At 75.6% G+C, this 56547-nt stretch carries 49 protein-coding genes, 2 pseudogenes and 1 riboswitch (1 of these 52 only partly in view); of the genes and pseudogenes, 23 read left to right on the top strand and 28 right to left on the bottom strand.

Going from position 1 to position 56547, the window contains the following annotated elements:
• Window positions 1–1157, bottom strand: partial view of a SpoIIE family protein phosphatase gene (locus tag K7787_RS20480; RefSeq protein WP_223002473.1) — the 5' portion only. 1000 nt of this gene lie to the left of the window's left edge; 1157 of the gene's 2157 nt are visible here — the first part of the coding sequence; its start codon is at window positions 1155–1157; its stop codon lies off the left edge, out of view.
• Window positions 1158–1562: 405 nt separating this feature from the next.
• Between K7787_RS20480 and K7787_RS20475 the strand changes: the two genes are divergently transcribed.
• The gene (locus K7787_RS20475; protein WP_019983507.1) at window positions 1563–2123 is read left to right on the top strand and encodes a LuxR C-terminal-related transcriptional regulator; all 561 of its coding nucleotides are present in this window, start codon (window positions 1563–1565) and stop codon (window positions 2121–2123) included.
• Here K7787_RS20475 and K7787_RS20470 read toward each other — a convergent pair.
• The 4 genes and pseudogenes from K7787_RS20470 to lanKC all read right to left on the bottom strand — a co-directional run bounded on the left by K7787_RS20470 (window position 2092) and on the right by lanKC (window position 9319).
• Window positions 2092–3987 (bottom strand): ATP-binding cassette domain-containing protein, encoded by a 1896-nt coding sequence (locus K7787_RS20470; RefSeq protein WP_223002472.1) that lies wholly within the window; start codon window positions 3985–3987, stop codon window positions 2092–2094. The two genes, K7787_RS20475 and K7787_RS20470, sit on opposite strands and share 32 nt — an antisense overlap.
• 383 nt (window positions 3988–4370) lie before the next feature.
• Window positions 4371–6107: pseudogene (locus K7787_RS20465) on the bottom strand (ABC transporter transmembrane domain-containing protein); the annotation flags it as partial.
• A gap of 244 nt (window positions 6108–6351) precedes the next feature.
• Window positions 6352–6468, bottom strand: a complete 117-nt coding sequence (locus K7787_RS20460; RefSeq protein WP_019983510.1) for a SapB/AmfS family lanthipeptide — start codon at window positions 6466–6468, stop codon at window positions 6352–6354.
• Window positions 6469–6523: 55 nt separating this feature from the next.
• Window positions 6524–9319 (bottom strand): class III lanthionine synthetase LanKC, encoded by a 2796-nt coding sequence (gene lanKC, locus K7787_RS20455; RefSeq protein WP_223002470.1) that lies wholly within the window; start codon window positions 9317–9319, stop codon window positions 6524–6526.
• A 235-nt stretch (window positions 9320–9554) separates the two neighbouring features.
• Between lanKC and K7787_RS20450 the strand changes: the two genes are divergently transcribed.
• The 3 genes from K7787_RS20450 to K7787_RS20440 all read left to right on the top strand — a co-directional run bounded on the left by K7787_RS20450 (window position 9555) and on the right by K7787_RS20440 (window position 12842).
• Complete coding sequence (locus K7787_RS20450) at window positions 9555–12011, top strand: SpoIIE family protein phosphatase (protein WP_223002469.1); 2457 nt, start codon at window positions 9555–9557, stop codon at window positions 12009–12011.
• A 126-nt stretch (window positions 12012–12137) separates the two neighbouring features.
• The gene (locus tag K7787_RS20445) at window positions 12138–12410 is read left to right on the top strand and encodes a hypothetical protein (protein ID WP_019983513.1); all 273 of its coding nucleotides are present in this window, start codon (window positions 12138–12140) and stop codon (window positions 12408–12410) included.
• Window positions 12411–12470: 60 nt separating this feature from the next.
• Window positions 12471–12842 (top strand): DUF6479 family protein, encoded by a 372-nt coding sequence (locus K7787_RS20440; protein WP_019983514.1) that lies wholly within the window; start codon window positions 12471–12473, stop codon window positions 12840–12842.
• Window positions 12843–13214: 372 nt separating this feature from the next.
• On the opposite strand, the gene K7787_RS20435 is transcribed toward K7787_RS20440, so the two are convergent.
• Both K7787_RS20435 and K7787_RS20430 read right to left on the bottom strand, forming a co-directional pair.
• Window positions 13215–13802 carry a hydrolase gene (locus tag K7787_RS20435; RefSeq protein WP_223002468.1) on the bottom strand — a complete coding sequence of 196 codons (588 nt, stop codon included), beginning with the start codon at window positions 13800–13802 and terminating at the stop codon, window positions 13215–13217.
• 90 nt (window positions 13803–13892) lie between these two features.
• Window positions 13893–14351 carry a MarR family winged helix-turn-helix transcriptional regulator gene (locus K7787_RS20430; RefSeq protein ID WP_019983517.1) on the bottom strand — a complete coding sequence of 153 codons (459 nt, stop codon included), beginning with the start codon at window positions 14349–14351 and terminating at the stop codon, window positions 13893–13895.
• Window positions 14352–14505: 154 nt separating this feature from the next.
• Between K7787_RS20430 and K7787_RS20425 the strand changes: the two genes are divergently transcribed.
• The gene (locus K7787_RS20425) at window positions 14506–15015 is read left to right on the top strand and encodes a metallophosphoesterase family protein (RefSeq protein WP_019983518.1); all 510 of its coding nucleotides are present in this window, start codon (window positions 14506–14508) and stop codon (window positions 15013–15015) included.
• A 353-nt stretch (window positions 15016–15368) separates the two neighbouring features.
• Here K7787_RS20425 and K7787_RS20420 read toward each other — a convergent pair whose 3' ends face one another.
• The 7 genes and pseudogenes from K7787_RS20420 to K7787_RS20390 form a co-directional block, all read right to left on the bottom strand.
• Entirely contained in the window at window positions 15369–16136 is a 768-nt protein-coding gene (locus tag K7787_RS20420; RefSeq protein ID WP_223002467.1) for an SRPBCC family protein, read from the bottom strand.
• A 118-nt stretch (window positions 16137–16254) separates the two neighbouring features.
• On the bottom strand, window positions 16255–17361 hold the full coding sequence (locus tag K7787_RS20415) for an XdhC family protein (protein ID WP_223002466.1): 1107 nt from the start codon (window positions 17359–17361) through the stop codon (window positions 16255–16257).
• Window positions 17362–17902: 541 nt separating this feature from the next.
• A pseudogene (locus tag K7787_RS20410) lies at window positions 17903–19051 on the bottom strand (vWA domain-containing protein); the annotation flags it as partial.
• Window positions 19052–19056: 5 nt separating this feature from the next.
• Complete coding sequence (locus tag K7787_RS20405; RefSeq protein ID WP_223002485.1) at window positions 19057–19941, bottom strand: AAA family ATPase; 885 nt, start codon at window positions 19939–19941, stop codon at window positions 19057–19059.
• 6 nt (window positions 19942–19947) lie between these two features.
• On the bottom strand, window positions 19948–20802 hold the full coding sequence (locus K7787_RS20400) for an FAD binding domain-containing protein (RefSeq protein WP_223002465.1): 855 nt from the start codon (window positions 20800–20802) through the stop codon (window positions 19948–19950).
• Window positions 20799–23210 carry a xanthine dehydrogenase family protein molybdopterin-binding subunit gene (locus K7787_RS20395; protein WP_223002464.1) on the bottom strand — a complete coding sequence of 804 codons (2412 nt, stop codon included), beginning with the start codon at window positions 23208–23210 and terminating at the stop codon, window positions 20799–20801. Before K7787_RS20395 ends, K7787_RS20400 begins: the two co-directional genes overlap by 4 nt.
• Window positions 23207–23752 carry a (2Fe-2S)-binding protein gene (locus K7787_RS20390; protein ID WP_223002463.1) on the bottom strand — a complete coding sequence of 182 codons (546 nt, stop codon included), beginning with the start codon at window positions 23750–23752 and terminating at the stop codon, window positions 23207–23209. The genes K7787_RS20395 and K7787_RS20390 overlap by 4 nt, the downstream gene beginning before the upstream one ends.
• Window positions 23753–24119: 367 nt before the next feature.
• Here K7787_RS20390 and K7787_RS20385 point away from each other — a divergent pair, with 367 nt between their 5' ends.
• Window positions 24120–25634 (top strand): sodium:solute symporter family protein, encoded by a 1515-nt coding sequence (locus K7787_RS20385; protein WP_223002462.1) that lies wholly within the window; start codon window positions 24120–24122, stop codon window positions 25632–25634.
• A 114-nt stretch (window positions 25635–25748) separates the two neighbouring features.
• Window positions 25749–27116 carry an SGNH/GDSL hydrolase family protein gene (locus K7787_RS20380; RefSeq protein ID WP_247721111.1) on the top strand — a complete coding sequence of 456 codons (1368 nt, stop codon included), beginning with the start codon at window positions 25749–25751 and terminating at the stop codon, window positions 27114–27116.
• A 214-nt stretch (window positions 27117–27330) separates the two neighbouring features.
• On the opposite strand, the gene K7787_RS20375 is transcribed toward K7787_RS20380, so the two are convergent.
• Window positions 27331–28566 (bottom strand): glycosyltransferase, encoded by a 1236-nt coding sequence (locus K7787_RS20375; RefSeq protein ID WP_223002483.1) that lies wholly within the window; start codon window positions 28564–28566, stop codon window positions 27331–27333.
• A 248-nt stretch (window positions 28567–28814) separates the two neighbouring features.
• On the opposite strand from K7787_RS20375, the gene K7787_RS20370 reads away from it, so the two are divergent.
• Window positions 28815–28958, top strand: coding sequence for a hypothetical protein (locus tag K7787_RS20370; RefSeq protein WP_223002461.1), 144 nt, complete (start codon window positions 28815–28817; stop codon window positions 28956–28958).
• On the opposite strand, the gene K7787_RS20365 is transcribed toward K7787_RS20370, so the two are convergent.
• The 3 genes from K7787_RS20365 to K7787_RS20355 form a co-directional block, all read right to left on the bottom strand.
• Window positions 28959–29807 carry a bifunctional 5,10-methylenetetrahydrofolate dehydrogenase/5,10-methenyltetrahydrofolate cyclohydrolase gene (locus K7787_RS20365; RefSeq protein WP_223002460.1) on the bottom strand — a complete coding sequence of 283 codons (849 nt, stop codon included), beginning with the start codon at window positions 29805–29807 and terminating at the stop codon, window positions 28959–28961.
• A 20-nt stretch (window positions 29808–29827) separates the two neighbouring features.
• Window positions 29828–29912, bottom strand: a riboswitch (ZMP/ZTP riboswitch).
• Window positions 29913–30042: 130 nt separating this feature from the next.
• Window positions 30043–30282: a hypothetical protein gene (locus K7787_RS20360; protein WP_223002459.1), complete on the bottom strand. Its 240-nt coding sequence runs from the start codon at window positions 30280–30282 to the stop codon at window positions 30043–30045.
• Window positions 30270–30626, bottom strand: a complete 357-nt coding sequence (locus K7787_RS20355; RefSeq protein ID WP_164394469.1) for a nuclear transport factor 2 family protein — start codon at window positions 30624–30626, stop codon at window positions 30270–30272. Before K7787_RS20355 ends, K7787_RS20360 begins: the two co-directional genes overlap by 13 nt.
• Before the next feature lie 228 nt (window positions 30627–30854).
• On the opposite strand from K7787_RS20355, the gene K7787_RS20350 reads away from it, so the two are divergent.
• Both K7787_RS20350 and K7787_RS20345 read left to right on the top strand, forming a co-directional pair.
• Window positions 30855–31940: an S-(hydroxymethyl)mycothiol dehydrogenase gene (locus tag K7787_RS20350; protein WP_164394471.1), complete on the top strand. Its 1086-nt coding sequence runs from the start codon at window positions 30855–30857 to the stop codon at window positions 31938–31940.
• The gene (locus K7787_RS20345; protein WP_169438896.1) at window positions 31940–32569 is read left to right on the top strand and encodes an MBL fold metallo-hydrolase; all 630 of its coding nucleotides are present in this window, start codon (window positions 31940–31942) and stop codon (window positions 32567–32569) included. Before K7787_RS20350 ends, K7787_RS20345 begins: the two co-directional genes overlap by 1 nt.
• Window positions 32570–32875: 306 nt before the next feature.
• Here K7787_RS20345 and K7787_RS20340 read toward each other — a convergent pair whose 3' ends face one another.
• Window positions 32876–33424: a hypothetical protein gene (locus K7787_RS20340; RefSeq protein WP_223002458.1), complete on the bottom strand. Its 549-nt coding sequence runs from the start codon at window positions 33422–33424 to the stop codon at window positions 32876–32878.
• Between the two features lie 306 nt (window positions 33425–33730).
• Here K7787_RS20340 and K7787_RS20335 point away from each other — a divergent pair, with 306 nt between their 5' ends.
• Together K7787_RS20335 and K7787_RS20330 are read left to right on the top strand one after the other, a co-directional pair.
• Entirely contained in the window at window positions 33731–34426 is a 696-nt protein-coding gene (locus K7787_RS20335) for a L,D-transpeptidase family protein (protein ID WP_223002457.1), read from the top strand.
• A 141-nt stretch (window positions 34427–34567) separates the two neighbouring features.
• Complete coding sequence (locus K7787_RS20330) at window positions 34568–34753, top strand: hypothetical protein (protein WP_019983535.1); 186 nt, start codon at window positions 34568–34570, stop codon at window positions 34751–34753.
• A 187-nt stretch (window positions 34754–34940) separates the two neighbouring features.
• On the opposite strand, the gene K7787_RS20325 is transcribed toward K7787_RS20330, so the two are convergent.
• Window positions 34941–36350 (bottom strand): S1 family peptidase, encoded by a 1410-nt coding sequence (locus tag K7787_RS20325; RefSeq protein ID WP_223002456.1) that lies wholly within the window; start codon window positions 36348–36350, stop codon window positions 34941–34943.
• Window positions 36351–36513: 163 nt separating this feature from the next.
• Between K7787_RS20325 and K7787_RS20320 the strand changes: the two genes are divergently transcribed.
• The 3 genes from K7787_RS20320 to K7787_RS20310 all read left to right on the top strand — a co-directional run bounded on the left by K7787_RS20320 (window position 36514) and on the right by K7787_RS20310 (window position 39532).
• Entirely contained in the window at window positions 36514–37692 is a 1179-nt protein-coding gene (locus K7787_RS20320; protein WP_223002455.1) for a MalY/PatB family protein, read from the top strand.
• Window positions 37689–38078 carry a PPOX class F420-dependent oxidoreductase gene (locus tag K7787_RS20315; protein WP_164387756.1) on the top strand — a complete coding sequence of 130 codons (390 nt, stop codon included), beginning with the start codon at window positions 37689–37691 and terminating at the stop codon, window positions 38076–38078. The genes K7787_RS20320 and K7787_RS20315 overlap by 4 nt, the downstream gene beginning before the upstream one ends.
• Before the next feature lie 191 nt (window positions 38079–38269).
• Window positions 38270–39532 carry a glycosyltransferase 87 family protein gene (locus K7787_RS20310; protein WP_223002454.1) on the top strand — a complete coding sequence of 421 codons (1263 nt, stop codon included), beginning with the start codon at window positions 38270–38272 and terminating at the stop codon, window positions 39530–39532.
• Between the two features lie 60 nt (window positions 39533–39592).
• On the opposite strand, the gene K7787_RS20305 is transcribed toward K7787_RS20310, so the two are convergent.
• On the bottom strand, window positions 39593–40006 hold the full coding sequence (locus K7787_RS20305; protein ID WP_164387758.1) for a Zn-ribbon domain-containing OB-fold protein: 414 nt from the start codon (window positions 40004–40006) through the stop codon (window positions 39593–39595).
• 237 nt (window positions 40007–40243) lie between these two features.
• Between K7787_RS20305 and K7787_RS20300 the strand changes: the two genes are divergently transcribed.
• A complete protein-coding gene (locus K7787_RS20300) occupies window positions 40244–41077 on the top strand; it encodes an ATP-grasp domain-containing protein (protein ID WP_223002453.1) in 834 nt (277 codons plus the stop codon).
• A gap of 129 nt (window positions 41078–41206) precedes the next feature.
• The gene (locus K7787_RS20295; RefSeq protein WP_223002452.1) at window positions 41207–41698 is read left to right on the top strand and encodes a flavin reductase family protein; all 492 of its coding nucleotides are present in this window, start codon (window positions 41207–41209) and stop codon (window positions 41696–41698) included.
• A 124-nt stretch (window positions 41699–41822) separates the two neighbouring features.
• Here the strand turns inward: K7787_RS20295 and K7787_RS20290 are convergent, their stop codons facing one another.
• The 3 genes from K7787_RS20290 to K7787_RS20280 form a co-directional block, all read right to left on the bottom strand.
• Window positions 41823–43889 carry a SpoIIE family protein phosphatase gene (locus K7787_RS20290; RefSeq protein WP_223002451.1) on the bottom strand — a complete coding sequence of 689 codons (2067 nt, stop codon included), beginning with the start codon at window positions 43887–43889 and terminating at the stop codon, window positions 41823–41825.
• Window positions 43890–43988: 99 nt separating this feature from the next.
• Window positions 43989–44360 (bottom strand): hypothetical protein, encoded by a 372-nt coding sequence (locus K7787_RS20285; protein ID WP_027758345.1) that lies wholly within the window; start codon window positions 44358–44360, stop codon window positions 43989–43991.
• Between the two features lie 390 nt (window positions 44361–44750).
• Window positions 44751–45698: a MurR/RpiR family transcriptional regulator gene (locus K7787_RS20280; protein WP_019983545.1), complete on the bottom strand. Its 948-nt coding sequence runs from the start codon at window positions 45696–45698 to the stop codon at window positions 44751–44753.
• A 308-nt stretch (window positions 45699–46006) separates the two neighbouring features.
• Between K7787_RS20280 and K7787_RS20275 the strand changes: the two genes are divergently transcribed.
• Together K7787_RS20275 and K7787_RS20270 are read left to right on the top strand one after the other, a co-directional pair.
• Entirely contained in the window at window positions 46007–46168 is a 162-nt protein-coding gene (locus tag K7787_RS20275; protein ID WP_019983546.1) for a hypothetical protein, read from the top strand.
• A gap of 3 nt (window positions 46169–46171) precedes the next feature.
• The gene (locus tag K7787_RS20270; RefSeq protein WP_019983547.1) at window positions 46172–46570 is read left to right on the top strand and encodes a DUF3662 domain-containing protein; all 399 of its coding nucleotides are present in this window, start codon (window positions 46172–46174) and stop codon (window positions 46568–46570) included.
• Between the two features lie 99 nt (window positions 46571–46669).
• Here the strand turns inward: K7787_RS20270 and K7787_RS20265 are convergent, their stop codons facing one another.
• Complete coding sequence (locus tag K7787_RS20265; RefSeq protein ID WP_223002482.1) at window positions 46670–48238, bottom strand: phospholipid carrier-dependent glycosyltransferase; 1569 nt, start codon at window positions 48236–48238, stop codon at window positions 46670–46672.
• 391 nt (window positions 48239–48629) lie between these two features.
• A complete protein-coding gene (locus K7787_RS20260) occupies window positions 48630–49286 on the bottom strand; it encodes a nucleoside/nucleotide kinase family protein (RefSeq protein WP_223002450.1) in 657 nt (218 codons plus the stop codon).
• A gap of 135 nt (window positions 49287–49421) precedes the next feature.
• Here K7787_RS20260 and K7787_RS20255 point away from each other — a divergent pair, with 135 nt between their 5' ends.
• Both K7787_RS20255 and K7787_RS20250 read left to right on the top strand, forming a co-directional pair.
• Window positions 49422–50177, top strand: a complete 756-nt coding sequence (locus tag K7787_RS20255) for a beta-phosphoglucomutase family hydrolase (protein WP_019983551.1) — start codon at window positions 49422–49424, stop codon at window positions 50175–50177.
• Window positions 50174–52519, top strand: a complete 2346-nt coding sequence (locus K7787_RS20250; protein ID WP_223002449.1) for a glycoside hydrolase family 65 protein — start codon at window positions 50174–50176, stop codon at window positions 52517–52519. The genes K7787_RS20255 and K7787_RS20250 overlap by 4 nt, the downstream gene beginning before the upstream one ends.
• 93 nt (window positions 52520–52612) lie before the next feature.
• On the opposite strand, the gene K7787_RS20245 is transcribed toward K7787_RS20250, so the two are convergent.
• Window positions 52613–52996, bottom strand: a complete 384-nt coding sequence (locus K7787_RS20245; RefSeq protein ID WP_009193411.1) for a BlaI/MecI/CopY family transcriptional regulator — start codon at window positions 52994–52996, stop codon at window positions 52613–52615.
• Between the two features lie 255 nt (window positions 52997–53251).
• Between K7787_RS20245 and K7787_RS20240 the strand changes: the two genes are divergently transcribed.
• The gene (locus K7787_RS20240) at window positions 53252–54820 is read left to right on the top strand and encodes a hypothetical protein (RefSeq protein WP_223002448.1); all 1569 of its coding nucleotides are present in this window, start codon (window positions 53252–53254) and stop codon (window positions 54818–54820) included.
• Window positions 54817–55767 carry a lysylphosphatidylglycerol synthase domain-containing protein gene (locus K7787_RS20235; protein WP_169438909.1) on the top strand — a complete coding sequence of 317 codons (951 nt, stop codon included), beginning with the start codon at window positions 54817–54819 and terminating at the stop codon, window positions 55765–55767. Before K7787_RS20240 ends, K7787_RS20235 begins: the two co-directional genes overlap by 4 nt.
• 76 nt (window positions 55768–55843) lie before the next feature.
• Here the strand turns inward: K7787_RS20235 and K7787_RS20230 are convergent.
• Window positions 55844–56547: phosphatase PAP2 family protein (locus K7787_RS20230; RefSeq protein WP_223002447.1), on the bottom strand; the 704-nt coding region annotated here is incomplete at its 5' end.

Below are 56547 nucleotides of genomic sequence, written 5' to 3'. Positions count from 1 at the left end.
GTACCGTGGAACTGCTCGACGGCCCGGCGGTCCCGGTAGCCGCGCTGCCCCAGCACCTGCAGCCGCCCCGACTGCGAGCCGAGGATCATCAGGGCCTGGCTGCCGACCGCGGGCACGATCTCGTCCGCGACCAACTGCACCACGTCCCGTACCCCCACCGCCTCGGTCAGCGCCCCGGCCAGGCCCAGCACCCGGGAGATGGTCACCAGGCTGGACGGTGAGGTGCCGTCGCCGGGCCCGGGCGTGCCGCGGCCGAGTTCCGCCACCGCCCGGGCCCGGCTGATCCGCACGCTCAGCCCGGTCGTGCTCGGGTACAGCCGGAACGACAGCCAGTCGCTCGGCGGCCGCAGCGCCACGAACGAGGTGACGTGCTGGCTCAGCAGCGCGCCCCGGTAGCGGTCCTCGTACATCGGGTCGCTCAGCCACGGCACCGACGTCCACAGCCGGGTGCCGAGCAGCTCGGCGACGGGCAGGCCCAGCAGGTCGGCCGCCGCGGTGTTGGCGAAGGAGACCCGGCCGTGCAGATCCAGCGCGGCCAGCCCGTACGGCAGCCGCGACACCATCCGGGCCGCCTCCACCGCGCCGAGCGAGCCGGCCGTGCCGCCGGACGGCCCGGTGCCCAGCAGATCCGGCTCCGCGAGCACCGGCCGGCGCTCGGCCGCGGCCCGCTCCAGCCGCAGCGCCAGCCGGTCGCAGGCGGCGCTCAGATGGTCGCGCTCCCAGTCGGACAGCACCGGCGGATGCGCGGCGGGCCAGGTCACGAACACCGCGCCGTACGCGGCGTCCCGGGTGGCCAGGGGCAGCGCGGCCAGGGCGAAGGGGTAGGGCAGGACGACGGCGATCCGCGGATAGCGGCGCACCATCTCCTCCTCGCCGCTCACCCAGATCAGCCGCCGCTCGCGCAGCGCCTGCGCCACCGGGATGGGGGCGCTCAGCCCGACCCGCTCCCAGGGCGCGGCGAAATCGCGCGGCATGCCCGCCATCACCGCCATCTCCAGCACCGGCTGGTCGGGGGCGAGCAGGTAGACCGCGCCCGAGTGGGCGTGGACCTCGTCCAGCATGGCGGCCAGGGCGAGGGACAGCAGCGGCCGGCCGGCCGCACCCCGGGCGGCCGGCGGCGGCTGTCCCGGACCGCGCCCGTCGGACACGCCGACCACCTCCTCGTACCCGTCCGGCCGCGTGACGGGCCCCAGGGATCAAGGTTCCCCCTTCCCGGCCCGGCGCGCACGGCGAGCGGTGCGTACGGCGCGTGGCGCGCACGCCGGGGCGGCCGGCCGCCGGAAGCCGTACGCGTCGTAGGACAGGGTGAGGACGCGCCGCCGCGCCATACCCACTCGGCCACGGTCCATGCCCCCACGGCCGGAGCGCACGCGGGCGGACAAGCGCCACGAGTGCGCCCCCGCGCACCCCGATGGCTGGATCTCCGCGCACGGTGGGGGCCCGCGCCCCCAAGAATTGGGCACGCGCTGACCATCCACGGAAAACCGGTGCAAGGCGAGCTGAAGGGGGCGGCAGTGATCCGGGTACTTCTGGTGAACGACGCATGTCTGGTGCGGTCTGTCATGGCGGAGTGGCTTCGCCGGGAGCCCGACCTGAAGGTGTACGACACACCGTGGCGCAGCGCGGCGGCACGGGCACGCGCCGTCCGGCCCGACGTCTGCGCCGCCGACCTCGACCACGCCGACGCGCACGGGCTGCCGCCGCTGGGCGACCTGTGCCCGCGCGGGACGGTCGCCGGCCCGCCGCGCCTGCTGGTCCTGACCGGCGCGGACCGCCCCGGGCTGTTACGGCGGGCCATCGAGGCGGGGGCGCTCGGCTACGTCGACAAGAAGGGTTCGCCGGACCGGCTGGTGCACGGCATACGCCGGGTCGCCGCGGGGGAACGTTTCGTCGACGACTCGCTGGGCTTCGGCTTCGTCAAGGCCGCCGAGATGCCGCTCACCCGGCGGGAGCTGAGCGTGCTGTCGCTGGCCGCGGAGGGCGCCTCCGTCGCCGAGATAGCCGGCAGCCTGCACCTGTCCCACGGGACCGTGCGCAACTACATGGCGGCCATCACCCGCAAGACCGGGGCGCGCAACCGCATCGACGCGATCAGAATCTCGCAGGGGGAGGGGTGGCTGTGACCCGGGCGGCGGACGTGCTCGCGGGTGCGGAAGCCGGTGGCCGCGGGGGCGACCAGTCGCCGACCAGTTCGCGGTAGAGCGCGGAGCACGCCAGCAGCTCCTCGTGGGTGCCGTACGCGGTGTCCCGCCCGTCCATGACCAGGACGCGGTCCGCGCGCCGCGCCGAGCTGACCCGGTGGGCCACGATCACCAGGGTGCCGCCGGGCCGGGCGGCGAAGGCGCGCTCCGCGCGGGCCTCGGCCTCCGGGTCCAGATGACAGGTCGCCTCGTCGAGCAGCGCGAGCGGGGCGGGGGACAGATAGGCGCGGGTGAGCGCGATCAGCTGGCGCTCGCCCGCCGACAGCGCCGCCGGGTCCACCGGCGCGGCCGGGCCGCCGAGGCGGTGCAGCAGCCCGGTCAGGCCGACCGCGTCGGCCGCTGCGAGCAGCTCCGCCTCCGGGACGGGGCCGGGGCGCAGGTGGAGGAGGTTCTCGGCGAGGGTGCCGGAGTGGACGTACGCCTCCTGCGGGATGAGCACCCGCCGCGCGGCCGCCGCCGCCCCCGGCACGGGCGACCCGCACACCCGGATCTCGCCGCGGGCCGGCTCCAGCAGCCCGGCCACCAGCGCGGTCAGCGTGGACTTCCCGATCCCGCTCGGCCCGACGACCACCAGATGGCCCCCGTGCGGCACGACCAGATCGAAGTCCCGCAGCACGGGCTCGCTGTGGGGGCCGTAGGCGAAGGTGACGCGGGAGAGGGAGAGCGCGGGCTCCGGGGGCCGCCCGGATGGCTCGCGGGGGCCGGTTCGTTGCGGAGTTCCGGCGCTGCGGCCCGCCTCGAACGGCGATTCCCGGCCGCCCGGGAAGGGGCGCTCCGCGCCGGGCGCCGGCCCGTACGCGGCGGGCGGCCGAGGCTCCGGGGCGGACGGTCCGGCGGGCGCTTGCGGCGGGAGCAGACGGCGCAGGACGACCGTGAGACGCGCGCCGCTGGTGCCGAGACCGTGGATCAGATTGTGCAGGGCGGGCAGCAGGGACTGGGTGACGTAGGCGAGGGCGCCGACCAGGGCGCCCGGAGTGACGTCGTGGGCCAGCAGCCAGGGCGCGGCGGCCAGCAGCAGCACGACGGGCAACTGGCCGCCCAGCGCCAGGGACGCCACCCGGACGACACCCCAGCGGGCCAGCGCCTGTGCCGCCCGGCGCTCCGCCGCCACGCACCGAGCGACGTCCGCCGCGATCCGCTCCTCCGCGCCGAACGCCGTCACGTCCCGCAGCCCCGGCGACACCGCGCTCAACCGCTCCGCCAGCGCCTCGTCCGCCACCAGGTACGCCTCCTGACGCCGGGCCAGCGGCCGCAGCGTCGCCGCGAACACCGCGACCCCCGCGAACAGCGGCGGCGCGACGACCAGCAGGAGCAGCGGCGCCAGCGAGAACAGCCCGACGAGCGCGCCGGCCATGGCGACCAGGAAGGACCGGGAGACCAGCACCAGCCCGGCGAAGGTGTCCCGGGCGATCTCCACCTGCTGGGTCAGCCGGGACAGCGCCCCGCTGTCCGCCTCCCCGACCCCGCGCGCCGCCACCCGCCGCACCAGCCGGTCCCGGAACGGCTCGACCAGCGCCGCCACCGCCCGGTAGACCCGGCCGGTGCCGTAGGCGCCCGCGACGACCCCGAGCCCGGCCACCCCCAGCCAGGCCAGGCCGACGCCCGCCCGCCCGGCCAGGAACCCGTCGTCCATGGCGCGGGCCAGGGCGTAGCCGAGCAGGAACGTCTGCCCGGTCTCCAGCACCGACCACCCGCCCAGCCGCGCCAACTCGCGTCCGTGGCCGCGCAGAAACCGCAGGGCACGGGGCGCGCGGGGGGCGTGCGCGGCACGGGGTTCTCGGGTCACGGGCGTGCTCCGTTCGCCGGGCGCGGTGAGCTGGTGAGGTGCGGTGGGCCGGGGGCGGGGGCGGGGGCGGGGGCGTCCGCCGCGCGTGTCGCCTCCGCCGTGCGCGTCGCGTCCGCCGCCCGCGTCGCCTTCGCCGCGTGTGTCGACGCCGACGTGCGCGTCGCGTCCGCCGCGTGTGTCGACGCTGCCGGGCCGCGCGCCGCGCCGTCCGTCCCGCCGGTACCCCCGCCCGTCCCGCCGGTGCCGCCGTCCGTTTCGTCGGCACCGCTGATCGGGATGCCGCCGCCGGTCGCGGTGGCGTCGCCGATCGGGTCGGCACCGCCGGGCGTGGCGGTGCCGCTGGTCCCGTCGGCGCCGCCGCTTCCGTCGGCGCCGTCCGTCGCCGCCGCGCCCTCCGCCTCCTCCGCGCCCTCCGCGTACTCCCCGAACACCCGCCGGTACTCCGGCTCCCGCCACAGCCGCGCGTGCGGGGCGAGGGCGCGCACCCGGCCGCCGTCCAGCCAGGCCACCGCGTCGGCGCGGGCCGCCGTGGCGGCGCGGTGGGCGACCACGAGACGGGTGGCGGCGACGTCGCCCTCGGTCAGGGCGCGGGTGATGCGGTGCTCGGTGATCGTGTCCAGGCTGGAGAGCGCGTCGTCCAGGACGAGCAGCCGGCCGCCGTGCGCGAAGGCGCGGGCCAGGCCGAGCCGCTGGGACTCGCCGCCCGAGCGGGGCGTGTCGGCCAGGGCAGTGGCGTAGCCCTCGGGCAGCCGGCGGACGAAGGCGTCCGCGCAGGCCGTACGGGCCGCCTGCCGGACCCGGTCGGCCGGGGGCGCGCTCACCCCGAGGCCGATCGCGTCCTGGACGGTCGTGCCGAGCAGCACCGGCCGCTCGAAGGCGTAGCCGACCGCGCGCCGCAGCTCGTCGTGGGCCAGCTCGGGCAGCGGCACGCCGTCCAGCAGCACCTCCCCGGCGTCCGGGTCGGCCAGGCGTCCGGCGAGGGCGGCCAGCAGCGACTTGCCCGCGCCGGACCGGCCGACCACCGCGAGGGTCGTACCGCCGGGCACGGTGAGATCGACGCCGGCCAGCACCGTGCGGTCGCCGCGCCGCGCGGTCACCCCGCGCAGCTCCAGGCGGCCCGGACCCGGCGGCAGCGGACGGCTGCCGTGGCCGGGCGCGGGCTCGGCCAGGATCTCGCCGAGGCGTCCGGCCGCCGCCCGGGCCCGGACCAGCGCGGCGAGCTGTCCGACCAGCACTCCGGCGCCGGTCGCGAGGACCGCGTACCGGGAGGCGGCCAGCACCTCGCCGACGGTCAGCCGGTGCCGGGCCAGCAGCAGCCCGGCGACGGCGACGACGGACAGTTGCAGCAGCGGGGCCACGGCGACCGCCCGGGCGGCGGCCCGGCCCTGCGCCCGCCACATCAGCCGTCCGGCCCGGGACAGTTCGGGCAGCGGCCGCAGGACACGGGCCGTCTCGCGGTCCTCGGTCCCGGCCGCCCGGATCGTACGGGCGCCGCCGACGGCCTCCGCGAGCGCCGCCGCGATCCGCCCCTGCACGCGCTGGTACTCGGCCACGCAGGCCGAGGAGTCGCGGGCGAAGGCGCGCAGCAGCAGGGCGAGCAGCGGCGCGCCGGCCAGGAACACGGCGGCGAGCCACGGATCGATGAGCCCGAGCGCCACCACGCCGCCGACCGGGCCGGCCAGGGCGGCGGCCGAGGCGGCCAGCGCGGTGGGCGCCGTCCCGGCCTGCGCGGCGCTGCCCACGAGCCGGGCGACCAGCTCGCCGGAACCGAAACGGTCGGTGGCGCGCGGGCCGAGGGCGAGCACGTGCCCGGTCAGCCGCCCGCGCAGCCAGGCGGTGGCCCGCGCGTCGGTGGTGCCGTGGAGCACCGCCTCCGCCATGTCGAGGAGCGCGAGCAGCAGGACGAGCCCGGCGGAGTACGCGACCCAGCGGCCGGCCGGGGCGCGGGTGAGCAGCAGATCGAGGGTACGGCCGAGCACGGCGGGCAGCAGCAGCCCGGCCCCGGCCGCCCCCACGCCCACCAGGCACAGCAGGGCGCACCGCACGGCACTGTGCCGCACGGCCGCCCGCAGCAGAGCCCGGCCCGGCCCGGTTCCGCCGCTCTTCCCGGGGCGGGGCATGGCCGCGTCGGCGGCGGCCGGCGTGCTGCCGGGCGCCGACGGTGTGGGCGGCGTCGCGGAGCCGGGCGGCGGTTCCGGGGCGGACCGCGGCGCGTGGCCGGGCCGTGGTTCGGGGCTGGGCGGCCGTTCGGGCCTGGGCGGCGGCGTCATACGGCGGGGCCTCGCATCCTGGGGCGGACATGGGGCTCCGGACGGCCCTCCCCCGTGGGGAGGGCCGTCCGGAGCCGGTAAGGCACGATGTCCGTCAGAGACAGAGCAGAACGCTCGCCGCGCTGACGCAGGACAGCAGGCTGACGGTGCTCGCGCCGCCGCCGCCGTTCAGCTCGTCGGACTCCATCGTCTGCAGGTCGAGAAGGGCCATGTCATGTCCTTTCGGTAGGCGTCCCGGGAAACCCTTGCTGGGGACGGGGGTTGTGTCACGACTCCGCGTGGTCGCGGGGCCGCGTCTGTGAGGGCCGCCCGAGGGGCGGCAGGAACGGCAGCCGGGCGGGCCGCTCGCCGTCGAGTGCCGCCGCGAGAGCGAGCAGGCACCCGGCCGTTCCGGTGGCGAGGTCCATGGAGAGCCGCATCATCTGGTGGCCGGGGAAGGCCAGTTGGCCCTGGTACGACATCGCGTACCAGCCGAGTGCGGCGACCTGTTCGGTCAGCCGCCGGTCGGTGGCGCCCGGCGCGGTGGTGCGGCTGAGGTGCAGGATCATTCCGGCGCGGCCCTGGAAGAGGCCGGGCTGCGCGTAGAAGCGGGAGGTGGCGGCGGTGAGGATGCCGGCGCGGGCCTGCTCGAACTCCTCGTCGGCGGCGTGCGCGAGAAAGTCGTCCAGGACCATCCCGATGCCCACGCTGCCGTCGCCGAGGTAGGGCAGGGTCCGCCAGCCCTCGTCGACCTCCAGGCCGTTCCCGCTCTTCTGCCGCACGCACTGCGCGAGGTCCCGGCGCAGGGCGACGGCCGCGGCGTCCAGCCACTCGCGTTCGCCGGTCAGCTCGAAGTGCCGCAGCAGGAACAGCGCGGGTCCGCTCGCGCCCCGCAGCAGCCCGGCCCGTTGCCGGGGCGTGTCCGGGACCGGCTCGGCGAGCCGGTCGGCGAGGATGCGGGCGGCCTCATCGGCCCGTGCGCGCAGCTCCTTCTCGCCGGTCGTCTCGGCCAGGCCGTCGAGGACCAGGCCGAGTCCGGCGAGCCCGCCGCGCAGGTCGGAGGAGAGGTTCTGCCACCGTTCGCGGAGGATGCCGTCCACCAGGTCCAGGGCGCGCTGCCGGTGGCCGAGGCGGTCCAGGACGTGGGCGACGCCCGCGAGTCCGTCGTACAGGCCGAACGGGGTGCCCGCCGGGGGCGGCGCGGTGCGGGCCAGCAGCCAGCGCTCGCCCTCCTCGTAGCGTTCGGCGCCGCACTCGGCCAGCGCGTGCAGCACGCCGGCCGCGCCGTGCGCGAGACCGAGTCCGCCGCCGTCGGAGAACTGCGCGATGTCGCCCGGGAAGAGCCGGTCGGCGCGTTCGGGGGTGGCCGAGGCGAGGATCGCCTTGACCATGGAGTCACGGCTGTAGGGCCAGTCGGCGGGGTCCACGAACGAGGCGGCCCGGGCGCCGTCCGGCAAGGTCGCACGCCCGCCGGCCGCTCTGCCCGCACGCCCCTCGGCCGCCGCGCCCGTACGTCCGCCGGTCACCGCGTCCGCACGCCCGACGGTGGCCGTGACCGCCCGGCCTGCCCGCTCGTCCCGGTCCGCCGCGTCCCCCGCGCCGTCGGCGTCCGCGCCCGCACCGCCGCCCTCCGGGCCGCGCACCTCGCGGGTGATCTCCGCGACCGCCTCCGCGAGGAACTCCCGCGGCACGTCCGGGAACTGCTCGGCGATCACTTCCGCCAGATGCGCCGCCTTGCCCCGGTCGACCACGAACAGCGTCGTCACCGGCAGGAACAGGGCGAGCCGCAGACACGCCAGCGCGTAGCGGTCCACGTCGGGGCCGGTGCGGTCCGGCGGGGCGAAGAAGCCCGGGTGGGCGACCACCTGGCGGCCGTTCTCCGCGGCCGGCGCCGCCGCCTCGAAGTCCAGCAGCGACACCGACTCGTCGTCGGGCCCGACCATGATGTTGAACACGTGCAGATCGTTGAAGACGATGCCGCGCTCGTGCACCGCCGCCACCGCCCGCTCCACCGCGCCGTGCACGCGCAGCGCCCACGCCGTGTACGCGGCGACCGCCTCGGGGTCCGGGTCCGGGGTGAGCAGCGGATGCCGTTCGCCGAAGTAGGAGTTGAGGGGCTTGCCCTCCAGGAAGTCCATGACCAGGAAGCGGTGCTCGCCGAGGGTGAACCAGTCCCGCACCTCCGGCACGACGCCGGTCCCGGAGACCTGCTCCAGCGCGGCCTTCTCCCGTTCGAGGCGGGTCACCGCGTCCGCGCCGTCGGCCGCCAGGCCCGCGTGCGGCCGGCCCTCCTTGAGGACCACCCGCCGCCCGTCGCGGGTGTCGGTGCCCGCGTACACCCCGCCGCCGTTGGAGAAGTGCAGCGCCTTCTCGATGCGGTACGGCAGTTCGCCGACCGTCGTCGTGTTGCGCGCCGCCAGGTGCGGCTCCAGGAAGGACGGCAGCGTCACCCACTCGGGGACCTGGAAGGACGGCGCCCGCCGGTCCGCGACCAGCCGCCCCTCGCCGTCGCGCACCGCCGGCACCAGCGAGCCGCGCTCGTCCACGACGAAGACCCGCGCGAAGGCGCCGTAGCGGACGTACAGCGGTCCCTCGCCCCAGCGCAGATCGGTGAGGATGTACGGCCCCTCGAAGCCCTCCAGGAGCGCGCCCAGCTCGCGCAGCACCTGGTGCAACTGCTCCTCGTCGGCCGGGTACAGCGTCACGAACTTGCCGCTGGTGTCGCGGCCCGCGTACTTGGTGTTGCGCAGGTGCAGCAGATGCGGCCCGGGGACGAACTTGAACGGGATCCGGCGCGGCACGCAGTAGTCCCAGACGATCGAGGCGATCTCGTCCGCGTTGGTCCGGGTCGCCGAGGCGTGCACCTTCCAGCCCTGCGCGGGGCCGGGCTCGGGCCGGCCGTCGGCGTCCAGCGGGGTGAGGGTCAGCCAGTCGCCGATCCGTGCCGCGTCCCACCCCTCGGGCACCGCGCGCCGGGCCGTCCCGTACAGCGGCGCGGCGGTCCGCTCTCCCTGGGACAGCCGGTCGGGCGTCTCGTAGAAGTGCGGATCGGCGAGCGCGTACACCTCGTAGCGCTGGTCCATGTCCGTTCCCCTCCCTGGTCGGCACCGAGCCTTCCAGCCGGGCGGGGGCGGCCGACAGTCACGACTGTCACCAGACCACCGTGCAGAACGCACGCGTCAAGATCTGTTCGAAAGGACGGCCCGGGAGCCGTTCGAAAACCCCGGCGAGGAGGAGCCCGGTCCGCCGGACACGCCCGCCGGAACCGGGCGGAACCTGCTGTCACAGGGGCTGCGCCGGGCTGCGATACGCGCTGTAATGGCCAACGTGGTCAGTGAGGGCACTACGGCACGCGGAACGAGGACTTCGCGGCTGACGCGTGCCGAACTCGCCCTCGCGACGCTGGCCGCCGGGCTGCCCGCCCCCGAGCGGACGCACAGCGTCCTGGAACAGACCCTCGTCTTCACCGGCGCCGCCTTCGCGGGCCTCTACACCCCCGGCGGCGGCGACGCCCTGTGCCTGGCGGACACCGCCGGGGTGCCGCGCACCCTGTACGGGCTGCGCGACACCTACTCCCTGACCGGGCCGTCCCCGCCGGCCGACGCCCACCGCACCGGCCGGCCCGTGTGGCTGGGGCCCGAGGAACTCGCCGCCGGGGCCGACTCCCGCCGGATGCCCGCGGGCGACGTCTCCCTGGCCGCGCTGCCCCTGACCGGCGGGACGGGCGGCTGCCTGCTCGTCGTCACCGAGCGCCCCGGCGGCTTCGACGACGAGGACCGCGCCTGCCTCCGCCTGATCGCCGAGGCCGTCGCCTGCCCCGCGCCCGCGCGCACCCCGCGCGCCGGCGAGCTGCCGCCGGGCGGGTTCGGCCTCGCCATGGACACCGGGCGCGTCGACGTGGACGACGACGTCCTCGGCCTGTTCGGCATCGACCGCGCCGACTTCGACGGCAAGGTGGAGACGCTGCTCGCCCGGACCGTGCCCGAGGACCTGCCCTCGCTGATGTCCGTGGTCGAGGCCGACCACATGTCCATCGGCGAACGCGAGCTGGAGTTCCGCGTCGTACGGCCCACCGGCCCGCCGCGCTGGCTGCGGCTGCGCGGCCGGCTGCTGCCCGGCGGCGAGGGCCGCCCCGCCCGCCTGGTCGGCACCGTCGCCGACGCCTCCGCGCTGCGCTCCGGGGTCACCGACGTGGCCCGCGTCCAGCGGCTCGCCGCCGCCCTGGCCACCGCGGGCACCGTCCGCGACGTCAGCCAGGCCGTGGTGGCCGCGCTGCGCAGACCGCTGCGCGCCGACCGGATCGCCCTCGCCGAGCTGGAGAACGACCGGCTCGTCGTCACCGTCCTCGACCCGCCCGAACCCGAGGCCTGGCCCGAACTGTGGCGCCTGGAGTGGCGCAGCGAATGGCCCGACGCGCCCGTGCGGGCCATGCCCACGCTGGCCGCCGCGCTGCGCGAGGGCCGGGCCAGCATCTGGCCCGCCGGGACCGCCCTCGAACCCGCCCTCGCCGAGGTCGGCCCGGGCGGCCTCGCCGTGCTGCCGCTGCCCGCCGGCGGCCGGATGGCCGGCGCCTGCCTGATCGGCTGGGACGCCCCGCACGACTTCGGCCCCGACGAACGCGCCCTGCTCACCGCCTCGGCGGGCCTGGCCGGGCAGGCCCTGATGCGCGCCCGCGCCTTCGACGCCGAACACGAACTCGTCGCCACCCTCCAGCGCACCCTGCTGCCGCGCCGGCTGCCCAGACTCCCCGGCGCCGAGGCCGTCGCCCGCTATCTGCCCGCGACCGCCGGACTGGAGGTCGGCGGCGACTGGTACGACGTGATCCCGCTGCCCGACAACCACGTCGCCCTCGTCATCGGCGACGTCCAGGGCCACAGTGCGGGCGCCGCCACCCTGATGGGCCAGATGCGCACCGCGCTGCGCGCCTACGCCGTCGAGGGGCACCCGCCGGACGTGGTCGTCTCGCACGCCAACCGGCTCCTGCTGGACATGGAGACCGACCTCTTCGCCACCTGCGCCTACGTCGACGTCGACATGGAGGCCGGCACCGCCTGGTGCGTGCGGGCGGGACATCTGCCGCCGGTGCTGCGTCACCCGGACGGCGGTACCGAGATCGTGCCGGCGGAGGGCGGGCCGCCGCTCGGCGTGCAGAGCGAGGCCGACTTCCCGATGACCCCGGTCAGGCTCCAGTCCGGCACCGTGCTCGCGCTGGCCACCGACGGTCTCGTGGAGTCCCCGGACGCCGACATCGACGTGGGCATCGACCGGCTCGCCCGCGGCCTGGCCGGCGCCGACCCCGGCCACCTCGGCCTGGTCGCCGACGCGCTGCTGACCGGCGCCCGCCGCGACGACGACATCGCCCTGCTCCTGATGCGCTACGACGGCCTGGCCGTACGCCCGCTGCGGGAGAGCTGGACGGTGTGGCGGGTCCCCGAGGCGGTCCGGCACGCCCGCCGCTTCACCCGGCGCACCCTGCGCGCCTGGGGGGTGACCGAGGAGACCGACGCCGCCCTGCTCGTCGTCTCGGAACTGGTGACCAACGCCCTCGTGCACACCGAGGGCCAGGTCCGCCTGGACCTCACCCTCGTCAGCCACCGGCTGCGCATCGCCGTCGCGGACGGTTCGCCGCGTACGCCGGTCAAGCCGCCCAGCATCGGCTGGGAGGCCACCGGGGGCCGGGGCATCTATCTCGTCGAGGCCCTGTCCGCGGCCTGGGGCACCCTCCCGGTGGGCGGCGGCAAACAGGTGTGGTGCGAGCTGCCGCTGCGGGGATGAGCGGGCCGGGTCGTGTCGCCGCGCGGTGTGTCACGGCGCGGGTGTGTCACGGTGCACGGTGTGCCGCGCGCCCCGGTCCTGAGGTCTCGAGTCGCCGCTCACCCCCGCGGTGCTTACGGTCGATAGGTGTCCCACACTTTCGAAGAACTGGTGGCCAAGCAGCGGGCGGCCGACGAGGCGCACACCCGCGTCGAGCACCTGCGCGAGATGTACGGGCCGCCCGCGCAGGTGCGGTGGACCGCGCTGCAGAGCGAGACCTACGAGACGGCCGTCCGGGCCTGGCGCGACCTCGCCCGCGACCTCCAGGCCGCCCTGGCCGACTACGCGCACACCACGGGCAGACCCCGCCCGGACGTCGAGTCCGAGGTGGCGCGAGCGGCCTATCCGGACGGCGGCTGAGCGTCCCGGACCGCGGGCCACGCCAGGTATCCGCCGGTCGCGGGCGGGTACCCGGGGCGCATGGACACCAGCGGGTACGTAATGGCGGCGGGCACGGGCTCGGTCGTCGGGATTCTCCTCGTGGTCATCGGCGGTCTGATCGTCGTCGGCCTGCTGATCTGGGCCGTACGGCTCGGCATCAAGGTCAAGCAGCGCGAGCCGAGGACCCCCAGGGGCGGCGAGCATCCGACGCGGCCGGACTCCGGGCCGGTGCACGAGACCCATCAGCGGCGCGAACCGGACGAGGTCCCGCGCGCCGAGGAGACCGGCCGGCGCCTGTCCCCGCACGAACTGGGTTCGCCCGGCAGCAGACGCAGCGACGACCAGGACCGGCCGCGCTGGGACCAGGGCTCCGGCGGCTCCTTCGGCAGCGGCGGCCCCGGCGGGACGTGACCCGGGCCGCGCCGCCCGGGTTTGCCCGCGGCGCGCCCGGGGACCCGACCGGCCAGGACGACGGGGGTTCCCCCAGGACCCCGCACCGCACCGGAAGCAGAAAGTGGATGAGGAGCCGTGACCGCGCACACCGTTGAGGCACCGGCAGTCGACCGCCCCGAAACGGGCTGGTCGCAGGCCCGACGGAAGGGGAAGCAGGGCGTACGCACCTGTCTCCCGGCACTCGAGGAGGAGCGCGGCGGCCCCCGGCGAGACCGCAGCGGCCCCGAGTGGAACATCGTGCGGGGCGAGGACTGACAGAGCCCGCACCCCGCGGTGAGCGACACGGGGGCGTCCGGCGCAGCATGCGCCGGACGCCCCCGCACACGTGTGTCAGCCGTGGGTCTTGGCCAGCAGCTCCAGGATCTCCGCGGTGGTGCCCGTCTCGCCCAGGCGCGGGAAGATCCGCTCCACGCTGTTGCGGTGGGTCTCCTCGGCCATGTCGCTCATCGCGTCGGTGGCCAGCGTGACGTGGTAGCCGTGCTCGTACGCGGCGCGCGCGGTGGACTCCACGCCGATGCTGGTGGCGATGCCGGTCAGCACGATCTGCGTCGCCCCGCGGCGGCGCAGCTGCACGTCCAGGTCGGTGCCGTGGAAGGCGCCCCAGTTGTGCTTGGTGACGGTGATGTCGCCGGGGTGGCCGGACAGCTCGGGGACGATCACGTCCCAGCCCTCGGGGCGGACGTGGCCGCCCGCGCCGGACATCTCGTTGCGGCCGGGCACGGCGTCCGCGCCGTCGGCGGCGAAGGAGACCCGGACCAGGACGACCGGCAGGCCGTGGGCGCGGAAGGCGTCGGCCAGCTCGACCGACCGCGCGACCACCTCGGAACCCGGGTAGGGGACGGTCGGCGCGGAGGCGATGCCGGCCTGGAGATCGATCACCACGAGGGCGGTGCGCGGGTCGAGGGTGGTGAGTGCCATTGCTCGGGCCTTTCGGGGGTTGGGGGAGAGGGGTAGGGGTACGGGATTCGGTGTTTCTCGGGGGTGTGAAGGGGCGGCCGGGCGGCGCGCTCAGCCGGTCAGCCGTTCCATCAGGGCCAGTGCCTCGACGATCTTCTGCCGCTCGTCCTCGGTGAACCGTTCGTCCAGGGCCCGGGTCAGCCACTCGGCGCGGATCTGCCGGTTGCCCTCGATGCGCTCCCGGCCGCTCTCGGTCAGGGTGACGAGCTGGCGGCGGCCGTCGGACGGGTCCGGAGCGCGCCGGATCAGCCCGTGCCGCTCCAGGGCGGCGAGGGTCGCGGCCATCGACTGCGGACGGACGCCCTCGGCGGCCGCCAGCGCGCTGGCCGTGGCCGCTCCGTGCTTGCCGACCAGGGTGAGCGCGGAGACCTGGGACGGCGTGAGGTCGTCCTCCTGCGCGACCTCGCGAATACGGCGCCGCAGGCGGCTGAACACCACCCGCAGATCGCGCGCCGCGCGCCCAGCGGAGGCGGAGACGCCCTCGGGCGCCTCGGTGGGCTTCTGGTCCATGCCGTCACCGTAGAACCTTCAACCGAAACTTTCCAGTTGGAACTGAACAGCCTTACCTGAAGATTACCGGGGGCCGCAGGCCGCGGGCCGCCCGGGGGCGCGCGGGAGGCCGCCGCCGTGCTTCCCGGGACGGCTCCCGCAGTACGCTGGCCCCGTGCGCCTGCTCCTCATGTCGGACACCCATCTGCCCAAGCGGGCCAAGGAACTCCCGGAGCCGCTGCTCGCCGAACTCCCGCGCGCCGACGTCGTCCTGCACGCCGGGGACTGGGTCGACACCGCCACCCTGGACCTGCTGGAGAGCCGCAGCCGCCGGCTGATCGGCGTCCACGGCAACAACGACGGCCCCGAACTGCGCGCCCGCCTGCCCGAGGTGGCCCGCGCCGACCTCGACGGCGTGCGCTTCGGCGTCGTCCACGAGACCGGGCCGGCCCAGGGCCGCGAGGCGCGCTGCGCCGCCCGCTTCCCCGACCTCGACGTGCTGGTGTTCGGCCACAGCCACATCCCCTGGGACACCACCGCACCCACCGGGCTGCGGCTGCTCAACCCCGGCTCCCCGACCGACCGGCGCCGCCAGCCGCACTGCACCTACATGACCGCCGCCCTCGCCGACGGCCGTCTCACCGAGGTCCGGCTGCACCGGCTGCCGCAGCGCCGGACGCGGTGACGGCGCGGGACCTCCCGAAACGGCGGAAGGGCGGCCCCGTCGGGGGCCGCCCCAGAGTCACTCTTCCCTTTCTCGGTTCCGACTTCTCGGCGAGATCCGGGCCGCTCCGTGCGCGGAAGCAGCCCGGAAGCTGCGAGTATGCGCTGTCACGGACCTCCTTCCAGCGGAGATGTGCCGCACATGTGCTGCGGAGGCGTGCATGCCTCATCCGTTGCAGGCCCGCCTACCCCTTCCTACGTCCCTGAACCACCCGATTCCGGGAATCGGGAAAAAATCCGGACCACTTGCGTCACACCGGGCACTCCGGCACGGTCACTCCCAGCGGCCCCAGGGAAGACAGACGGCCCGGCCGCTCAACCGCGCCGCAGCCGCCGTACGCCCACGACCAGCAGCGCGACCACCACGGCCGCCCCGACCGCCGCGGCGGCCCTCCTGGCCACCGGCACCCCGGCGACGCGCAGCAGATCGATCGGCTCCGACTCGCCGCCGAAGCCCGCCTCGAGACCGCCGGGACCGCCCGGGCCGCCGGGACCGCTGGAGCCGGCCGGACCGCGTGCCGCCGCGCCGTCGCCGGTGTCGCCCGCCGCCGGGACCGTGACGGGCTTCGGCTCGGGACGCACGACCGGAGTGGGCTCGGGGCACGTCGCGGTGGGCGTCGCCGTCCCCGCCGGGGGCGCCGTCCCGGCCAGCCGCCGCGACAGGCAGTCGGCGAACTGCCCCACCAGCCGGTCGCCGACTTCCGCCAGCACCCCCCGCCCGAACTGCGCCGGGCGGCCGGTCACCGTCAGATCGGTCAGCACCGACACGGCCGTACCGCCGTCGCGCTCCTCCAGGACGCCCGTCACGGTGGCCCGCGCGGTGCCCTGGCCGCGTGTCTCCCGGCCGTTCGCCGCCAGCACCATGCGGTGCGCGGCCTCGTCCTGCTCCTCGAAGACCGCCGTCCCCTTGTACGTCACGGTGATCGGACCCAGCTTCACCTTCACCGACCCGGTCACGGTCTTGCCGTCGTAGTCCTCCACGGTCGCCCCGGGCAGGCACGGGGCGATCCGTTCGATGTCGAGGAGCGCCCGCCAGGCGTCGTCGACCGGGACGGGAACGGTGAACTCGTGGCGCAGTTCCATGGACTTCCTCCTCGCCGTCAGGCGGTCGAACGGTCAGCGGCCCGGTGGGGGAACGGTTGGTGGTCGGTGTCGGGGGCGGTGTCGGGGGAGGGTGGTTGGCGGTCGGACGGGCGGGCGGTCAGGCGGAGCGGACCGCGTGGATGGCGCCGCCGGTCGCGGTGAGCGGCATGCCCGTGCCGCCCCAGCGCAGCGAGATGATCTCGGCCGCGACGGACACGGCCACCTCCTCGGGGGTGCGGGCGCCCAGGTCGAGACCGACCGGCGAGCGCAGCCGGACCAGTTCGGCCTCGGTCAGACCGGCGTCGAGCAGCCGTTCGCGCCGCTCGTCGTGGGTACGGCGGCTGCCCATCGCGCCGATGTAGGCGGCCGGGCGGCGCAGCGCCTCCTCCAGCAGCGGCACGTCGAACTTCGGGTCGTGGGTGAGGACGCAGATCACCGTGCGCGCGTCGGTGTCCGTGCCGCGCAGATAGCGGTGCGGCCAGTCCACGACGACCTCCACCGCGTCGGGGAACCGTTTCGGCGTGGCGAACACCGGGCGGGCGTCGCACACCGTCACCCGGTAGCCGAGGAAGGCGCCGATCCGGGCGACCGCCGCCGCGTAGTCGATCGCGCCGAACACCAGCATCCGCGGCGGCGGGGCGAAGGAGTGCAGGAACACGGCGACGGCGTCCTCGCGGCGCTCGCCGTGCGCCCCGTAGTGCCGCGTCCCGGTGGCGCCCAGGGCCAGTTCGCCGCGGGCGTCGGCGGTGACCGCCACGTCCAGGCCGGGCGTCCCGAGCGTGCCCGTCACCGTCCCGGGCCACACGGCGAGCGTCGCGCCGCGCGGCGCGGGACCGTCGACCACGGTCGCGACGGTGACCGGTTCCCCGGCGGCCACCGACGCCGCGACCGCCCCGAACGCCGGGTCGGTCGCGGGCGTCACGGGCCTGACCAGCACACTGATCTCGCCGCCGCAGGTGAGACCCACCGCGAAGGCGTCCTCGTCGCTGTACCCGAAGGTCGCAAGGCGCGCCTCGCCGCTCGCCATGACCTCCTGCGCCAGCTCGAAGACCGCGCCCTCCACGCACCCCCCGGACACGCTGCCCACCACCTCGTCGTCCGGGCCGACCGCCATCGCCGCGCCGGGGTCGCGCGGCGCGCTGCGGCTCACCGAGACGACGGTGGCCAGTGCGAAGGGCGCCCGCGCCGCGTACCAGCGTCCGAGCGCCGGAAGAATGTCACGCACGCTCCACTCCTTCCCGCCCGGCGTCCCCAGGGCGCCCGGCCCGCCCCGGGCCCGCACGGCCCGGACCGTCACTCGACATCCGTACCTCCCGACCCGCCGTCCCTACCGCGTCCCTGCCCGCCGTCCCCGCCGCCGGCCCCGTCGGTCCCGCCGTCCCCGTCGTCTCCGCCCGCCCCGCCGCATCCATCGGTCCGGCTGCCGCGCCGCGATCCGCCGCCGCCTCTACCGCGCCCCCGGCCGCCGTCCCCGCCGCCCCTGTCGTCTCCGCCTGCCCCGCTGCGCCCGGCGGTTCGGCTCCCGCGTCCCTCGGTCCGGCTCCCGCGCCGCGATCCGCCGCCGGCCCCGCCACCCCCGCCGGCTCCGTCCGTCCCGCGCCGCCGCCCGCTGCCGTGCCTGCCGTGCCCGCCGCCCCCGCTGTCCCCGTCCGCCCCGCGCCGCCGCCCGCTGCCTTGCCCGCCGTGCCCGCCGGACCCGGACCCGCCACGCCGGCCGTCGCCCGGGCGGCCGTCGTCCGGGCGGCCGTCGTCCGGGTCTCCTCCGTCTCCGCGCCCCGCACCACCGCCGCCAGCCGTTCCAGCGCGGCCAGGCTGTGGCCCTCGACGAACGCGTCCACGCTCGGCAGGGCCGCCGCCATCCCGGCGGCCAGCGGGGCGTAACCGGGGCGCGCCTTGCGCGGGTTGGCCCACACCACCCGGTGCGCCAGCCGGTGCAGCCGCCGCATCTGATCCGCGAGCAGCCGCGGATCGCCGCGCTCCCAGCCGTCCGACAGCAGTACGACGACCGCTCCGCGCGCCATGCCCCGCTGCCCCCACCGGTCCAGGAACGCGCGCAGCAGCTCGCCCAGCCGGGTGCCCCCGCGCCAGTCGGGCACGGCCTCGGCCACGGCCGCCATCGCCAGGTCCGGGTCCCGGTGGGACAGCTCCCGCGTCACCCGGGTCAGCCGGGTGCCGATGGTGAACACCTCCGTGCGCCGCCCCCGCACCGCCGCGTGCGCGAACCGCAGCAGCGCGTCGGCGTACGGCGCCATGGAGCCGCTGACGTCCGCCAGCAGCACCACCCGCCGAGGCCGCTGCGTGCGCGCGTGCCGGCGCAGCAGCGCGGGCTCCCCGCCGCGCCGCAGCAGCTCCCGCACGGTGCGGTGCGGATCGACGGCCCCGCGCCGGGCGGGCCGCCGCCGTGCGCTGCGCCGCGCCTCGCCGCGCAGCGCGAACGCCGCCAGCAGCCGCCGTACCTGCGCCCGCTCGGCCGCGTCGAGCCCGGCCACGTCACGGTGGCGCAGCACCTCGGCCGAGCTGGCGAGGGAGGCCACCGCAGGCCCCCGCCGCTCCTCGTCCCGGCCACCGCCGAGCGCGCCGTCGGGCGCCTCCCGCACCACCGGGCGCAGCCGCGGCCGGGGCGGGGTCCGCACCGGCCGGACGCGCGGCCCTCCCGCACCGAAGTACGCGGCGAACACCCGCTCGTAGCGCTCCAGGTCGTCCCGGTCCCCGCACAGCGTCAGCCGCCCCGCCCAGTACACGTCGGCCCGCATGCCCGGCCGCAGCACGGCCACCGCGCGCAGGAAGGCGTGCACCCGCTCGGCGCTCACCGCGACCCCGGCCGCCCGCAGCGCCCGCGCGAAACCGACCAGCACCGCGTCGGCCCCCGACGGGGCCGCGCCGCCGGCCGTCCGGGCGGGTGCGGAACCGAACACGTCCCTCACGCCTCCCGCCCGGCGAGGATCGCCGCGAAGTCCAGGCCCCGGGCCCGGTCCGTGTCCTCGCGGTACTTCAGGACCGCGCCGAGCGTGGCCACCGCCAGCTCCGCGTCCACCTCGTCCGCGCCGAGCGCGTCCAGGGCGCGCGCCCAGTCCAGGGTCTCGGCCACCCCCGGCGGCTTCAGCAGGTCCTCGGTACGCAGCGCCTGCACCAGCGCGGTCACCTGCTCGGCCAGCCGCGCCGACACCCCGGGCAGCCGCCGCCGCACGATGGCCAGTTCGCGGGCGAAGCCGGGATGGTCGAACCAGTGGTAGAGGCAGCGCCGCTTCAGCGCGTCGTGCACCTCCCGGGTGCGGTTGGAGGTCAGCACGACCACCGGAGGCACCTCGGCCCGCAGCGTGCCCAGCTCCGGGACCGTCACCTGGAACTCGGAGAGCACCTCCAGCAGGAACGCCTCGAACTCGTCGTCGGCGCGGTCGATCTCGTCCACCAGCAGCACCGACGGCTGTGTCTGGAGCGCGCGCAGCAGCGGCCGGGCGACCAGGAACCGCCGGTCGTACAGCTCGCGCTCCAGCCGCTCGGCGTCCTCGACCCCCACCGCCTCGGCGGCCCGCAGATGCAGCAGCTGACGCGGGAAGTCCCAGTCGTACAGCGCCTGGGAGGCGTCGATGCCCTCGTGGCACTGGAGCCGGATCAGCGGCGCGTCCAGCGCCTCGGCGAGGGCGGCGGCGAGCGCGGTCTTGCCCACGCCCGCGTCGCCCTCGCAGAAGACGGGCCGGTGCAGCCTGAGCGCCAGGAAGCAGGCGACGGCCAGCCCGTCGTCCACGAGGTACCCGGTCTCCTCCAGACGGGCGCGGACCTGCTCGGGGCTGTCGACGGCGGTGATCGGCGCTCACCCCGTCCCGGCGGCGGCCAGGACCGCCCGCTCGGTCAGCACCCGCGCCAGGTGCGCCCGGTACTCGGGCGAGGCTGAGGCGTCCCGCGAGGGCCGGGTGCCCTCGGCCGCCGACCCGGCGGCCCGGGCCACGGCCCCGGGGTCCGCCGCCCCGGCCAGCGCCTGTTCGGCCGCCGTGGCCCGCAGCGGGGTCGGGCCCATGTTCGTCAGCCCGATCCGCGCCTCGGCGATCCGCCCGTCCGCGCGCCGCACCAGCGCGGCCACCCCGACCATCGCCCAGGACTGGGAGACCCGGTGGAACTTCTCGTACCGGAAGCCCCAGCCCTCCCGTTCGGGCACCCGCACCTCCACCAGCAGCTCGTCGGGGGCCAGCGCGGTCTGGAGGTAGTCGGCGAAGAACTCGCCCGCCGGGACGCTACGCCGACCGCCGGGTCCCACGGCGACCAGTTCGGCGTCCAGGGCGAGCGCCACCGCGGGCAGGTCGCCGGCCGGATCGGCGTGGGCGAGGGAACCGCCGAGGGTGCCCCGGTGCCGTACGGCAGGGTCGGCCACCGTCTCGGTGGCCTGCGCCAGCAGTCCCGCGTACCGCCGCACCAGCGGATCGTGGACCACGTCGTGGTGGGTGGTCAGCGCGCCGATCACCAGCGTGTCGCCGTCCTCGCGCACCCCGCGCAGACCGGGGATCCGCCCCACGTCCACGACGAGTTCGGGGAAGGCCAGCCGCAGCCGCAGCAACGGCAACAGACTCTGCCCGCCGGCCAGCACCTTCGCCTCCTCGCCCGCCTCGGCGAGGACGCGCACGGCCTCCTCCAGGGTGTCGGGCCGGACGTAGTCGAACGCGGGGGGAATCACTGCGCGGCCTCCTTCTGTGCCGGCCGGCCGGACCCGGCGGCCCGGACGGCCTCCCAGACCCGTTCCGGCGTGCACGGCATCCGTACGTCGGTCACCCCGAACGGGCGCAGCGCGTCCACGATCGCGTTGACCACGGCGGGCGTGGACGCGATCGTGCCCGCCTCGCCGACGCCCTTGGCGCCGAGCGGGTTGGACGTGGCGGGCGTCTCGGTGCGGTCGGTGGTGAACTCGGGCAGGTCCGCCGCCGACGGCACCAGGTAGTCGGCCATCGTGCCGGACACCAGGTTGCCCTCCGCGTCGTAGACCGCCTCCTCGAACAGCGCCTGCGCGATGCCCTGGGCGAGACCGCCGTGCACCTGCCCCTCGACGATCATCGGGTTGATCACCCGGCCCACGTCGTCCACGCACACGTAGGACCGGATGCGGGTCTGCCCGGTCTCGGTGTCGACCTCGACCGCGCACAGATGGGTGCCGTGCGGGTAGGAGAAGTTCTCCGGGTCGAGCACATGCCCGGCGTTCAGCGTGGGCTCCATGCCGTCGGGCACGTCGTGCGAGGTGAACGTCTCGAAGGCGACCTCCTGGATGGTGCGCCGCGCCTCCGGCGAGCCCTTCACCGAGAACACGCCGCCCTTGAACTCCAGGTCGTCCTCACTGGCCTCCAGCAGATGCGCGGCCACCTTGCGCGCCCGGTCCACCACCTTCTCGGCCGCCCGGTGCACCGCCGCGCCGCCCACGACCAGGGACCGCGAGCCGTAGGTGTCCATGCCCTGCGGGGCGACCAGCGTGTCGCCGTGCACCACCTCGACGTCCTCGAACGGCACGCCGAGCACGTCCGCGGCGATCTGGCTCCAGCACGTCACATGCCCCTGCCCGTGCGGGCTGGTGCCGGTGACCACCTCGACCTTCCCGGTGGGCAGCATCCGGATGCTCGCCGCCTCCCAGCCGCCGGCCGAGTACCGGAGGTCCCGCAGCACCCGGCTCGGCGCGAGCCCGCACATCTCCGTGTACGTCGACACGCCGATGCCCAGGCGTACGGCGTCCCCGCGCTCGTTGCGCTCGCGCTGCTCGGCGCGCAGCGCGTCGTAGCCGAACAGGGCGAGCGCCTTGTCGGTGGCGGCCTCGTAGTTCCCGCTGTCGTAGGTCAGGCCCGCGATCGAGGTGTACGGGAACTCCTCGTGCCGGATCCAGTTGCGCCGCCGCACCTCCACCGGGTCCAGGCCCAGCTCGGCGGCCAGCTCGTCCATGATCCGCTCGATGGCGAAGGTGGCCTCGGGGCGGCCGGCGCCGCGGTAGGCGTCGGTGGGGGTGCGGGTGGTGAACACGCCGGTGCAGGCGAACTCGTAGGAGTCCATCTTGTAGATCGCCGGGTACATGAACGCGCCCAGGATCGGGATGCCCGGCGTGACCAGCATCAGATAGGCGCCCATGTCGGCCAGCAGGTCCACCTTGAGGCCGAGCAGCCGGCCCTCGCGGGTGGCGGCGATCCGGACGTCCTGGATCATGCCGCGGCCGTGGTGGGTGGCGAGGTAGCCCTCGGAGCGCGACTCGGTCCACTTCACCGGCCGGCCGAGCCTGCGCGCGACCGCCAGGGCGACCGCCTCCTCGCCGTACACCTGGAGCTTGGAGCCGAAGCCGCCGCCCACGTCGGGGGCGACGACCCGCAGCTTCTGCTCGGGCACCCCGCACACCACCGAGAGCATGATCCGCAGGATGTGCGGGATCTGCGTCGCCGAGTACACCGTGTACTCGCCGGAGGCGGCGAGCGGGGTGACGACGACCGCGCGCGGCTCCATCGCGTTCGGGATGAGCCGCTGCTGCACATAGCGCCGTTCGAGGACCACGTCGGCGCGCTCCCGGACCGCGGCGAAGTCCTCGCCCGCCTTCAGCGGCCAGTCGTAGGCGCGGTTGGTGCCCTTGTCGGCGTGGACCAGCGGGGCGTCCTCGGCGAGCGCGGCCTCCAGGTCCAGCACGGGCGGCAGCGGCTCGTAGTCGACCTCGATCGCCTCCAGCGCGTCGGCGGCCGCGTACCGGTCGCGGGCCACCACGACCGCGACCGGGTCGCCCGCGTGCCGCACCTCGTCCACGGCCAGCGGCGGATGGTCCGGCAGCACCATGTCCTCGGTGACCGGCCAGGCGCACGGCAGCGGGCCCAGCGCGTCGGCGAGGTCGCGGCCGGTGAACGCGGCGACGACGCCGGGGCGTTCCAGGGCGGGGGAGACGTCCACGCGCTCGATGCGGGCGTGCGCCATCGGACTGCGCAGGAAGGCCAGGTGCAGCAGACCGGTGACGGAGATGTTGTCGGTCCAGTTGGTCTGCCCGGTGATCAGCCGGGCGTCCTCCTTGCGCAGCCGGGCCCGGCCGACCTCGCCCCCGGCTTCCTCGGCTGCGTGGACGGCCTGGTCGGTCATGCCGTCACCTCCTGCCCGGACGCGGTCCGCCGGCCGCTCGCGCCGTCGCCGGCGGCGGAGTCCTGTCCGGCGGTCTCCCCGGTGGTCTCCTCGGCGGCGGCGAGCACCGCGCGGACGATGTTCTGGTAGCCGGTGCACCGGCACAGATTGCCTTCGAGCGCCTGGCGCACCTCGCCGGAGGTGGGGTGCGGGTTCTCGCGCAGCAGATCGCGGGCGGCCATGATCATGCCGGGGGTGCAGTAGCCGCACTGGAGCGCGTGCCGCTCGTGGAACGCGCGCTGCAGCGGCGTCCACGCACCGTCGCGGGCCAGCCCCTGCACGGTGGTCACCTCGCCGCCGTCCGCCTGGACCGCGAGCACCGTGCAGCTCTTGACGCTCATGCCGTCCAGCTCGACCGTGCACGCCCCGCAGTTGGAGGTGTCGCAGCCGACCGGGGTGCCGGTCAGGCCGAGCCGGTCGCGCAGATAGTGGACCAGCAGGAGACGGGGTTCCACCTCGTCCTCGTAGACCGTGCCGTCCACCGTGACCGAGATATGGGTCATGTGCCCTCCAGGGACCGTCCGGGCGTGCATGAGGGAAATCAGCGACCGGTGTGGTGTAGGTCACTCTATGACCGAGCCCGGGGCGCGGCGAGTGGTGTGACGGGGTCTGTTCCGGGGCGGGCAGACGCATCGAAAGTTTCGGTGGTAAGTCGGCAAGGGGTCGGCGGCCAGAGGTGGGCGTCTCGGTGGCTTCCCGTCCGGCAGATGGACGGGGGAATCGCTCGACGCGGAGCCCTTGACCTCGATGAGCGGGGGCCTCTACATTCCCCGAGTCATTCGTATTCATGACGACTGTTCACATACATGACCATCGGCCGGTGAAGCGCATCGAAACTTTCGAACCCCCGGATCACAAGAAGGTCTGCCCATGCACTGGCTCGACTGGGCCGCCGTCGGCGGCTACTTCGTGGTGATGCTCCTCATCGGCGTCTGGTCGCACCGGCGCGTGCGCGACGTCTCCGACTACTTCACCGGCGGCGGCCGCATGCCCTGGTGGCTGACCGGCGTCTCGCACCACATGTCCGGCTACAGCGCCGCCGTCTTCGTCGCCTACGCCGCCGTCGCCTACACCTACGGCATCACCGTCTACGTCTGGGCCTTCCTGCCGCTCGCCCTCGGCACCGGCCTCGGCGCCTGGCTGTTCGCGCCCCGCTGGAACCGGCTGCGGCGGCGCTACCGGGTCGCCTCCCCGCTGGAGTACCTGGCGCGCCGCTACGACGTCCCCACCCAGCAGGCGCTCGCCTGGAGCGGCGCCCTGCTCAAGGTGTTCGACGTGGCCGCCAAATGGGCCTCCGTCGCCGTGCTGCTCAAGGTCTTCACAGGTATGCCGATGGCGGACGGCATCCTGCTGACCGGCGTCGTCACCCTGCTGTACTGCACGGTCGGCGGCCTGTGGGCGGACGCGCTCACCGAGTTCGGGCAGTTCCTCATCCAGGGCGTGGCCGCGCTGTCGATGATGTGGGTGGTCCTCGACCGGCTCGGCGGCCCCTCCGGCCTCGGCACCCTGTGGCGCCGGCTCCCCACCGGGCACACCGACCCCCTCGTCGGCCCCTACACCGCCGGGTTCCTCACCGCGTACGTCATCGTGAAGATCTTCGAGTACAACGGCGGCATGTGGAACCTGGCCCAGCGCTACATGGCCACCGACTCCCCGCGGGCCGCCCGCCGTTCGGCGGTGCTGTCGGCCGCCCTCTACCTCGTCTGGCCCGCCGTGCTGCTGCTGCCCGCCGTCGCCGCGCCGGTGCTCATGCCGCACGTCGCCGACCCGCAGCAGACGTACGCCCTGATGGCGCAGTCCTACCTGCCGGCCGGGCTGGTGGGCCTCACGCTGGCCGGGATGTTCTCCCACACCATGGCCATGGCCTCCTCCGACGCCAACGCCATCTCCGCGGTCGTCACCCGTGACATCCTGCCCGCCCTCCTGCCCTCCTTCCGGGGCGCGAGCACCCGGCGGGGCCTGCTGACGGCGCGCGTGGTCACGGTCGTCTTCATCACCGTCTCCATGGCCGTCGCCGTCGAGGCCGACCACTTCGGCGGGGTCCTCGGGATCATCGTCGGCATGGTCGCGGCGGTGATGGGCCCGATCTCCATCCCGATGCTGCTCGGCCTGCTCCCCGCCTTCCGCCGCTGCGGCCCCCGGGCGGCGCTCACCTCCTGGGCGCTCGGTCTCGGCGGCTACTTCCTCGTCAAGTACGGCCTGGACGGGGCCTCCCAGACCACCGTGGTCGTCACCCCGCTGGTCACCTCGCTCGTCGTCTACACCGGCCTCGGCCTGCTGCTGCCGGAACCCGACGAGCGGGCCGACGCCGTCGTCGCGGCGGTCTCCGGCCCGGAGCCGGGCCCGGAGCCGACCGCCCCGCACCCGGCCGCGGAACAGGCCTGAGACCGCGCGGACCGCCTGGGTACCGGACCGACCCGACCGGCCGCCCACCGCACACACCCCGCACCCCGCACGCGAGACAGAGACCGAGACCGGCGCGACGGAGGCACACCCCGTATGGAACGACGTACGCGACGCGAACGACGACGGACGAAACGAGCGCCCGCGCTGGTGGGCCTCGCGGCCGCGCTGGCCGCCGCCACGGCGGGCTGCGCCGCGCACCCGGCGCCGGGCGCCCACGACGGCGGAGCGCCCGCCGCCCCGCATCCCGCCGCCCCGACGGCGGCGACCGCGAACGGCCACTGGGTCGACACCTGGACGTCGATGCCCCAACTGACCGAGCCCGGCAACATGCCGCCCGCGCCCTTCACCGGCACGGACCACGTGTTCCGGAACGCCACCCTGCGCCAGACCGTGCACGTCGGCGTGGGCGGCCGGCAGGTGCGGCTGCGCCTGTCCAACGCGTTCGGCGGCGCCGACCTGCCCGTCACCGAGGTGTCCGTGGCCCGGCCGGCCGGCGGGAAGGCGGGCACCGGCGCGATCGTGCCCGGCAGCGCCCGCCCGGTCGCCTTCGGCGGGCAGCGGGGCTTCGTCGTCCCGCAGGGCGCGCAGGCGGTCAGCGACCCGATCGACCTCGACCTGCGCCCGGGCGCCGACCTGACCGTGACCCTCTACCTCGCCGACGGCCAGGCCTCCACCGCCCTCACCTCGCACCCCGGGTCCCGTACGACGTCCTACATGGCCGTCGGCGACCACGTGAACGACACGGACCTGACCGGAGCGGTCACCGCCGACCACTGGTACTTCCTCAGCGGCCTGGAGGTGTGGTCAAAGCGCAGCGCGTCCGCCGCCGTCGTGCTCGGCGACTCGCTCAGCGACGGCCGCGGCTCCACCACCAACGGCAACGACCGCTGGCCGGACCGGCTCCAGGAGCGGCTGCGCGCCCGCCCCGCCACGGCCGACATCGCGGTCGTCAACCAGGCGGCGGGCGGCAACCGCGTTCTGCACGACGGCCTCGGCCCCAACGCCCTGGCCCGCCTGGACCGCGACGTGCTCGCGCAGAGCGGCGTGGACCGGCTCATCGTCTTCGAGGGCGTCAACGACATCGGCACGGCGGGTACGACACCGGCGGCGTCCCGGCGGATCGCGGCCGACCTCGTCGGCGCCTACCGGCAGATCGTCACCCGCGTCCACGCCCGCGGCATCCGCGTCTACGGGGCCACCCTCACCCCCTTCGGGGGCAACGTGTACGACGATCCGGCCGGCGCGCACGAGGCGGCCCGGCAGACGGTCAACCGGTGGATCCGCACCGGCGGATGGTTCGACGCCGTCATCGACCTCGACCGGGCGGCCCGCGACCCGGACGACCCGCGCCGGCTGCTCCCGGCGTACGACACCGGCGACCACCTCCACCTCGACCCCAACGGCTACCGCGCCCTCGCGAACGCGGTGCCCCTCGGGCTGTTCGAGGAGGGGGCGCGATAGGGAGGAGGGGGCGCGGCGGGAGGTCCGAAACGGCATCCGTACGCCGCGCCCCCGCCGGGGCCGACGGCATCCGTGCGCCGCGCTCCCGGCGGCCGGGGCCGACGGCGTCCGCGCGCCGCGCTCCCGCCGGGACGGGACGGGACGTCGGACCGACCCAGGTGCTGGACGGTCCCAGAGCATCGGACGGTCCCGGAGCGCCGGACCGTCCCGGGCGTCAGACCGTCCCGGCCAGTTCCTCGATCGCCGCCAGCACCGGCGCGACGCCGTCCTCCGCGCGGATGCGGACGCCCAGCGCCTCGGCCCGCTCCCGGTGGACCGGGTGGCGGGTGGCCCGTACGAGCGCGGCGGCCAGTGTCTCGGCGGTCAGCCGGCGCAGCGGCACGGCGCACGGGGCCACCCCCAGCCGCACCAGCCGGTCGGCCCAGAAGCCCTCGTCGAACTGGACCGGCAGGGGCACCGCGGGCACCCCGGCGCGCAGCCCGGCCGCCGTCGTGCCCGCCCCCGCGTGGTGGACGACGGCGGCCATGCGCGGGAACAGCGCCGAGTGCGGCGCCTCGCCGATGGTCAGTATGTCGTCGCCGGCCGCGGCCAGCCCGCCCCACCCGCGCTGCACCACCCCGCGCAGCCCGGCCCGGCGCAGCGCGCGCACGATGGTCCCGCTCAGCCGGCGCGGATCGGGCACGGTGGCGCTGCCGAGCCCGACGAAGACCGGCGGCGGCCCGGCGTCCAGGAACCGCAGCAGCTCCTCGGGCAGCGTCTCGTCCCGGTCGTAGGGCCACCAGTAGCCGCACACCTGGAGCCCGGACCGCCAGTCGCCCGGCCGGGGCACCACCAGCTCGCTGAAGCCGTGGTGCACCGGGCGGCGCAGCCCCGCGCGGATGTGCCAGGGCGTCGCGGCGCGGGCGGCGGGCAGCCCGAGCCGGGAGCGCACGGCGGGCACCGCCGCGGAGAAGACCCGGTCCACGGCGAGGTTCACGCCGTGCCCGGCCAGCCGGTTCGCCGCCGCCCCCCAGTGCCCGCCGCCCAGCAGCGGGGGCGCGAACTCGCGGGTGGGGGACAGGGGTTGCAGATGGGCGCCCATACTGGGTTTGCCCAGCGCCTCGGCGATGGCGTGCCCGACCGGCCCGAGCGATCCGGACAGCAGCAGGACGTCGTTCTTCTCGGCCGCCGCGACCAGGTCGTCGGTCATCTGCGCGAGGGCCGCCCGGGCCAGCCCTACGGCCCGGACCATCTTGCCCGCGCTGGTGGCGCTGCGGTGCAGGCCCCGGCCGCGCGAGGAGTCCAGCTCGGCCCGCGGATCGACCGGCAGCGCGCGGAAGCCGAGGCCCGCGCCCGCGACCAGCGGCTCGAAGCACGCGTGGGTGACCAGGGTGACCTCGTGGCCCGCGCGGGCCAGGCCGTGCCCCAGTCCGGTGAACGGGGCGACGTCGCCCCGGGAACCCGCCGTCATGATCGCTACGCGCACGTCGGCCAGTATGCGGGCGGGGCGGCCCGCCGCCCGTGAGCGACCCGTGGGATGTCGGCGCCGTCACCCGGCACGCCGGACCCGCACATGTCCGGGAGGGGCCCGCACGGCACACTCTGCCGGGGCGACGAGCGCCACACGCACCGCAGCGACGTGCGCACGGATGCCGGACACGACCGACCGCCTCGGCCGGCCGGGACAGGCGTACGCGTACGACGCCCCCGGCGTACGCGGTGATCGTCCTGCCCCCGGCCACGGGAGCCGTCCTCGGCCGGGAGGAGACCTGCACCCGCCTGGAGGAAACCGTCACCGCCGACCGGCCCGAGTCCGGCACGAAGGCCGGGGACGCCATGGCGTACAGCGCCGGGCTGCGCTGATCAGACGCCGAGCTGCCGGGCGGCGGCGGCCACGGTCTGCTCCAGCAGCGTGGCGATGGTCATCGGACCGACCCCGCCCGGCACCGGCGTGATCAGCGAGGCCCGCTCGGCGGCGGACTCGAAGTCCACGTCGCCGACGTTGCCCGGGTTGTAGCCGGCGTCGATGACGACCGCGCCCGGCTTGACGTCCCCGCCCTTGATCAGCCGCGGCCGGCCGACGGCGGCCACCACCACATCGGCCTCGCGGACCACGGCCGACAGGTCCCGGGTCCGCGAGTGGCAGTACGTCACCGTGGCGTCGCGGCCGAGCAGCAGCATGCCCACCGGCTTGCCGAGGATCGCGCTGCGGCCCACCACGACGGCCCGCTTGCCGGCCAGGTCCACGTCGTAGGCGTCCAGCAGCCGCAGGATGCCGCCGGGCGTGCAGGAGACGAACCCCGGCCCGCCGAAGCTCATCGTCGCGAAGGAGGCGAAGGTGACGCCGTCGACGTCCTTCTCCGGCGCGATGGCCTCGAACGCGGCCCGCTCGTCGATGTGTTCGCCGACCGGATGCTGGAGCAGGATGCCGTGCACGGCGGGGTCCTGTGAGAGCGTGCGCAGCGTGCCGACCAGTTCCTCGGTGGTGGTCTCGGCGGGCAACTCCACGTGGCGGGAGACGATGCCGGCCGTGCGGCACCGGTTCTGCTTCATCCGGACGTAGGTGACGGAGGCCGGGTCCGCGCCGACCAGCACGGTCGCCAGACAGGGCGCGGTGCCGGTGCGGTCGGTGAGTTCTGCGGCGCGCCGCGCGGTCTGCTCGACGATGCGGCGGGCGAGCGCGGTGCCGTCCATGAGACGTGCCTGGGACATGGTCCACTCCGGGGCGTTCGACGGATCGCCCAGGCGCGCGGCTGTGACTCGACGGGGACCGCTCCCCGGTGGTGCTCCACCTCAACGCCAGTCACGGTCCCGGGCCAGCTTACGTCCTGCCGGACGCGGAACTCCTCCGGGTTTCCCGACGAGTACGGCCCCTCCGCTCGCCGGCTGCCGGTCGCCGGTCCCGGCGCGGCACCACCGGGGTCCTGTGCCACCGCAGTGGGCCGGCTCACCTGCGCCGCCCCCGCCGTACGCATCCCGAGCGGGCGCGTACGCGGGCGCGGGGCCGGGCCGCTCGCAGCAGGGAGCGGAGGAGGGCGGTGGCGGCGATGCGGCTCGCCGTCGTGACCGGGCGGGGCGGGCCGGGGGCCGGGGCGCGGGAGTGGCCGAGGCCCGCGCGGGCCGAGAAGGTCCAGGTCAGCCGGGAGCTGACCTGGAACGACGCGGACCGCCTCCCTACTCGTCCCATGCCTGGATCATGATCTGCTCGCTGATCTTGCCGTCCCGCAGCGCGATCATGGACTCGGCCAGGACGCGCACGCCGTCCGGATACCGGCAGGACTCCAGGAACGCGGCGCGGTCGCCCTGGACGACGCAGTGCTCCAGCGCGTGCGTCATGTCCCGGCCGTAGACGTCCTCGAGCATGGCGCCGATCTCGTCCCGGCCGCGCAGGACCTTGGGCCGGCTCGGCTGGGCTTCGCGGTCCACGATGCGCACCTCCGCGTCGTCCGCGTAGAGCGACAGCAGGGTGGACGCCGTGTGCTCCTCGATGCCGCGGCGCAGTGTGTCGGTGTCGAAAGCGGGGCTTGCCATGGTGACCTCCTGCGAGGTCCGGGGCCCGGACCGGAGGGGCCGCGACGGGCCTCACCTCCGAGCGTCCTCCGCCCCGCCGGGCTCGGCAAGCGCAGCCGTACGGCGGGGAGGCGCGCGGCGGGGAGGGCGGCGGGGGAGGGGACATCGGCCGGGTCTCGTGCCGTAGTCGATCAGCGGCGCGTAGGGTCGGAAGGGACGGACATCCGGTCGACGGAAGGAACCACCATCATGGCGCAGGAAGTGCGCGGCGTGATCGCACCCGGGAAGAACGAGCCGGTACGGGTCGAGACGATCGTCGTGCCGGACCCCGGGCCCGGCGAGGCCGTGGTACGGGTCCAGGCCTGCGGCGTCTGCCACACCGACCTGCACTACAAGCAGGGCGGAATCAACGACGAGTTCCCCTTCCTCCTCGGCCACGAGGCGGCCGGCGTCGTGGAGTCGGTCGGCGAGGGCGTCACCGACGTCGCGCCCGGCGACTTCGTGATCCTCAACTGGCGTGCCGTGTGCGGCAAGTGCCGCGCCTGTCTGCGCGGCCGCCCCTGGTACTGCTTCGACACCCACAACGCGCGGCAGAAGATGACCCTCACCGACGGCACCGAGCTGTCCCCGGCCCTCGGGATCGGCGCGTTCGCCGAGAAGACGCTCGTGGCGGCCGGACAGTGCACCAAGGTCGACCCCGCCGTCTCCCCGGCCGTGGCCGGACTGCTGGGCTGCGGCGTGATGGCCGGCATCGGCGCGGCCATCAACACGGGCGGCGTCGGGCGCGGCGACTCGGTCGCCGTCATCGGCTGCGGCGGCGTCGGGGACGCGGCGATCGCCGGTGCGTACCTGGCGGGCGCGGCGAAGGTCATCGCCGTCGACATCGACGACCGCAAGCTGGAGACCGCCCGCACCATGGGCGCCACCCACACCGTCAACTCCAAGGACACCGACCCCGTCGAGGCGATCCGCGAACTCACCGGCGGCTTCGGCGCGGACGTCGTCATCGAGGCGGTCGGCCGTCCCGAGACGTACCGGCAGGCCTTCTACGCCCGCGATCTGGCCGGCACCGTCGTCCTGGTCGGCGTGCCGACCCCGGAGATGAAGCTCGAACTGCCGCTGCTGGACGTCTTCGGACGCGGCGGCTCCCTCAAGTCCAGCTGGTACGGCGACTGCCTGCCCTCGCGCGACTTCCCCATGCTCATCGACCTCCACCTCCAGGGCCGCCTGCCGCTGGACAAGTTCGTCACCGAGACCATCCGACTGGACGAGGTGGAGAAGGCGTTCGAGCGGATGCACCACGGCGACGTGCTGCGCTCGGTGGTGGTGCTGTGATGGCCGCCCGTATCGAACGCCTCGTCACCTCCGGCAAGTTCACCCTCGACGGCGGCTCCTGGGACGTCGACAACAACGTGTGGATCGTCGGCGACGACCACGAGGCCGTCGTCATCGACGCCGCCCACGACGCCGAGGCGATCGCCGAGGCGGTGGGGGACCGGCGGCTGACCGCGATCGTGTGCACCCACGCGCACAACGACCACATCGACGCCGCGCCCGCCCTCGCCGACCGCACCGGCGCGAAGATCTGGCTGCACCGCGACGACCTGCCGCTGTGGCGGATGACCCACCCGGACCGGGAGCCCGACGAGCACCTCGCCGACGGCCAGGTGATCGAGGCGGCCGGCGCCGACCTCACCGTCCTGCACACTCCCGGCCACGCCCCGGGCGCCGTCTGCCTGTACGACCCGGGTCTCGGCGCCGTCTTCACCGGCGACACCCTCTTCCAGGGCGGGCCCGGCGCCACCGGCCGTTCCTACTCGCACTTCCCGACGATCATCGACTCGATCCGCGACCGCCTGCTGACGCTGCCGCCCGAGACGAAGGTCCTCACCGGCCACGGCGACAGCACCACCATCGGCGCCGAGGCGCCCCACCTGGAGGAGTGGATCGCCCGCGGCCACTGAGCCGCGCGGGCACAGGGGGCAGGTACAGCGGAAGCGGGCACAGCGGGGCGGCGCTCACACCCGAAGCGCCGCCCCCTCTCGCACACCCGAAGCGCCGCCCCCGCACACCCGAAGCGCGACTCCCGGCACCCGGCCGCTCAGCCTCGCCCCGGCACCCGGCCGCCCCGCCCCGCACCCGGCCACCCCGCCCCGCCGCCTCCCGCACACCCGCCACGCGCCCCCGCGTCCACCACCGTCGCCCCGCCGCCCCGCCTCGGGCACCGGCACCGACGACCGCCCGCCCGCCGCGCGCCCCCGCGCCCGCCGTCACTCACCCGCTGCGGGCGGCCGCGCCCCCGGCAGCGACCAGCGGCCCGGATGGCCGGGCGGCAGCGCCAAGTCCTCCCGCACGGCCGTGTAGTAGCCCTCCCGCGCGGCCCGTTGCCGCGCCAACAGCCCCTGCCAGGCCTCCGGTTCGCGCCGCCCCTCGCGCAGGAACCGTTCCATCTCCATCGCCACCACGACCCACGCCCGGGCCTTCTCCACGACCCGCGGGCTGCCCAGCATGAGCAGCGCCTCGCCCGAGGGGTCCCGGGCGAGCGCGGCCTCGGTCAGCAGCGGTTCGGCCTCCGCCAGGGCCAGCGGATGCGGATGCGGGTCGTTGCCGAGATGCGAGGCGACCCGGTAGGCCAGCGTGACCGACTGCTTGAGCGTGCGCGCGTACTCGGTGTAGACGGCGAGCCGCCGTTCCTCCCAACGGGCCGTCCGCTCCCGCTGGAAGCGGGCCCGGTCGCTGCGCACGACCGCCAGATAGGAACCGAGCGCGCCGATCACCACACCGATGAGCGCGGGGAGTTGCTGCAAGAACGCCGACATGCGCCGCACGCTATCCGCCGCCGCGGACCACCGCGCACCCGGCCGTTGAACACCGCGCGCCCGCGCCTCCGAGCACCGCGCACCCGGCTGTTGAACATCGCGCGCCCGCGCCTCCGAGCACCGCGCGCCCGCGCCCGCCGGACGCCACGCACCCCCGCGCGCACGCCCGCGCCCGACCCGCCCGAATGTCACCGTTTCGTCTCGGCTCGCGGTCGCCCACAACCGCCGCCCGCCCACAGCTGTCTAGGTGTCCGAGAACCGCGGACACACGGAAGAACCCGATCGAGGGGGAAGGACAGCGCGCCCATGAGGCACATAGGCAGACGGGGAGTCGTGGTGCTCGGCGCCACCTCGCTGGTGGCGCCGCTCACACTCGCGCTCGGCGCCGCGCCGGCGCAGGCGGCGAGTTGCACGGCGAGCAAGGGGCCGTACCAGAAGCAGGTCGAGAAGTTCCTCGGCCGCCCGGTGGACGGCCGGCAGTCGGCCGCCGACTGCTCGGCGATCCGGGCCTTCCAGAACAAGCACGGCATCACGCCCGCCATCGGCTACGCGGGACCCGTCACCTGGGGCGTGATGGATCTCATGAACAAGCAGAAGGCCGTCGGGAAGAACCCGAACAAGGCCGGCAAGTGCCCGACGAACAAGGGCCGCATCGCCTGCGTCAACCTCACCCTCCAGCTGAGCTGGATCCAGGACGGCAAGAAGCTCGTGTACGGGCCGGTGCCCGTGCGCACCGGCCGCGACGGCTACGAGACCCGCACCGGCCTGAAGAAGGTCTACTGGCGTGACATCGACCACGTCTCGACCCTCTACGACGTCCGCATGCCCTACAGCCAGTTCTTCGACGGCGGGCAGGCCTTCCACTCGGTCGGGCTGAGCATGTGGAACCCGCCGGGCTCCCACGGCTGCGTCAACATGACCGCCAAGGACGCCAAGAAGTACTGGTCGCTGCTGAAGAAGGGCGACGACGTCTACGTGTACGGCCGCAAACCGGGAACGTGAGCCGGGGAGGGGAGCCTGGACCGCGGCCCGGAACGGGAGCCCGGGCCGGGCGGGTTGAGCCGGGCGGACGTGATGAGCAACACGGTCTGAAATGTCCGTATCGGTCGTACTTACTCACACCGCCTTCACGTCGTCCGGCATATGCTTCACAGCATGTCCACCACTGTTGAAACCGCCTCCGAGCGATCGGCTGCGGAGGTCAACGAGGAGATCCGTGCGCTGTGGCGCCGGTCGGGCGGGACACTGACCACCGAGCAGCGCGAGGTGTACCAGCGCCTCGTCCTGGAGTGGGCTCAGGCCGCTCCGCAGTCGGACCGCGCGGCCTGACCGCCGGCCGGCTCCCGGCACCGGACCCTCCCGCGAGGGCACCCCTTTGCGAACGGGCGCCCTTCTCGCACCGACCTCCGCCGTCCCGTACGGCATCGTCCGACTCCCCGGCGGGATCCGCTCCCGCCGGACCGACCTCCCTCCTCGGCCGCCTTCCTCGGCCCACCGGCGCACCGGTGCGTTCCGGTCAGCCCCAGGTCGCCGAGTAGTGACGCCGGTACGCCTTGCGGTCCCGCTCCGCGCGCAGCCACCGGGTCGCCACCAGCGCGATCAGACTGCCCGCCATAACCAGCAGACCCGGCCCGACCGTGCGCGGATCGGTCAGCCGCGCCGACAGCGTGCTCCCGGCCGTCCCGCCCGTCACCGGCGCGGCCGAGCCGGGGGAGACCCCGCCCGGCGCGCCGGCGCCCTGAGCGGCCGCCCCGCCGGAGGAACCGCCTCCCGGCCCGCCGGACGCACTCCCGGTGGGCGTCGCCCCGCCCGTGGCCCGCGCCGGAGCCGCCACGATCAGCCGCACCCCCAGCGCGTTCATCGCCTTCGTCACCGGCTGGAAGAACGTCGTGCCGCCCGTCGTGCAGTCGCCGCTGCCGCCCGAGGTCACCCCCAGGGCGATGCCCTCCGAGAACAGCGGACCGCCGCTGTCGCCCGGCTCCGCGCACACCGTGGTCCGGATCAGCCCGGTCACCGTGCCCTCCGGATAGTTCACGGTCGCGTCCAGCCCGGTCACCTCCCCGTCGTGCAGCCCGCTGGTGCTGCCGCTGCGGAACACCCGCTGCCCCACCGCCGCGTCCCCCGCCCCCGTGATCCGCACGCCGTTGCCGCCGCCGATCGCCACCACGTCCGCGCCCTGCCCGGCCCGCCCGGCGGCGTACCGCACCAGCGAGAAGTCGCTGCCGGGGAAGGTCCCGGCGACCGTGCTGCCCAGCTGCCGGTCGCCCTGCCCGGCCGCGAACCAGGTCGAACCGGTCGGCCCGCAGTGCCCCGCGGTGAGGATGAAGTCGCTCTTGCCGTCCGTCACGTTGAAACCGGCCGAACAGCGACCGCCCGCCGACAGGATGGGCTGCGCCCCGTTCAGCCGCGTGGTGAACCGGCCCTCGGCGCGCTCCATGCGGACGAAGGAGCCGATGCCGCTCGCCACCCGGCTCATCCGGCCCCAGTCGGCGGCCGAGACGGAACTGTCGGCCTGCACGGTCACCCGGTTGGTCCGGTAGTCCACCGCCCACGCCGTGCCGGGCACCCGCGGCGCCGCGCGCAGCGCCGCCCCCGCCGACCTCAGCTCGTCCATGCTGTGCCGCACGAGCTTCGCCTCGGCGCCCGCCCGCCGCACCTCCGCCGCCGCCTCCGCGTCGGTCACGGCGACGACCGTACGCCCGTCCGAGCCCACCCAGCTGCCCGCCGTACGGGCGGTGCCGAGCCGCGCCACCAGACCGGAGCCCGGCGCGGCCGGCGAACCGGCGGACGAGCGCGGGGAGGCCTGCGTCCCGGACGGCTCGCCGGCCAGCGCCGACTGCGCGACCATCGCCGTGCCGAGCAGCAGTCCCGCCACGGCCGTCAGCCGTGCCGCTCGCCGGACCACCCGTCGTCGTGCGTGCCTCATACCTGGCTCCCGAACCCCGAACACCGGTGCACCACCGCGAGGCGCCGCGCCGCTCGGGCGCCCTCCCCCCATACGCGCCGCACCGCGCCCGCGTTCACCCGCCGCCGGCCGGGCGCCGACGGCCGCACTCGGAACTGTGCGCCCGGCCGCCTATCTTGGGCACATGAACAGGATCCCGCACGACACGTCCGGTGAACCGGACCCCCTGCGCGTCCTCACCCCCGACGAACTGCGCCGCCGCACCAGCATGAAATGGCGCACCCACCCCGCCGACGTGCTGCCGCTGTGGGTGGCCGAGATGGACGTACCCCAGCCCGAACCCGTCGTCCGGGCCGTCACCGACGCCCTCGCCCTCGGCGACACCGGCTACCCCGCGGGCACCGCCTACGCCGAGGCGCTCGCCGCCTTCGCCGCCAAACGCTGGGGCTGGGACACGCTCGCGGTGGAGCGCACCGCGCTCGTGCCGGACGTGATGCTCGGCGTGGTGGAGATGCTGAAACTGGTGACCGGCCCCGGCGACCCGGTGATCGTCAACCCGCCGGTGTACCCGCCGTTCTTCCAGTTCGTCACCCACATGGACCGCCGGGTGGTCCAGGCGCCGCTCGGCCCCGACCTGCGCCTGGACCTCGACGCGCTCGACGAGGCGTTCGGCCGGGCCGTCGCCGGCGGCGGACGCGCCGCGTACCTGCTGTGCAACCCGCAGAACCCGACCGGCACCGTGCACACCGCCGCCGAACTCACCGCCGTCGCCGAACTCGCCGGCCGCCACGGCGTACGCGTCGTCGCCGACGAGATCCACGCGCCGCTGACCGCCGCCGGCGTCGCCTTCGTGCCGTATCTCAGCGTGCCGGGCGGCGAGCGGGGCCTGTCGCTGATGTCGGCCAGCAAGGGCTGGAACCTGGCCGGGCTCAAGGCCGCCCTCGCCGTCGCCGGCCCGGAGGCCGCCGCCGACCTCGCCCGCCTGCCCGAGGAGGTCGGCCACGGCGCGAGCCACCTCGGCGTCATCGCCCACACCGCCGCGCTGCGCGACGGCATCGCCTGGCTGGACGCCCTGCTGGCGGGCCTCGACGAGAACCGGCGGCTGCTCGCCGCACTCCTCGCCGAGCACCTGCCCGAGATCCGCCACCGGCCGGGCCGGGCCACCTTCCTCGCCTGGCTGGACTGCCGGGGCCTCGGCCTCGGCGACGACCCCGCCCAGGCGTTCCTCGACCGGGGCCGGGTGGCCCTCAACTCCGGCCTGCCGTTCGGCGAGGGCGGCGCCGGACATGTGCGCCTGAACATCGGCACCTCGCCGGACCTGATCACCGAGGCCGTACGACGGATGACGGAGGCGGTTCGATGACCCCCGAGGAGACCCTCGCCCGGCTCGGCGCCGGCAAGTACCTGCTGCTCACCAGCTACCGCAAGAACGGCACCCCCGTCTCCACCCCGGTCTGGGTGGTCCGCGACGGCGCGGCGCTCGGCGTCTGGACGGTCGCCGACTCCTACAAGGTCCGCCGCATCCGCAACCGGGCCGACGTCCTCGTCGGCCCCTGCGACGTGCGCGGCAACCCGACCGGCGACCAGATCCCGGCCACCGCCGAGATCACCGACCCGGCCACCACCGCCCGCTACCGCGGCCTGATCGCCCGCAAGTACGGCATCGTCGGCCGTCTCACCCTCCTCGGCAGCCGGCTGCGCCGGGGCGAGCGGGGAACGGTCGGCATCCGGGTGACCCTGACGGGCTGACGACGCGCACATGACGCGCCGGCGACCACGCGGCGAATCGTCCCGGAACCTCCGCGTGGCGGCCCTCTTGAGTCGATGTGCGCGGCTAGGCTGCGGGCGCCGGGACGGGACGGGCGTCGCCGGCGGGCCCCGGACCGTCGCGGCCCGCGCGAGCCGGTGCGGCGTCATGGATGCGACGGAGCTGGTGCGCAGTGGAGGGGACCCGGGCCCGCGGCCTGGCAGTGGGGCGGTGGCTCACCGAACGGGCCGGCCGGTGCCTGGCCGCCTCCGTGGCGCTGTACGCGCTGACCGCCCTCGTCGATCCCTCCCAGCCGCTGGACCTGCGCGTCTACCGGGGCGGCGCACCGCATCTGTTCTCCGGCGGCCTGTACGACTTCGCGGTGCACACCGGCCCGCCCATCCCCGTCCTGCCGTTCACCTACCCGCCGTTCGCCGCGCTGCTGTTCACCCCGCTGGCCGCCCTGCCCTGGGACGTGGCGCTGGTGCTGTGGCGGGCGGTCTCGGTCGCGGCCCTGCTCGTCCTCACGGCCGGGTCCCTGCGCCTGCTCACCCCGCCCGGCGGGGGCCGCGTCCGCGAGCGCGCCCTGCTGTGGGCCGCCGCCGGACTCTGGCTGGAACCCGTGCGCCACACGCTCGACCAGGGGCAGATCAACCTGCTGCTGGGCGGCCTCGTCGTCGGCGGGCTCGCCCTGTGCCGTACGGCGGCGGGCCGGGGCGCGGCCGTGGGACTCGCCGCGTCGGTGAAGCTGACCCCGGCCGTCGGCGGGCTGTACCTGCTGGCGACCCGGCAGTGGCGGGCGGCGCTGTGGGCGACGGCGGCCGGCGCGGCGGCCACGGTCCTGGCCTGGTGCGTCTCGCCGGGCCAGTCGTGGCGCTACTGGACCTCGCTGGTGACCGACACGAGCCGCGTCGGCCCGGTGCGGACCGTGCGCAACCAGTCCCTGCGCGGCGCCCTCACCAGACTCCTCGGCCCGGACGCCGGCGGGACCGCCCTGTGGTGGACGGCGCTGGCGCTGGTCACCCTGGCGGCGGCCTGGGCGCTGTACGCCGCCGTACGGCGCGAGGACCGGCTCGGCGCCCTGGTCGCCGTGCAGCTGTACGGGCTGCTGGTGTGCCCCATCTCCTGGAGCCACCACTGGATCTGGTGCGTGCCCGCCATGATCTGGCTCGCCCACGGCCCCGGTCGGCGGCTGCCGCTTCGCCGGGTCGCGCTCGCGCTGTGGGCGCTCGTCACCGCCGGCCGGCTGGTGCCGCGGCTGAGCAGGATCGAGGACGCCACCGTCCACTCCGGTCCGTACCCGGCGCTCATGGCCTGGCTGGGGACCGGCTTCGCCGTCTGCGCGGTGCTGACGTTCCTGGTGCTCGCCACCGGGGGCGAGCGGCGCCGTGAGCACGCGGCGGTGCCCGGCGGGCAGCGGTCCGGCGACCGCTCGGACAGCTCGCTGCTGTCCTGAGACGGCGACGCCTGCTGGACCGCCTCGACTCCCTGGGGACTGCGGGTAACTGACTGGGTGTCAGGTCCAGGCGCGGTACGGCTCGTCCAGCAACTGGAAGACCGGCTCGCCCCGCACCGGGTCCTTCGCGGTGGACAGGCGCACCCGGTCGCCGCCGTGGATGCCGATGGGCGGGCCCATGACCCTGCCCCGCACGACGAAGCCCTCGTTCATCTCTATCAGCGACACATTGCGCGCCGCCGGGGTGTTGCGGTGCACGACCGTGGAGTGGCGGACCGTGCCGACGCCCTCGCTGCGCTCGGTCCGCAGCTCGCTGCCCCGGCACACCGGACACAGCACCCGGTGGTACATCGCCGTACCGCACCAGGCGCAGCGCTGGAAGTACAGCGCCTCCGGGTCGTGGCCCGCGGGCTCCAGCAGACCGGTGGCGGAGCCGGCGGCCGGATGAACGGCGTTCCCCGAGTGGTGGTACACGCTGGTCAACTCCTTGCTCTCGGCCGGAATCCCGCGTGCCCGGCTCAGTCCGCGCACGCCGTGCGCGGTCGGGCTGTGCCACCGTGCACGGCGACAGCGTATGGCACTCAGTGCCGTAGGTAAAGGTACTGGGTACCGTCAATTGGCGACGGCGACCCGTACGCCCGCCCGAAGTAACCTTTCCTCGCCCACCCCGCACCTCGTGCCTTCCCCGCGCGCCACGCCCAGGAGCCCGCCATGCCGTCCGCACGTCCCCGCCTCCTCTACGTCACCGACCTGGCGTATCCGGCGCGCGGGCGCCGCTACTGCGACGAGGACATCGGGCTGACCGCCCGGCTGCGCGACGACTTCGACCTGGCCCTCGCCCACCCGCGGGACGCCGCCGCCCTGATGGCCGCCTTCGACGCGGTGGTCGTCCGCAACAGCGGCCCCGTCCTCGGCCACCGGGACGCCTACGACGACTTCCGTGCCCGGGCGCTGACCGCCGGAACCCGCGTCTACAACCCGCTCACCGGCCGCGCGGACATGGCGGGCAAGCAGTACCTCCTCGACCTGACCGCCGCCGGGTACCCGGTCATCCCCACCGTCGACCGCGCCGAGGACCTGCACCGGCTGCCCGCCGCCGACCGCTACGTGGTCAAGCCGAAGCTCGGCGCCGACTCCATAGGGCTGCGCGTCGTCCCCGCCGGGGAGCTGCCCGGCCTCGCCGACGGCACCGTCCTCCTCCAGCCGCACATCGACTTCGTCCACGAGATCTCGTTCTGCTTCGTGGACCACGACTTCCAGTACGCCCTCTACGCCCCCGACCCCGAACGGCGCTGGGAGCTGCGGCCGTACCGCCCCACCGCGCGGGACCTGGAGTTCGCCCGGCGGTTCATCGACTGGAACACCCTCGGCCACGGCATCCAGCGCGTGGACGCCTGCCGGGCGCCGGACGGCGAACTGCTGCTGGTCGAGCTGGAGGACCTGAACCCGTACCTGTCCCTGGACGCGCTGGACGACCCGGCCCGGGAGTCCTTCGTCGCCGCGCTGAAGGCGTCCCTGCACCGGTTCCTGGCCGCCGCGCACTGAGACGGCCGCCGCGCCGCGGCGGTTGACGCGCCGCGCGGCGGGCACACGCCCACGGGGACGCGCCGGACCGGAGTCGCGCGCCCCCGGTGGACGACGCGGCGCACCGGCGCGGGAACGGAGCGGTACGGCATGACGAGCGGCAAGGGAGTCGTCGACCGGCTGGACCCCGACATGTGCGTGGTGACGGCCCGGGCCGGCGGGGAGCGGGCCGGCTGCCTGGTCGGGTTCTCCTCGCAGTGCTCGATCAGCCCGCCCCGGTTCGTCGTGTGGCTGTCCAAGGAGAACCGGACCTACCGGGTGGCCGAACGCGCCGACCGGCTCGCCGTGCACCTGCTCACCAGGGGCCAGCACGCGCTCGCCGAGCTGTTCGGCGGCAGCACCGGCGACGACGGCGTGGACAAGTTCGCCCGGGTCCGCTGCTCGGAGCGGGACGGCGCGGCCGTCGTCCTGGACGACGCGCCGGTCTGGTTCGTCGGCCGGATCGTGACGCGCGTCGACGGCGGCGACCACGTGGGCTTCCTGCTCGACCCCGTCGAACGGGGCGGGACCGGCGTCGCCGACGAGCCGGTCCTGCGCCTGTCGGACACGCTCGGCATCTCACCGGGCCACCCGGCGCACTGAACCGAGCGCACTGAACCGTCCGCACTGAACCGTCCGCGCCGAGCCGTCCGCGCCGAGCCGGCGTCCCGGCGGGCCGGGCGTACGCCGGGTTCTGCGCCGGACCGGACCTTGCGCCGGATCGGGCCTACGCCGGTTCCGTCGGCACCCGCACGTCCAGGACGCACACGTCGTCGCGCCGCTCGCCCTCCAGCAGCGCGGCCAGCAGCGGACCGAGGGAGCCGGGCGCGTCCGAGCGGTGCGCGGCGGTGGCCCGGGCCAGCCGCTCCAGGCCCAGCTCTATGGACTCGCCGGGCCGCTCCACCAGGCCGTCGGTGTACAGCAGAAGCCGGTCGCCCGGCTCCAGGAGGCACTCGGCCTCCTCGTACACGGGGGTGTCGGTGGCGCCCAGGAGCACACCGCGCGGGCGGTCGAGGAACCGGGCCTCGCCCCCGCGCAGCAGCAGCGGCGGCAGATGACCGGCCTGCGCCCAGGCGAGCCGGCGCCGCTCGGGGTCGTAGCGCGCCAGGACGAGTGTGGCCGTGCCCCTGGAGTCGCGGGAGTGCAGCAGCAGGGTGTTCAGCCGGGTGAGGGCGCCCGTCAGCGACGAGCCGGTGAAGAGCATGCCCTTGGCGGTGAAGCGGAGCTGCGCCATGGTGGCCACCGCGTCCATGCCGTGCCCGGCGACGTCGCCGACCACGAACAGCGCGTCGCCGTCCGGCAGTTCGATCGCGCTGAACCAGTCGCCGCCGACGTGGATGCCCGACTGCGCCGGCAGATAGGCGAGGTCGACCCGCAGCCCGGCCAGCCGCAGGGGGCGGCGCGGCAGCGGCAGCAGCGCGTGCTGCAGCCGGCCGGCGATCATCCGCTCGGCCTGGAGGATGCCGTGCTGCGCCACCATGGCCTGCTCGCTCTCCAGCAGGGCCAGCTCCGCGCTGCGCTGCGCGGTGAGGTCCTGCACGAAGCCGTGCACCTGGACCGGGCGGCCCGCGGCGTCCGGCTCGGCCTCGGCGACGGCCCGCAGATGCTTGTCCCCGGCGGCCGTCCTGATCCGGAACGGCACGTCGAACTGCTTGCCCTCGGTGCGGATCTCCCGCACGGCGCGGGCGAGGGCCGGTCCGTCCTCGGGGACGGCGAGGTCCGCCAGCTCCTCCAGCCGGAGCGGGCCCCGGCCGGGGTCGCGGTCGCACAGGGCGTAGACCTGCGCGGACCAGGTCGCCTCGCCGGTGACCAGGTTCCAGGTGGCCCAGCCGAGGTGGCCGAGCCGCTGGAGATCGGCCAGGAGCTGTTCCTGCCGGTCAGAGGCGTCCTGCCGCCGCCAGGTGACGACCAGCCGGCCGTCCAGACGGGCGGCCCGCACCGAGTAGGTGGCCGGTTCCTGGCCGCCGCCCACGGACTCCAGCCGTACGTACGGCTCGCTCGTGTACGGCTCGCCGGTGTCGAGCGTGTCGAGCCAGTCCTGCCAGAGCGGTTCCCCGGCGACGGTGGGCCGGCATTCGAGGATCCGCAGCCCGATCAGCTCACGGCCCCGGCGCCCGGCCGGATCGACGGCCTGGGGGGTGGCGGCGTCGATCCGGAAGTCCTCGACCGCGCCGGTGGCCGAGCGCAGCGGGCTGAGCAGCAGCGTCATCCCGGGCAGCGCGTCGAACAGGGCCTGCACCGCAGCCGTCCTGACGCTGCCGCCCGCCTCCCCGGCCGCGTCGACGGCGGGCTCCCGTCCGGGGGCGGACTCCCGCACGGCGGCCGGTTCTTGTACTGCGGCCGGTTCCCGCGCGGCGGCCGGCTCCTGTGAGGGGGTGGCCTCCTGTGCGAGGGCGACTCCCCGCGCGGCAGTGGCGGGTGTCACGGCGGCCTCGTGCCCGGTGGCGTTCCCTTCCGCGGGGGCGGCGCCCTGCGCGGCGGTCGCCGACGCCGTCGCCGGCCCGTCGCAGGCCTGACCCGGCGGGGGCGCCAGCGCGCCGAGCGTGAGCCAGGCCTCCTCCGCCGGAGTGCGGCCGGCGGCCTTCGCGCGCCGGAGCAGTTCCTCGTGCGCGGCCTCGGCACCGCGCCCGGTCAGCGCCATCAGCGCGCCCGTGGCCCGCTCCACCACGGCCGAGGCCGCCGCCTCGTCCCGCAGCCGGTCCAGCTCGGCCCGCTGCCGGGCCACCACCTTGGCCAGCGCCGCCCGGTCGGGGGCGGCGCCGGTCTTGGCGCGGTAGGTGGGTTCGCTGCTCACGCGACGAGCATCGCACATGCGGACAGGTCCGATCACAGCCTTGCCGCCCCGGATCCGGGCGGGCGCCGGTCACCCGGGCGCCGCCGCGGAGCGGGCGGCTCAGCGGCCGCCGCGCTCCACCAGTGCCTCGGTGACGGCCCGGACGCTGCGGGCGATGTGCTGGAGCTGGAGCAGCTCCGCGGCGTACAGCTTGATCGTGTGTTCGATGACACCTTCGTGCAGGCCCAGGCGGGGCAGGTCGGCGCGCGCGGTCTGGAGGGCGGTGCGGACCACGCGGATCTCCTGCTGCACCTGTATCTGCGCGTGCCGGGCGAGCAGGACGGGGTGGCGGACCAGCACGGGGTAGCTGCCGTAGCGGGCGGGCACCAGTTCGCGCAGCCACCGGGCCGCCGAGCGCTCCCAGTCGTAACTGCCGGGGGTCTTGACCTGGCAGGGCCAGTCCGGGCTGATGCGTGTGGTCGTCACAGGCATGGGTCTTCGCTTCCGGTGGTGCGGCGTCGAGGCACGGGGCCCGACAGGGTGGGGGCGGCCCCGGCCTAGGGGATGACCGGGGCCGCCGCGGGCGCTCGCGCGGTCCAGGCCGAGCGGGCGCCCCGTGCGGGTGGTGATGAGGGGTGAGGCGGGTGGGGGCGGTGGGACGGAAGCGCGGAACTGCCCGGAGCGGGCCGACCGCGATCCGTGAGCAGTATTTATATATGCCATCCGCTTGGCAAGACGTATGAAAACATTCATGACGGCTTTGAACGGCATGGTCCGCATACGTTCCGACCAATCCGCGCGACCCGCCCGGGCCGCCCCGGCGCGAGCCCCGGCTGCGGCGGCAGTGCCCCCGGCGCGGCAGCCGGAGCGCCGGTCGGCGCGTCAGTCCTTGAGAAAGAACTGGTGGCGGTCGGCGATCTGCTCGTACTCCTCCAGCCGGGCCTGGGTCCGCTCGGGATCGGCGTCCGCCATGGCCTGGAGCAGCGCCGCGCACATCACGCCGGGCGCCGCGTAGGAGTCGAAGACCAGCCGCGACCCCGTGCCGGTGGCGAAGGTGACGTCGGCCTCGTCGGCGACCGGCCCCAGCGCCAGGTCGGTGATCAGGGCGACCTTGAGCCCGGCGCCGCGCGCGACCCGCACCGCGGTCAGGGTCTCGTGCGCGTGCCGGGGCATGGAGAAGGCCAGCACCCAGGTGCCGCCGGCCTCGCGGGACTGGAGCAGCGCGTCGTAGGCGACGCTCCCGCCAAGGGTCACCAGCCGCACGTCGGGGTGGACGCGCCGGGCCGCGTAGGCGAAGTACTCGGCGAGCGAGACGGAGATGCGCAGCCCGAGCACGGTCAGCGGGGCCGAGCGCGACAGCTCGCGGCCGACGGCGATCACCCGGTCGGGGTCGGCGAAGTCGCGGCGCAGGTTCTCCAGGTTGTCGATCTCGGCGTCGACCGCCGCCTGCAACTCGTTGGCCCGGTCCTCCTCGGTCGCGCCCGGCCCGCCGGCGAGCGTCCTGAGCGCGATGGACTGGAGCTTCTCGCGCAGCGCGGGGTAGCCGCTGAAGCCGACCGCGCCGGCGAACCGGGTCACCGAAGGCTGGCTGACGCCGACCCGGTCGGCCAGCTCGGTGATGGACAGGAACGCGGCCTCGGCGATGTTCTCGATCAGGTACTGCGCGATGCGCCGCTGGCCGGGAGACAGCTGCGGCCGGTCGAACAGCGCCCGGAGCTGGGAGGCCGGGGCGGGCTCGGCCTCCGGCGCGGTCCGGCCCGAGGTGATCGCGGACGCCTGGGCGCGAGCCTGCTGCGGCGATGGCGCCGGGGCGCCTGCATTGTCTCCCACAGAGGATCAACATAGCTCACTCACCGTCATGACCAGCGGGGGTGCGGGCGGAACCGGCCGGTCACGCGACCCCCGCACGCCTCTCGCACCCCTCGCGCCCCACCCGCGGAACACCCCCGGAGCGCCTGCGGAACACCCCCGGGGACACCCGCGGAGCACCCGCCTCCGGATTTCTGCCCCGCGGATGGATACGCGCCCGCAGCCCGGGAACCCGCCGTCGGAAGGAACGACCCCGCGGCGCACGCGGACGACCCGCGCGGCGCCCACGGGCAGCCACCACCGCCACGACAGACGAGGAGCCCCGCGACATGACCGTCCCCGAGGAGAACCGGCCCAAGACCGACACCACCGACGAGGTGGTGGCGAACCGGCGTACGGACGCGGCCAAGGAGCAGGGCGGCACCGGCCGCACCCTGCGCGAGGCGCTGGAGGAGGCGCAGGTCCGCCCCGACGACTTCGAGGAGAAGTGACCGATGAGCGCACTCAGCGCGCTGGAACAGGCCCTGGAGAACCGGTGGGACGCGCTGTGGTCGCGGATCGCCGGGCGGGGGCCGGTCGAACTCCTCGACGCGCTGCACCGTGAGTGCGACGGGAACGCCGTCGTGTGCAGCGAGGACCGGGTCATCGTGCCCAACGCCTACGACGTCGAACTCGCCGAACCGGTGCACGAGGAGCTGACCCGCCGCGGCAGCCGCGTGGGCCAGGCGCTCACCGACAGCCTGGCCCGCCACGCCGAGCGCCACGGCTACGAGTGGGCCGGCCCGCTGACGGTACGGGTCGCCCGCTCCGACGAGGTGCCCAACGGCCGCTACCGCGTGGCCGGTCACGTCATGCCGCATGTGAGCGCGGAGGCGTTCCGCGACCCGGCGTAGGCCCCGCCACGCGCCCGCCTCGCGGCCGGGCCCGTACGCCCCGTCCCCATGGCGTGACCGCGACCGTGACCGCGACAGCTGCCGTGGCGGTCGGCGCGGTCAGCGCCGGTAGAGCGTGATCGAGTGCCCGACCTCGTCCACCGCACGGCTCGACGCGATCAGCTCGGCCAGCCGCCCCGTCGCCTTGGCGGCGGCCGAGTCCGACACGACCAGCAGCCCGTGCACGTCCCCGGGCCGCGCCGCGCGCGGATCGGCGGCGTGGACGCCGTAGAACGACGGCACGCCGCTGCCCTTGTAGACCAGCCACACCCGCTCGCCCGGGTAGCGCGAGCGCAGCCGGCCGGCGAGCCGGCCCAGGTCCTGCCCCCAGTCCACGTTGGAGTCGTGCAGCAGCAGATGGGTGCGGGCCGGGCCGCCGAACGCCTCGTTGGCGTACGGCAGGTAGAACGGGCAGGCCCGTACGGAGCTGACCGCGACGCACGCCGTCAGCACCCCGGCCGCCGCGAGCGCGCGCCGCGTGCGGCCCGCCGTCACGACGGTCGCCGCGGCGACAGCCAGGAACATCGGCAGGAACAGCGCGTAGCGGGTGCCGAAGTCGCGCGAGGAGTGCATGGCCGCCGCCAGCAGCACCGCGGGCGGCGCGAGCACGTAGGCCGCCGCCCGCCGCAGCCGCCGCACCGACAGCAGGACGGCCGCGCCCGCGGCCCACAGCGCGAGCATTCCGAGCGGGGTCTTCACCAGCAGCGCGGCCGGCAGGTAGTACCAGCGCGCCCCGGTGTACACGTGCCCGAACAGGAAGCCCTGCCACGGCCGTCCCTCCAGCCCGAACTGGATCCGCATCCCGTCCCGGTACGCCCCCGGGAACGGCATCAGCCCGACCAGTGCCGCGCGCACCCCGTGCACGGCGGGCACCGGACCGGCGTACGGCCTGCGCAGCCGGGGATCGACCGCCAGATAGGAGGCCCAGACGACGGCCGCCATGGCCGCCGCCGCGACGGCGGCCCACCCGGCGGCCACCGCCGCGTCCCTGATCCGGGCGGCGCGCCGGCCGAACCCCTCGCCCGGCGGCCGGCCGCCCCGCGCGGGCCGCACCGCGACCACGGTGAGGGCCAGCAGCACCGGCACGGCCGGGAGCGCGTTCATCTTCGTGGCCACCGCCGCCCCCAGCGCCGCCCCGGCCAGGGGCACATACAGCCCCGGCCGCCGTCGCGCCCGCCACAGCAGCCACGCCGAGGTCAGCACGAATCCCGCGGCGGGCACGTCCAGCGTGGCCAGCGAGCCGTGCGCGATCAGATCGGGGGAGAAGGCGTACAGGGCGAGCGCCACCAGGCCGCCCGCCGGACCGGCGAGGTCACGGGCGAACGCGAAGACCGCCAGCCCGAACAGCAGCGTCAGCGCGATCACCGGCAGCCGGGCCCACAGCATCAGCCGCCACGGATCGTTGCCCGACTCGTACAGCAGATGCCGCCCCGCCGCCCCCTGGTCTCCGGTGAACGAGGTGTCCAGGCGCGGACCGGCGGCGGCGACCCCGGCCGCGATCAACAGCTTGCCCAGCGGCGGGTGTTCGGGGTTGTACGCGAGCCGGTGTTCCCGCAGGTAGACCGCCGCCGTGGCCACGTACACCGGCTCGTCGATGGTCGGGGTCTGCTCCCTGGCCGCGGTCACCATCGCGGCGGCCATCTGCGCCAGCAGCAACCCGGCGACGCACGGCACGAGCCATCGCCGCCACCACGCCGTGTGCCGCCGCGCCGCCTCGGGGACGGCGCGCGCCGGTCCGGGAAGCCCTGCGCCGACCGCCGCCGCCGCTCCGGGCGGCCCTCCGGGACCCGGCTCCGCCGTGTTCGCCGTCTCCGCCGTGTTCGCCGTCTCCGCGTCGTGAGGCCCGGGCGCCGTCCGGGCCGTTCGCTGTTCGCTCGCCATCGTCCGCCCCGCGGCGCCCGCCGTCCGGGCCGCGCCGCCGCACGCGTCGTACCGGCAGACCCTCTGCCGTGCCCACCGGTACGGTCCGCGGCCGGTCGCGGTTCAGCGCGCGCCCGCGACCGGCACGCCGGGGCCGCGCTCAACGAGCGGGCGGCACCGCCGTGTCCGGCACGATCAGGTCCGCGCGGTCGCGGGTCGCCGCCACCAGGTCCGCGTTGCGCCGGTCCGTGCCCAGCACCCAGGCGACCGCCTCGTCGTGGCCCTTGCCGAACTCCTCGTGCCGGGCGACCAGACGGCGCACCCGTTCCGTCTCGTCCAGCTCGCAGAACCACACCTCGTCCAGCTCGGCCCGCACCCGCGCCCACGGACCCTTGTCCAGCAGCAGGTAGTTGCCCTCGGTCACCACCAGCCGGGCCGTCGGCGGCACCGGGACGGCGCCGGCGAGGGGCTGCTCCAGGACGCGTTCGAAGCCGGGCGCGTACACCGTCTCCGCCGTGCCGTACTCCTCGCGCAGCCGCCGCAGCAGCGCCGCGTAACCCGCCGCGTCGAAGGTGTCCGGCGCGCCCTTGCGGCCGCGGCGGCCCAGGCGGTCCAGTTCGGCGTCGGCCAGGTGGAAACCGTCCATCGGCACATGGGCGACCCACGGCTCGCCCGCGCCGTTCAGCGCGCGCACCAGCCGCTCGGCGAGCGTGGACTTGCCGGCGCCCGGGGCGCCCGCGATGCCCAGCAGCGCGCGGCGGCCCCCGCCGGTCAGCGAGCGGGCCCGGTCGAGGAGGTCGGCGAAGGTCGGCGGCACCCGCCCAGTGTGTCACCCGGCCGTACCAGCTCCCGGGCCGCCCTGGACGGCCGTTGGCCGGAAAGTAGGGACACGGCACGGTCGATGTGGCGCGCGCCACTTCGTCAACGCGGCGATGCGGGGAAGGGTGCCTGTATGAAAGAGCTCGGTCTGCCCCCGGAAATCCTGGCCTGCCTCTTCGACCTCGACGGCGTCGTCACCAAGACGGCCGTGGTGCACGCGGCCGCCTGGAAGGAGACGTTCGACGCGTTCCTGCGCGAGCGGGAGGGCGCCGGCTACCGCCCCTTCGACTCGGCCGCCGACTACGACGAGTACGTCGACGGCCGGCCCCGCGCCGACGGCGTCCGCACCTTCCTCGCCTCGCGCGGCATCGAACTGCCCGAGGGGAGCCCCGACGACCCGCCGGACGCGCCCACGGTCAACGGCGTCGGCAACCGCAAGAACCAGCTCGTCCTGGAGAAGATCCGCACCGAGGGCGTGGCGGCCTACGACGGCACCCTGCGCTACATCGAGGCGGTGCGGGCGGCCGGTCTGAAGACGGCGATCGTCTCCTCCAGCGCCAACACCCTCGACGTGCTGCGCTCCATCGACGCCGAGCGCCTGTTCGACGTACGGATCGACGGCGTGGTCGCCCGCGAGCGCGGCCTGCCCGGCAAGCCGCACCCGGACACCTTCCTCGCCGCCGCCCACGACCTCGGCGTGGAGGCGAAGCAGGCCACCGTCTTCGAGGACGCCCTGGCCGGGATGGACGCGGGCCGCTCGGGCCACTTCGGCTACGTCGTCGGCGTGGACCGCGTCGGGCAGACCGACGCGCTGTACGCGCACGGCGCCGACGTGGTCGTCAAGGACCTCGCCGAACTCCTCACCGCCGCACCGGGAGGCGCCGCGTGATCACCCACGGTTCCTACGCCGTCGAGCCGTGGAGCGTGCGCGAGACGGAACTCAGCCTGGACGTGCTGGCCCAGAGCGAGTCCGTCTTCGCGCTCTCCAACGGCCACGTCGGCTGGCGCGGCAACCTGGACGAGGGCGAGCCGCACGGCCTGCCCGGCTCCTACCTCAACGGCGTCTACGAGACGCACCCGCTGCCCTACGCCGAGGCCGGCTACGGCTACCCCGAGTCGGGCCAGACCGTCATCAACATCACCAACGGCAAGGTGCTGAGGCTGCTCGTCGACGACGAGCCGTTCGACCTGCGCTACGGCCGGCTCGTCTCCCACGAGCGCGTCCTCGACCTGCGCCGGGGCGTGATGACCCGGACCTGCGAGTGGTGCTCGCCGGCCGGCACCCGCATCCGGGTGCGCGCCACCCGCATGATCTCCCTCACCCAGCGCTCCATCGGCGCGATCGCCTACGAGGTGGAACCGGTCGACTGCCAGGCCCGGGTGGTCATCCAGTCCGAACTGGTCGCCAACGAGCAGCTCCCCGATGCCGACGGCGACCCGCGCGCGGCGCTGGCGCTTCAGGCCCCGCTGGAGCCGGAGGAGGACTTCGCCGCCGGCAACCGGCTGCGGCTGGTGCACCGCACCCGGCGCAGCGGGCTGCGGGTGGCCGTGGCCGCCGACCACGTCGTCTCCGGCCCCGAGCGGACCACCACCACCAGCGAGAGCCACCCGGACCTGGCCCGGCTGACGGTCGCCGCCGTGCTGGAGGCCGGCCAGGCGCTGCGGGTGGAGAAGATCGTCGCGCACGGCTGGTCCGGGGCGCGGTCGCTGCCCGCCATGAGCGACCAGGTGGACGCCGCCCTGGCCGCCGCCGCGCACGGCGGCTGGTCCGGACTGGTCAAGGAGCAGAAGGCGTACCTGGACGACTTCTGGACGTGCGCCGACGTGGAGGTGGACGGCGACGAGGAGATCCAGCAGGCCGTCCGCTTCGCGCTCTTCCACGTGCTCCAGGCCGGCGCCCGCGCCGAGGAACGGGCCGTCCCCGCCAAGGGGCTGACCGGCTCGGGCTACGACGGGCACGCCTTCTGGGACACCGAGATGTTCGTGCTGCCCGTGCTCACCTACACCGCGCCGGACGCCGTGGCCGAGGCGCTGCGCTGGCGGCAGAACACGCTGCCCGCGGCCCGGGAGCGGGCGACCCAGCTCGGGCTGAGCGGCGCGGCGTTCCCCTGGCGGACCATCGAGGGGCAGGAGGGCTCGGCGTACTGGCCGGCCGGCACCGCCGCCTTCCACGTCAACGCCGACATCGCGCACGCCGTGGTCCGCTACGTCGCGGCCACCGGCGACGAGGAGTTCGAGCGCGAGAGCGGGATGGAACTGCTGGTGGAGACGGCCCGGCTGTGGCGCTCGCTGGGCCACCACGACCACCGCGGCACCTTCCACATCGACGGCGTCACCGGCCCCGACGAGTACAGCGCGATCTGCGACGACAACACGTACACCAACCTGATGGCGCGGGCGAACCTGCTGGCCGCCGCCGACGTGGTCGAGCGCTACCCGAAGGAGGCGGAACGGCTCGGCGCCGACGACGAGGAGAGCGCCGCCTGGCGGGACGCCGCCGACGCGATGAACATCCCGTACAACAGCGAGCTGGGGGTGCACGAGCAGCACGCGGGCTTCACCCGCTACCAGCGCTGGGACTTCGCCGGCACCCGCGCCGACCAGTACCCGCTGATGCTGCACTTCCCCTACTTCGACCTGTACCGCAAGCAGGTGATCAAACAGGCCGACCTGGTGCTGGCGATGTACACCTGCGGCGCCGAGTTCGACGCGGAGCACATCGCCCGCAACTTCGCCTACTACGAGCCGCTGACGGTGCGGGACTCCTCGCTGTCGGCGTGCGTGCAGGCGGTCATCGCCGCGCAGGCGGGCCATCTGCGCCTGGCCTACGACTACGCGGCCGAGGCCGCCCTGATGGACCTGGAGGACCTGGAGCACAACACCCGCGACGGGCTGCACATCGCGTCGCTCGCGGGCACCTGGATGGCGCTGGTGACCGGCTTCGGCGGCACCCGCCGGTCCGGCGACGCGCTGGAGTTCGCGCCGCGCCTGCCGGAGAAGTTCAGCCGCCTGGCGTTCTCGCTGCGGTTCCGGGGCCGCCGGCTGAAGGTGGAGATCACCCAGGAGACGGCGACGTACACGCTGCTGGCCGGACCGGAGCTGACGGTCCGCCACCACGGCGACGCGGTCCCGCTGAGCCCGGACGCCCCCTCGGCGGCCCGCACGGTGCCGGCCCCGAAACACCGCCCGGCCCCCGAACAGCCCCCGCATCGCCGCCCCAACACCCGCTGAACCGCCGACGGGCCTCGGGGGCGGGAAACGGACCGACCGGCCCGCCCCCGGCCGACCCCGCTCCCTGATCCGGCCTGATCCAAACGAGAGGCCCTACGCCGGCCCCCGGGCCAGCAGTTCCCGCAGGGCGTGCTCCTCCTCGGGGCTCAGGCCGGTGACGAAGCGGCGCAGCACCGCGATCGGGTCGGGGCCGCGGTCGAGGGCGTCGTGCATCGCCTGGGCGGTCAGCTCGGCCGCGTCCTTCGCCGGCCGGTACGCGCCCCGGCGGCCGTCCACCTCGCGCAGCACCAGACCCTTGTCGTAGAGCCGCTTGAGGATGGTGTGCACGGTGTTGTACGCCAGGCCGCCGCCGATCTCCAGCTGGATCTCGGCCGGCGTCAGGGGCCGTTCCGTCGACCACAGGGCCGTGAGGACCTCGCTCTCCAGCTCGCCCGGGCTGCGCCGTTCCGTCCTGCCGTGAGGCCCTCCACCAGCCATGCCCTCAACCTTACAGCGCGTAGTGATGCCGGGGTCCGGCGGCGCCCCGGCCGGCGGACCACCGCGACACGGGCCGGTTCGCCCCGGAAATCCCCGCTTTTCGCGGCTTCATCGTTTCTGCTGGTCCCTTCCGAGTTCGCCGACCTTTATCCGATACTTTTCCGACGATTCCCCGACCTCCCACCCGGCTGCCGCGTCCGTCCCGCAGACTGTGGGGAGTCAGAAACCCTACAGTGCGTAGGGGGAGGGGTGGAGATGGCCGACAGCACGCACGCCATACTCGCCGGGACCCGGCGCCCCGCACCGGCGCCCGGCGCCGGCCGCGCCCCCGGCCCCCGCGACGCCCTGCCCGTCGCGGCGGTCGCCGCCGCCTTCACCCTGGCCCAACTGCTCCTCGTCCGTCCCGGCACGGGCCTCGGCTGGGACGAGTCCGTCTACGTCAGCCAGGTCAGCCCGCACGCCCCGGCCGCCTTCTTCAGCGCCCCGCGCGCCCGCGGCGTCTCCCTGCTGGTGGCGCCCGTCGCCGCCTGGTCGTCCTCCACCGCGCTCCTGCGCGTCTACCTCGCCGTCCTCTCGGGCCTCGCCCTGTACCTCGCCCTGCGGGTGTGGCGCACCCTCCTGCCCGCCCCGGTCCTCGCGCTGGCGGGCGCCCTGTTCGCCTCGCTGTGGGTGACCGTGTTCTACGGCCCGCAGGCCATGCCCAACTACTGGGTGGCCATCGGCGCCCTCGTCTGCGCCGGCTGCTTCCTGCGCGCCCGCGCCGACGGCCCCGCGGACGGCCGCTCCCGCACCGAGGACCGCCACCGCGACCGCGCCGGGGAGCGCCCGCATCCAGGCCACCGCGACCGCGCCGCCCTGTACGGACTGCTCGGCGGTGCGGCCCTGATGGCCTGGATGCGGCCCATGGACGCCGTCTGGGCCGTCCTCCCGCTGCTCGCCCTCGCCCTGGCGCAGAGCCACTGGCGGCCGCTGGCCGCCCTCCTGGCCGGGCTCGTCGCCGGGGCCGCCGAGTGGGTGATCGAGGCGTACGCCGCCTACGGCGGCCTGCTGCAGCGGCTGTCGGACGCCTCCGCCATCCAGGGCCGCCTCGGCCCGCACTTCGCCGTCGTCGACCAGCTGCGCAGCCTCGGCGGACGGACCCTGTGCCGCCCGTGCGCCGGAGCGGTGCCCCACCCGCTGATCACCGCCTGGTGGTTCGTCCTCCCGGCACTCGCCGTGCTCGGCGTCGTCCTCGCCCGCCGGGCCGGCCGCACCGCGCCCGCCGGGGTCGCCGCGGCCTGCGCCGCCACGGCCGCCGTCCCCTACCTGTTCCTCATCGGCTACGCGGCCCCCCGCTTCCTGCTGCCCGCCTACGCCCTGCTCGCCCTCCCCGCGGCCCTCGCCCTGACCCGCCTCGTCAGGAGAGCGGACGGCGCCCGGCGCCCCGTCGCCGCCTGCCTGGTCGCCGTCGGGCTCGCCACACACCTCGCCGTCCAGTACGCCGTCCTGACCCGCACCGCCGACCGCACCGCCGCCGCCCACCGCGACTGGGACCGCACCGCCGCCGAACTGCACCGCCTGGGCGTACGCCCGCCCTGCCTGCTCACCGGCGACAACGCCATCCCGATCGCCTTCTACACCGGCTGCGCCTCGGCCGCGACCGAGGGCCACAACGCCAACACCACCCGGGCGGCCATCGAGGAGACCGCCCGCCGGCAGCCCGTCGCCGCCCTCGTCGCCGCCCACGGCTCTCCGCCCGGCTACGCCCGCGCCTGGCCCGTCCACCCGTTCGGCGACCTGCGCCTGTACGTCGCGCCGACGGCGCGGAAGGGCGCCGGACGATGACGACGTCCCCGCCGGTCGCCGCCGCCCCCGTCGCCCGCCGCCGCACCTGGTGGCACACCGGCGCCCTGCTCGCCGTCCTGCTGTGCGCCGCCTACCTCGGCGGCCGGCACTGGCCCCTGGTGGCGAGCGGCGTGGACCGGCTCGCCGTCGCCGACCAGGGCTGGCTGCTGGTGGGCGCGGCGGCGGCCGTCGCCACCTGGTGCTGCGCGGCCCTCGCCCAGCAGGGCGCGGTCGCCGAACGGCTGCCCGGCGGGCGGCTGCTGGCCGCGCAGTTCGCCGCCTCCGCCGCGAACCACGTGCTGCCGGCCGGGCTCGGGGCCGGCGCGGTCAATCTGCGCTTCCTGATGCGCTGCGGGCTGCCCGCCTGCCGGTCGGCGAGCGCCCTCGCGGTCAAGGCCGCCGCCGGGGTGCTCGCCCGCGCCGTCCTGATCGCGGTGCTCGCCGCCGTCTGCCCCGGCGTCCTGCGCGTCCCGCACGTGCCGGTGACGGCCGTGGCCGGGGTCCTGGCCGCCGTCACGGCGCTGACCGTGCTGCTGCGCGGCCCGCTGCGGTCCCGCTGCGGGCGCGTGCTAGGCACGGTGCTGGCGGACGTGCGGGCCGTGCATTCCCGGCCGCACCGGGCCGCCGCCCTGTGGGGCGGCTCGCTCGCCTTCGCGGCGGCGCACTGCCTGGTGGTGGTCGCCGTCGCGCAGGCCGTCCGGCTGCCGCTCGACGCGCCCCGGGTGGCCCTGCTCTACCTCGCCGCGAGCAGCGCCGCCGCCCTGCTGCCCACCCCGGGCGGTCTCGGCTCGCTGGACGCCGCGCTGGCCTTCGCCCTCACCACCGCCGGGGCGCCGGGCTCGGGGGCCGCCTCCACGGTCCTCGGCTACCGCCTCCTGACGGTCTGGCTGCCCCTCGTCCCCGGCCTGCTGGTCCTCGGGCTCCTGATCCGCCGCCGGGCGCTCTGACCCGGCGCGGGCGGCCGGCCCTCGCGTCGGACCGATCCCGGCAGAGGCGGACGGCCGTCGTGCCGGCGGACCGGCCTCAGGCTGGCGGGCGTTCGCGCCGGCCGGAGTACGACCGTTCCGCACCGCCCGGCGGCTCCCCGGCGGTCGCGCCCGCCTCCGACAGAGCGTCCAGGACGTCCGAGGGCAGCCACCGCACCGCCGCGTACAGACACATGGCCAGCCACCCCGCGGCGTACAGCCAGCCGCCGATCACGTCGGTGAACCAGTGCACCCCGAGATACACCCGGGTCAGCCCCACCAGCGCGCCCCAGCAGCCCGCGACCACGCACAGGGCGGTTCGGCCGCGCGGGCCGCGCAGCAGCGTCGCGGCGATCAGCAGACCGGCGGTGAGCGCGGACGTCGTGGTGTGCCCGGACGGGAACGACCAGCCGGAGGCGGCCGTCGCCCAGTCAAGACGCGGCGGGCGCGGCCGGGCGGCCAGCTCCATCAGGCCGTAGCGCACCATCTGGCCCACCGCGAGGCACACGACGCCGAGCCCCGCCGCGAGCGCCCGCAGGCGCGGCGTACGCCCGAGGAGGACCCCGGCCAGCACGACGAGCGCGTACGGCACCGCGCCCGTCCCCGTCGCCGTCAGCCCCCGGGCCACGGCGAGCGCCACCTCGGGCCGGTGGCCCAGCGACCAGGACAGCAGCCCCCGGTCTACCGGCAGCGGCGCGCCGCCGCCCCCGGCGGCGACCACGCCGACGACGGCGAACACGGCCCAGGCGCCGAGCCCCGCCA

Source organism: Streptomyces sennicomposti (genome assembly GCF_019890635.1).
Classification (GTDB): domain Bacteria; phylum Actinomycetota; class Actinomycetes; order Streptomycetales; family Streptomycetaceae; genus Streptomyces; species Streptomyces sennicomposti.
This window is presented reverse-complemented; position numbering and strand designations above follow the sequence as displayed.

Coding starts and splice junctions, on each gene's coding strand:
- K7787_RS20475 (WP_019983507.1), top strand. CDS start 1,563: ATGGCGGAGTGGCTTCGCCGGGAGCCCGACCTGAAGGTGTACGACACA.
- K7787_RS20460 (WP_019983510.1), bottom strand. CDS start 6,468: ATGGCCCTTCTCGACCTGCAGACGATGGAGTCCGACGAGCTGAACGGC.
- lanKC (WP_223002470.1), bottom strand. CDS start 9,319: ATGGACCAGCGCTACGAGGTGTACGCGCTCGCCGATCCGCACTTCTAC.
- K7787_RS20450 (WP_223002469.1), top strand. CDS start 9,555: ATGGCCAACGTGGTCAGTGAGGGCACTACGGCACGCGGAACGAGGACT.
- K7787_RS20440 (WP_019983514.1), top strand. CDS start 12,471: ATGGACACCAGCGGGTACGTAATGGCGGCGGGCACGGGCTCGGTCGTC.
- K7787_RS20435 (WP_223002468.1), bottom strand. CDS start 13,802: ATGGCACTCACCACCCTCGACCCGCGCACCGCCCTCGTGGTGATCGAT.
- K7787_RS20430 (WP_019983517.1), bottom strand. CDS start 14,351: ATGGACCAGAAGCCCACCGAGGCGCCCGAGGGCGTCTCCGCCTCCGCT.
- K7787_RS20420 (WP_223002467.1), bottom strand. CDS start 16,136: ATGGAACTGCGCCACGAGTTCACCGTTCCCGTCCCGGTCGACGACGCC.
- K7787_RS20395 (WP_223002464.1), bottom strand. CDS start 23,210: ATGACCGACCAGGCCGTCCACGCAGCCGAGGAAGCCGGGGGCGAGGTC.
- K7787_RS20390 (WP_223002463.1), bottom strand. CDS start 23,752: ATGACCCATATCTCGGTCACGGTGGACGGCACGGTCTACGAGGACGAG.
- K7787_RS20385 (WP_223002462.1), top strand. CDS start 24,120: ATGCACTGGCTCGACTGGGCCGCCGTCGGCGGCTACTTCGTGGTGATG.
- K7787_RS20380 (WP_247721111.1), top strand. CDS start 25,749: ATGGAACGACGTACGCGACGCGAACGACGACGGACGAAACGAGCGCCC.
- K7787_RS20375 (WP_223002483.1), bottom strand. CDS start 28,566: ATGACGGCGGGTTCCCGGGGCGACGTCGCCCCGTTCACCGGACTGGGG.
- K7787_RS20365 (WP_223002460.1), bottom strand. CDS start 29,807: ATGTCCCAGGCACGTCTCATGGACGGCACCGCGCTCGCCCGCCGCATC.
- K7787_RS20360 (WP_223002459.1), bottom strand. CDS start 30,282: ATGGGACGAGTAGGGAGGCGGTCCGCGTCGTTCCAGGTCAGCTCCCGG.
- K7787_RS20355 (WP_164394469.1), bottom strand. CDS start 30,626: ATGGCAAGCCCCGCTTTCGACACCGACACACTGCGCCGCGGCATCGAG.
- K7787_RS20350 (WP_164394471.1), top strand. CDS start 30,855: ATGGCGCAGGAAGTGCGCGGCGTGATCGCACCCGGGAAGAACGAGCCG.
- K7787_RS20345 (WP_169438896.1), top strand. CDS start 31,940: ATGGCCGCCCGTATCGAACGCCTCGTCACCTCCGGCAAGTTCACCCTC.
- K7787_RS20340 (WP_223002458.1), bottom strand. CDS start 33,424: ATGTCGGCGTTCTTGCAGCAACTCCCCGCGCTCATCGGTGTGGTGATC.
- K7787_RS20335 (WP_223002457.1), top strand. CDS start 33,731: ATGAGGCACATAGGCAGACGGGGAGTCGTGGTGCTCGGCGCCACCTCG.
- K7787_RS20330 (WP_019983535.1), top strand. CDS start 34,568: ATGCTTCACAGCATGTCCACCACTGTTGAAACCGCCTCCGAGCGATCG.
- K7787_RS20325 (WP_223002456.1), bottom strand. CDS start 36,350: ATGAGGCACGCACGACGACGGGTGGTCCGGCGAGCGGCACGGCTGACG.
- K7787_RS20320 (WP_223002455.1), top strand. CDS start 36,514: ATGAACAGGATCCCGCACGACACGTCCGGTGAACCGGACCCCCTGCGC.
- K7787_RS20315 (WP_164387756.1), top strand. CDS start 37,689: ATGACCCCCGAGGAGACCCTCGCCCGGCTCGGCGCCGGCAAGTACCTG.
- K7787_RS20300 (WP_223002453.1), top strand. CDS start 40,244: ATGCCGTCCGCACGTCCCCGCCTCCTCTACGTCACCGACCTGGCGTAT.
- K7787_RS20295 (WP_223002452.1), top strand. CDS start 41,207: ATGACGAGCGGCAAGGGAGTCGTCGACCGGCTGGACCCCGACATGTGC.
- K7787_RS20285 (WP_027758345.1), bottom strand. CDS start 44,360: ATGCCTGTGACGACCACACGCATCAGCCCGGACTGGCCCTGCCAGGTC.
- K7787_RS20275 (WP_019983546.1), top strand. CDS start 46,007: ATGACCGTCCCCGAGGAGAACCGGCCCAAGACCGACACCACCGACGAG.
- K7787_RS20270 (WP_019983547.1), top strand. CDS start 46,172: ATGAGCGCACTCAGCGCGCTGGAACAGGCCCTGGAGAACCGGTGGGAC.
- K7787_RS20265 (WP_223002482.1), bottom strand. CDS start 48,238: ATGGTGACCGCGGCCAGGGAGCAGACCCCGACCATCGACGAGCCGGTG.
- K7787_RS20255 (WP_019983551.1), top strand. CDS start 49,422: ATGAAAGAGCTCGGTCTGCCCCCGGAAATCCTGGCCTGCCTCTTCGAC.
- K7787_RS20245 (WP_009193411.1), bottom strand. CDS start 52,996: ATGGCTGGTGGAGGGCCTCACGGCAGGACGGAACGGCGCAGCCCGGGC.
- K7787_RS20240 (WP_223002448.1), top strand. CDS start 53,252: ATGGCCGACAGCACGCACGCCATACTCGCCGGGACCCGGCGCCCCGCA.
- K7787_RS20235 (WP_169438909.1), top strand. CDS start 54,817: ATGACGACGTCCCCGCCGGTCGCCGCCGCCCCCGTCGCCCGCCGCCGC.